Origin of the sequence: Poseidonibacter antarcticus, from assembly GCF_003667345.1 — a bacterium.
In the GTDB taxonomy this organism is placed as follows: domain Bacteria; phylum Campylobacterota; class Campylobacteria; order Campylobacterales; family Arcobacteraceae; genus Poseidonibacter; species Poseidonibacter antarcticus.
On record NZ_RCWF01000002.1, the window covers coordinates 173,015 to 230,685 of the forward strand.

General features: G+C 26.9%; 67 protein-coding genes (2 of these 67 running past the window's edge). 33 read left to right on the forward strand and 34 right to left on the reverse strand.

Translation table 11 applies throughout. The features are described 5' to 3' along the window. Positions 1-1,804, forward strand: the 3' portion of a protein-coding gene (gene rpoD, locus D9T19_RS03520) for an RNA polymerase sigma factor RpoD (RefSeq protein WP_121626834.1). The gene continues 47 nt to the left of window position 1, outside the view; the window shows 1,804 of its 1,851 coding nt (coding positions 48-1,851); the start codon falls outside the window, past its left edge; its stop codon occupies positions 1,802-1,804. A gap of 3 nt (positions 1,805-1,807) precedes the next feature. Continuing rightward, a complete protein-coding gene (locus D9T19_RS03525) occupies positions 1,808-2,488 on the forward strand; it encodes a hypothetical protein (RefSeq protein WP_121626835.1) in 681 nt (226 codons plus the stop codon). 29 nt (positions 2,489-2,517) lie between these two features. Here D9T19_RS03525 and D9T19_RS03530 read toward each other — a convergent pair whose 3' ends face one another. Genes D9T19_RS03530 through hemL form a run of 4 tightly spaced genes read right to left on the reverse strand, consistent with a single transcriptional unit; the run spans position 2,518 to position 4,981 of the window. Next, positions 2,518-3,066 (reverse strand): hypothetical protein, encoded by a 549-nt coding sequence (locus tag D9T19_RS03530; protein ID WP_121626836.1) that lies wholly within the window; start codon positions 3,064-3,066, stop codon positions 2,518-2,520. Next, the gene (locus D9T19_RS03535; RefSeq protein ID WP_121626837.1) at positions 3,056-3,367 is read right to left on the reverse strand and encodes an AtpZ/AtpI family protein; all 312 of its coding nucleotides are present in this window, start codon (positions 3,365-3,367) and stop codon (positions 3,056-3,058) included. Before D9T19_RS03535 ends, D9T19_RS03530 begins: the two co-directional genes overlap by 11 nt. An 8-nt stretch (positions 3,368-3,375) precedes the next feature. Continuing rightward, positions 3,376-3,690 (reverse strand): pyrimidine/purine nucleoside phosphorylase, encoded by a 315-nt coding sequence (gene ppnP, locus D9T19_RS03540; RefSeq protein ID WP_121626838.1) that lies wholly within the window; start codon positions 3,688-3,690, stop codon positions 3,376-3,378. 10 nt (positions 3,691-3,700) lie between these two features. Then, positions 3,701-4,981 carry a glutamate-1-semialdehyde 2,1-aminomutase gene (hemL, locus tag D9T19_RS03545; protein WP_121626839.1) on the reverse strand — a complete coding sequence of 427 codons (1,281 nt, stop codon included), beginning with the start codon at positions 4,979-4,981 and terminating at the stop codon, positions 3,701-3,703. Between the two features lie 49 nt (positions 4,982-5,030). On the opposite strand from hemL, the gene D9T19_RS03550 reads away from it, so the two are divergent. The 3 genes from D9T19_RS03550 to D9T19_RS03560 are packed head-to-tail and all read left to right on the forward strand — an operon-like array spanning position 5,031 to position 7,018. Continuing rightward, on the forward strand, positions 5,031-5,831 hold the full coding sequence (locus D9T19_RS03550; RefSeq protein ID WP_121626840.1) for an energy transducer TonB: 801 nt from the start codon (positions 5,031-5,033) through the stop codon (positions 5,829-5,831). A 10-nt stretch (positions 5,832-5,841) separates the two neighbouring features. Further along, a complete protein-coding gene (locus tag D9T19_RS03555; RefSeq protein WP_121626841.1) occupies positions 5,842-6,555 on the forward strand; it encodes a hypothetical protein in 714 nt (237 codons plus the stop codon). Between the two features lie 19 nt (positions 6,556-6,574). Then, complete coding sequence (locus D9T19_RS03560) at positions 6,575-7,018, forward strand: hypothetical protein (protein WP_121626842.1); 444 nt, start codon at positions 6,575-6,577, stop codon at positions 7,016-7,018. A 26-nt stretch (positions 7,019-7,044) separates the two neighbouring features. Here D9T19_RS03560 and speB read toward each other — a convergent pair whose 3' ends face one another. Together speB and D9T19_RS03570 are read right to left on the reverse strand one after the other, a co-directional pair. Then, on the reverse strand, positions 7,045-7,896 hold the full coding sequence (gene speB, locus D9T19_RS03565) for an agmatinase (protein ID WP_121626843.1): 852 nt from the start codon (positions 7,894-7,896) through the stop codon (positions 7,045-7,047). 2 nt (positions 7,897-7,898) lie between these two features. Then, positions 7,899-9,005: an FtsW/RodA/SpoVE family cell cycle protein gene (locus D9T19_RS03570; protein ID WP_121626844.1), complete on the reverse strand. Its 1,107-nt coding sequence runs from the start codon at positions 9,003-9,005 to the stop codon at positions 7,899-7,901. Between the two features lie 19 nt (positions 9,006-9,024). Between D9T19_RS03570 and D9T19_RS03575 the strand changes: the two genes are divergently transcribed. From D9T19_RS03575 to D9T19_RS03620, 10 genes are all read left to right on the forward strand, one after another. Further along, complete coding sequence (locus D9T19_RS03575) at positions 9,025-10,011, forward strand: RluA family pseudouridine synthase (RefSeq protein ID WP_121626845.1); 987 nt, start codon at positions 9,025-9,027, stop codon at positions 10,009-10,011. Next, entirely contained in the window at positions 9,959-11,242 is a 1,284-nt protein-coding gene (locus D9T19_RS03580) for a fibronectin type III domain-containing protein (RefSeq protein ID WP_228197958.1), read from the forward strand. Before D9T19_RS03575 ends, D9T19_RS03580 begins: the two co-directional genes overlap by 53 nt. A gap of 7 nt (positions 11,243-11,249) precedes the next feature. After that, positions 11,250-12,440, forward strand: coding sequence for a tRNA (guanosine(46)-N7)-methyltransferase TrmB (gene trmB / locus D9T19_RS03585; RefSeq protein ID WP_121626846.1), 1,191 nt, complete (start codon positions 11,250-11,252; stop codon positions 12,438-12,440). Next, positions 12,441-13,103 carry a cell division ATP-binding protein FtsE gene (locus tag D9T19_RS03590; RefSeq protein ID WP_121626847.1) on the forward strand — a complete coding sequence of 221 codons (663 nt, stop codon included), beginning with the start codon at positions 12,441-12,443 and terminating at the stop codon, positions 13,101-13,103. Further along, positions 13,090-13,908, forward strand: coding sequence for a cell division protein FtsX (locus tag D9T19_RS03595; protein ID WP_121626848.1), 819 nt, complete (start codon positions 13,090-13,092; stop codon positions 13,906-13,908). Before D9T19_RS03590 ends, D9T19_RS03595 begins: the two co-directional genes overlap by 14 nt. Beyond that, the gene (locus tag D9T19_RS03600; RefSeq protein WP_121626849.1) at positions 13,898-15,235 is read left to right on the forward strand and encodes a murein hydrolase activator EnvC family protein; all 1,338 of its coding nucleotides are present in this window, start codon (positions 13,898-13,900) and stop codon (positions 15,233-15,235) included. The genes D9T19_RS03595 and D9T19_RS03600 overlap by 11 nt, the downstream gene beginning before the upstream one ends. Next, positions 15,235-15,972 carry a hypothetical protein gene (locus D9T19_RS03605; protein ID WP_205588676.1) on the forward strand — a complete coding sequence of 246 codons (738 nt, stop codon included), beginning with the start codon at positions 15,235-15,237 and terminating at the stop codon, positions 15,970-15,972. Before D9T19_RS03600 ends, D9T19_RS03605 begins: the two co-directional genes overlap by 1 nt. After that, a complete protein-coding gene (locus D9T19_RS03610; RefSeq protein WP_121626851.1) occupies positions 15,969-16,424 on the forward strand; it encodes a YaiI/YqxD family protein in 456 nt (151 codons plus the stop codon). The genes D9T19_RS03605 and D9T19_RS03610 overlap by 4 nt, the downstream gene beginning before the upstream one ends. 84 nt (positions 16,425-16,508) lie before the next feature. Further along, positions 16,509-17,321, forward strand: coding sequence for a DUF234 domain-containing protein (locus tag D9T19_RS03615; RefSeq protein ID WP_205588677.1), 813 nt, complete (start codon positions 16,509-16,511; stop codon positions 17,319-17,321). Between the two features lie 3 nt (positions 17,322-17,324). Then, positions 17,325-18,392 (forward strand): FkbM family methyltransferase, encoded by a 1,068-nt coding sequence (locus tag D9T19_RS03620; protein ID WP_121626853.1) that lies wholly within the window; start codon positions 17,325-17,327, stop codon positions 18,390-18,392. A gap of 13 nt (positions 18,393-18,405) precedes the next feature. Here the strand turns inward: D9T19_RS03620 and D9T19_RS03625 are convergent, their stop codons facing one another. Then, positions 18,406-19,209, reverse strand: coding sequence for an AraC family transcriptional regulator (locus D9T19_RS03625; protein ID WP_228197966.1), 804 nt, complete (start codon positions 19,207-19,209; stop codon positions 18,406-18,408). A gap of 108 nt (positions 19,210-19,317) precedes the next feature. Here D9T19_RS03625 and D9T19_RS03630 point away from each other — a divergent pair, with 108 nt between their 5' ends. Then, complete coding sequence (locus D9T19_RS03630; RefSeq protein ID WP_121626855.1) at positions 19,318-20,190, forward strand: nucleoside recognition protein; 873 nt, start codon at positions 19,318-19,320, stop codon at positions 20,188-20,190. A 27-nt stretch (positions 20,191-20,217) separates the two neighbouring features. Here D9T19_RS03630 and D9T19_RS03635 read toward each other — a convergent pair whose 3' ends face one another. From D9T19_RS03635 to D9T19_RS03730, 20 genes are all read right to left on the reverse strand, one after another. Next, complete coding sequence (locus D9T19_RS03635; RefSeq protein WP_121626856.1) at positions 20,218-20,568, reverse strand: RidA family protein; 351 nt, start codon at positions 20,566-20,568, stop codon at positions 20,218-20,220. Positions 20,569-20,579: 11 nt separating this feature from the next. Continuing rightward, positions 20,580-22,409 (reverse strand): ABC-F family ATP-binding cassette domain-containing protein, encoded by a 1,830-nt coding sequence (locus D9T19_RS03640; protein WP_121626857.1) that lies wholly within the window; start codon positions 22,407-22,409, stop codon positions 20,580-20,582. A gap of 175 nt (positions 22,410-22,584) precedes the next feature. Beyond that, entirely contained in the window at positions 22,585-23,772 is a 1,188-nt protein-coding gene (locus D9T19_RS03645; RefSeq protein ID WP_121626858.1) for a tetrahydrodipicolinate N-succinyltransferase N-terminal domain-containing protein, read from the reverse strand. 59 nt (positions 23,773-23,831) lie between these two features. Continuing rightward, positions 23,832-25,679, reverse strand: a complete 1,848-nt coding sequence (locus D9T19_RS03650; RefSeq protein ID WP_121626859.1) for a primosomal protein N' — start codon at positions 25,677-25,679, stop codon at positions 23,832-23,834. Further along, positions 25,679-26,113: a prepilin-type N-terminal cleavage/methylation domain-containing protein gene (locus D9T19_RS03655; RefSeq protein WP_121626860.1), complete on the reverse strand. Its 435-nt coding sequence runs from the start codon at positions 26,111-26,113 to the stop codon at positions 25,679-25,681. Before D9T19_RS03655 ends, D9T19_RS03650 begins: the two co-directional genes overlap by 1 nt. Continuing rightward, on the reverse strand, positions 26,113-26,322 hold the full coding sequence (locus D9T19_RS03660) for a hypothetical protein (protein ID WP_121626861.1): 210 nt from the start codon (positions 26,320-26,322) through the stop codon (positions 26,113-26,115). Before D9T19_RS03660 ends, D9T19_RS03655 begins: the two co-directional genes overlap by 1 nt. Then, a complete protein-coding gene (locus D9T19_RS03665) occupies positions 26,315-26,515 on the reverse strand; it encodes a hypothetical protein (protein ID WP_121626862.1) in 201 nt (66 codons plus the stop codon). Before D9T19_RS03665 ends, D9T19_RS03660 begins: the two co-directional genes overlap by 8 nt. A gap of 52 nt (positions 26,516-26,567) precedes the next feature. Next, entirely contained in the window at positions 26,568-26,978 is a 411-nt protein-coding gene (locus tag D9T19_RS03670; RefSeq protein ID WP_121626863.1) for a TerB family tellurite resistance protein, read from the reverse strand. A gap of 78 nt (positions 26,979-27,056) precedes the next feature. Continuing rightward, a complete protein-coding gene (locus D9T19_RS03675; protein WP_121626864.1) occupies positions 27,057-27,713 on the reverse strand; it encodes a MarC family protein in 657 nt (218 codons plus the stop codon). A 172-nt stretch (positions 27,714-27,885) separates the two neighbouring features. After that, positions 27,886-28,581: an ABC transporter ATP-binding protein gene (locus D9T19_RS03680; protein ID WP_121626865.1), complete on the reverse strand. Its 696-nt coding sequence runs from the start codon at positions 28,579-28,581 to the stop codon at positions 27,886-27,888. Further along, positions 28,574-29,341 (reverse strand): ABC transporter ATP-binding protein, encoded by a 768-nt coding sequence (locus tag D9T19_RS03685; RefSeq protein WP_121626866.1) that lies wholly within the window; start codon positions 29,339-29,341, stop codon positions 28,574-28,576. Before D9T19_RS03685 ends, D9T19_RS03680 begins: the two co-directional genes overlap by 8 nt. After that, the gene (locus D9T19_RS03690) at positions 29,338-30,363 is read right to left on the reverse strand and encodes a branched-chain amino acid ABC transporter permease (RefSeq protein ID WP_121627109.1); all 1,026 of its coding nucleotides are present in this window, start codon (positions 30,361-30,363) and stop codon (positions 29,338-29,340) included. Before D9T19_RS03690 ends, D9T19_RS03685 begins: the two co-directional genes overlap by 4 nt. Before the next feature lie 16 nt (positions 30,364-30,379). Continuing rightward, positions 30,380-31,276: a branched-chain amino acid ABC transporter permease gene (locus D9T19_RS03695; protein WP_121626867.1), complete on the reverse strand. Its 897-nt coding sequence runs from the start codon at positions 31,274-31,276 to the stop codon at positions 30,380-30,382. Positions 31,277-31,397: 121 nt separating this feature from the next. Then, on the reverse strand, positions 31,398-32,516 hold the full coding sequence (locus D9T19_RS03700) for an ABC transporter substrate-binding protein (protein ID WP_121626868.1): 1,119 nt from the start codon (positions 32,514-32,516) through the stop codon (positions 31,398-31,400). A 120-nt stretch (positions 32,517-32,636) separates the two neighbouring features. Next, positions 32,637-32,978 carry a hydrogenase/urease nickel incorporation protein HypA gene (gene hypA, locus D9T19_RS03705; protein WP_121626869.1) on the reverse strand — a complete coding sequence of 114 codons (342 nt, stop codon included), beginning with the start codon at positions 32,976-32,978 and terminating at the stop codon, positions 32,637-32,639. 24 nt (positions 32,979-33,002) lie between these two features. After that, positions 33,003-34,001 carry a hydrogenase expression/formation protein HypE gene (gene hypE, locus D9T19_RS03710; protein ID WP_121626870.1) on the reverse strand — a complete coding sequence of 333 codons (999 nt, stop codon included), beginning with the start codon at positions 33,999-34,001 and terminating at the stop codon, positions 33,003-33,005. 33 nt (positions 34,002-34,034) lie between these two features. Then, positions 34,035-35,159: a hydrogenase formation protein HypD gene (gene hypD, locus D9T19_RS03715; protein WP_121626871.1), complete on the reverse strand. Its 1,125-nt coding sequence runs from the start codon at positions 35,157-35,159 to the stop codon at positions 34,035-34,037. A 12-nt stretch (positions 35,160-35,171) separates the two neighbouring features. Continuing rightward, on the reverse strand, positions 35,172-35,453 hold the full coding sequence (locus D9T19_RS03720) for a HypC/HybG/HupF family hydrogenase formation chaperone (RefSeq protein WP_121626872.1): 282 nt from the start codon (positions 35,451-35,453) through the stop codon (positions 35,172-35,174). A gap of 4 nt (positions 35,454-35,457) precedes the next feature. After that, the gene (gene hypB, locus D9T19_RS03725) at positions 35,458-36,243 is read right to left on the reverse strand and encodes a hydrogenase nickel incorporation protein HypB (protein ID WP_121626873.1); all 786 of its coding nucleotides are present in this window, start codon (positions 36,241-36,243) and stop codon (positions 35,458-35,460) included. Between the two features lie 14 nt (positions 36,244-36,257). Continuing rightward, a complete protein-coding gene (locus tag D9T19_RS03730; protein ID WP_121626874.1) occupies positions 36,258-36,905 on the reverse strand; it encodes a hypothetical protein in 648 nt (215 codons plus the stop codon). A gap of 95 nt (positions 36,906-37,000) precedes the next feature. On the opposite strand from D9T19_RS03730, the gene D9T19_RS03735 reads away from it, so the two are divergent. The 7 genes from D9T19_RS03735 to D9T19_RS03770 all read left to right on the forward strand — a co-directional run bounded on the left by D9T19_RS03735 (position 37,001) and on the right by D9T19_RS03770 (position 43,490). Continuing rightward, entirely contained in the window at positions 37,001-37,636 is a 636-nt protein-coding gene (locus tag D9T19_RS03735; RefSeq protein WP_121626875.1) for a hypothetical protein, read from the forward strand. A 68-nt stretch (positions 37,637-37,704) separates the two neighbouring features. Beyond that, positions 37,705-38,301 (forward strand): peptide-methionine (S)-S-oxide reductase MsrA, encoded by a 597-nt coding sequence (gene msrA, locus D9T19_RS03740; RefSeq protein ID WP_205588678.1) that lies wholly within the window; start codon positions 37,705-37,707, stop codon positions 38,299-38,301. A gap of 634 nt (positions 38,302-38,935) precedes the next feature. Then, entirely contained in the window at positions 38,936-39,832 is an 897-nt protein-coding gene (locus tag D9T19_RS03745; protein ID WP_121626876.1) for a haloalkane dehalogenase, read from the forward strand. Between the two features lie 25 nt (positions 39,833-39,857). After that, positions 39,858-40,457, forward strand: a complete 600-nt coding sequence (locus D9T19_RS03750; protein WP_121626877.1) for a TetR/AcrR family transcriptional regulator — start codon at positions 39,858-39,860, stop codon at positions 40,455-40,457. Between the two features lie 134 nt (positions 40,458-40,591). Further along, the gene (locus D9T19_RS03755; RefSeq protein ID WP_162984535.1) at positions 40,592-40,915 is read left to right on the forward strand and encodes a hypothetical protein; all 324 of its coding nucleotides are present in this window, start codon (positions 40,592-40,594) and stop codon (positions 40,913-40,915) included. 40 nt (positions 40,916-40,955) lie between these two features. Then, positions 40,956-41,279, forward strand: a complete 324-nt coding sequence (locus tag D9T19_RS03760; protein WP_121626879.1) for a TfoX/Sxy family protein — start codon at positions 40,956-40,958, stop codon at positions 41,277-41,279. Between the two features lie 570 nt (positions 41,280-41,849). After that, positions 41,850-43,490 carry a hypothetical protein gene (locus D9T19_RS03770; RefSeq protein ID WP_121626880.1) on the forward strand — a complete coding sequence of 547 codons (1,641 nt, stop codon included), beginning with the start codon at positions 41,850-41,852 and terminating at the stop codon, positions 43,488-43,490. Positions 43,491-43,721: 231 nt separating this feature from the next. On the opposite strand, the gene D9T19_RS03775 is transcribed toward D9T19_RS03770, so the two are convergent. Continuing rightward, the gene (locus D9T19_RS03775) at positions 43,722-44,438 is read right to left on the reverse strand and encodes an SIMPL domain-containing protein (RefSeq protein WP_121626881.1); all 717 of its coding nucleotides are present in this window, start codon (positions 44,436-44,438) and stop codon (positions 43,722-43,724) included. Between the two features lie 24 nt (positions 44,439-44,462). After that, complete coding sequence (locus D9T19_RS03780; protein ID WP_121626882.1) at positions 44,463-45,350, reverse strand: uroporphyrinogen-III synthase; 888 nt, start codon at positions 45,348-45,350, stop codon at positions 44,463-44,465. A gap of 82 nt (positions 45,351-45,432) precedes the next feature. On the opposite strand from D9T19_RS03780, the gene D9T19_RS03785 reads away from it, so the two are divergent. Beyond that, positions 45,433-45,798 carry a sirohydrochlorin chelatase gene (locus D9T19_RS03785; RefSeq protein ID WP_121626883.1) on the forward strand — a complete coding sequence of 122 codons (366 nt, stop codon included), beginning with the start codon at positions 45,433-45,435 and terminating at the stop codon, positions 45,796-45,798. Here D9T19_RS03785 and D9T19_RS03790 read toward each other — a convergent pair. Together D9T19_RS03790 and D9T19_RS03795 are read right to left on the reverse strand one after the other, a co-directional pair. Then, the gene (locus D9T19_RS03790) at positions 45,787-46,206 is read right to left on the reverse strand and encodes a DUF3010 family protein (RefSeq protein WP_121626884.1); all 420 of its coding nucleotides are present in this window, start codon (positions 46,204-46,206) and stop codon (positions 45,787-45,789) included. The two genes, D9T19_RS03785 and D9T19_RS03790, sit on opposite strands and share 12 nt — an antisense overlap. A gap of 92 nt (positions 46,207-46,298) precedes the next feature. Further along, positions 46,299-46,733 carry a hypothetical protein gene (locus D9T19_RS03795; protein ID WP_121626885.1) on the reverse strand — a complete coding sequence of 145 codons (435 nt, stop codon included), beginning with the start codon at positions 46,731-46,733 and terminating at the stop codon, positions 46,299-46,301. A 136-nt stretch (positions 46,734-46,869) separates the two neighbouring features. Between D9T19_RS03795 and D9T19_RS03800 the strand changes: the two genes are divergently transcribed. The 7 genes from D9T19_RS03800 to D9T19_RS03830 are packed head-to-tail and all read left to right on the forward strand — an operon-like array spanning position 46,870 to position 51,034. Continuing rightward, positions 46,870-47,346, forward strand: a complete 477-nt coding sequence (locus tag D9T19_RS03800) for a DUF2721 domain-containing protein (RefSeq protein ID WP_121626886.1) — start codon at positions 46,870-46,872, stop codon at positions 47,344-47,346. 35 nt (positions 47,347-47,381) lie between these two features. Continuing rightward, positions 47,382-47,759 (forward strand): DUF302 domain-containing protein, encoded by a 378-nt coding sequence (locus D9T19_RS03805; protein ID WP_121626887.1) that lies wholly within the window; start codon positions 47,382-47,384, stop codon positions 47,757-47,759. Next, positions 47,756-48,427 carry a class I SAM-dependent methyltransferase gene (locus D9T19_RS03810; protein WP_121626888.1) on the forward strand — a complete coding sequence of 224 codons (672 nt, stop codon included), beginning with the start codon at positions 47,756-47,758 and terminating at the stop codon, positions 48,425-48,427. The genes D9T19_RS03805 and D9T19_RS03810 overlap by 4 nt, the downstream gene beginning before the upstream one ends. After that, complete coding sequence (locus D9T19_RS03815; protein ID WP_121626889.1) at positions 48,427-48,822, forward strand: hypothetical protein; 396 nt, start codon at positions 48,427-48,429, stop codon at positions 48,820-48,822. The genes D9T19_RS03810 and D9T19_RS03815 overlap by 1 nt, the downstream gene beginning before the upstream one ends. A gap of 4 nt (positions 48,823-48,826) precedes the next feature. Beyond that, on the forward strand, positions 48,827-49,261 hold the full coding sequence (locus D9T19_RS03820; RefSeq protein WP_121626890.1) for a hypothetical protein: 435 nt from the start codon (positions 48,827-48,829) through the stop codon (positions 49,259-49,261). Between the two features lie 4 nt (positions 49,262-49,265). Continuing rightward, complete coding sequence (locus D9T19_RS03825; RefSeq protein WP_121626891.1) at positions 49,266-50,219, forward strand: DMT family transporter; 954 nt, start codon at positions 49,266-49,268, stop codon at positions 50,217-50,219. After that, on the forward strand, positions 50,210-51,034 hold the full coding sequence (locus D9T19_RS03830; protein WP_121626892.1) for a ribonuclease HI: 825 nt from the start codon (positions 50,210-50,212) through the stop codon (positions 51,032-51,034). The genes D9T19_RS03825 and D9T19_RS03830 overlap by 10 nt, the downstream gene beginning before the upstream one ends. Here D9T19_RS03830 and D9T19_RS03835 read toward each other — a convergent pair. After that, positions 51,031-52,884, reverse strand: a complete 1,854-nt coding sequence (locus D9T19_RS03835; RefSeq protein ID WP_121626893.1) for a glycoside hydrolase family 17 protein — start codon at positions 52,882-52,884, stop codon at positions 51,031-51,033. The two genes, D9T19_RS03830 and D9T19_RS03835, sit on opposite strands and share 4 nt — an antisense overlap. 58 nt (positions 52,885-52,942) lie before the next feature. Next, positions 52,943-53,104, reverse strand: a complete 162-nt coding sequence (locus D9T19_RS14845; RefSeq protein ID WP_121627111.1) for a zinc-binding dehydrogenase — start codon at positions 53,102-53,104, stop codon at positions 52,943-52,945. Positions 53,105-53,271: 167 nt separating this feature from the next. On the opposite strand from D9T19_RS14845, the gene D9T19_RS03845 reads away from it, so the two are divergent. Together D9T19_RS03845 and D9T19_RS03850 are read left to right on the forward strand one after the other, a co-directional pair. Then, on the forward strand, positions 53,272-54,240 hold the full coding sequence (locus D9T19_RS03845; protein WP_121626894.1) for an aldolase catalytic domain-containing protein: 969 nt from the start codon (positions 53,272-53,274) through the stop codon (positions 54,238-54,240). Positions 54,241-54,561: 321 nt separating this feature from the next. Beyond that, positions 54,562-56,007 carry an aldehyde dehydrogenase family protein gene (locus D9T19_RS03850; protein ID WP_121626895.1) on the forward strand — a complete coding sequence of 482 codons (1,446 nt, stop codon included), beginning with the start codon at positions 54,562-54,564 and terminating at the stop codon, positions 56,005-56,007. A gap of 33 nt (positions 56,008-56,040) precedes the next feature. Here D9T19_RS03850 and D9T19_RS03855 read toward each other — a convergent pair whose 3' ends face one another. Beyond that, a protein-coding gene (locus D9T19_RS03855) for a beta strand repeat-containing protein (protein WP_121626896.1) crosses the window boundary here: on the reverse strand, positions 56,041-57,671 show its final stretch. It continues 3,799 nt past the right edge of the window; 1,631 of the gene's 5,430 nt are visible here — the last part of the coding sequence; its start codon lies beyond the right edge, outside the window; the stop codon is at positions 56,041-56,043.

The window sequence follows — 57,671 nt, forward strand, 5'->3', positions numbered from 1 at the left end:
GTATAAAGATTCTATTCTTACATATGAAAAAATTATTAAAATATTTCCTAAGGCACCTTCGGGGGCAAATGTAAAAAAACTTTTAGCTTTTATCCAATTATATAACGTAACTGTAATTAGTTCGCAAGAGCAAGCAAAAAGAATGAATGCTGAAGAAGCGAAAAAAAGAAAAGAACAAAGAGAAAAACTAATAATGAATGAAGATGATGTTTATGATCTTCTAAAAAATAAAGAGTTATTAGAATGGTCAAGATCAGATTCTCCTGTTCGAATGTATTTAAGAGAAATGGGACAAATTCCATTACTTACAAAAGAAGAAGAAATTGAAATTTCTAAAAAAATTGAAATGGGTGAAGATGTAATTCTTGATGCAATTTGTTATGTACCATACTTAATTGATTTCATTTTAGAGTATAAAGAACCTTTAGTAAATAGAGAAAGAAAAGTAAAAGAATTGTTTAGAAACTTTGATGATGAAGATTCTGATGATTCTTCTGATGATTCTTCTGATTCTAATGCATCTGATAATGAAAAAGCTGATGGTAAAAAACAGAAAAAACTTGATAAAAGAGCACAAACAATTATTGATGCATTTAAAATATTAGAAAAAGCAAAAAAAGATTGGCTTAAATTCTTAACAAAAGAAGCTGCAAAATCTGATTCTGAAGCTGATCAAATGCAACATAACTTAGCTATTGCTTTTAGAAAGAGAATTTTAAAAGAAGCATTATTAGACCTTGGACCTACATCTAAACTAATTACAGAAATTGTAAAAGCTATGGAAACTGCACTTAAATCAGATACAGGATTTGATCATGAGCTTAAGAGACTTGAATATAAATTACCTTTATTTAATGATACTTTATTACAAAATCACCAAAAGATTTTAGATAATATTGTTAATTTAACTAAAGCACAAATTACTACAATGGTTCCTGAAGCTACTATGGTTTCTACTTATATGGAAATTAAAAAACTTTTCCAAACTGCAGAAGCATCAAAAGATGGTTTCGATTTAGAACCAGAAGAATTAAAAGATGTTTTAGAGCAAATTAAACGTGGTAAAGATATTACAGATAAGTCTAAAACAAGAATGGCAAAATCAAACCTAAGACTTGTTGTATCTATTGCAAAAAGATATACAAATAGAGGTTTACCATTCCTAGATTTAATTCAAGAAGGTAATATAGGTCTTATGAAAGCTGTTGATAAATTTGAGTATAAAAAGGGATATAAATTCTCTACTTATGCAACATGGTGGATTAGACAAGCAATTTCTAGAGCAATTGCAGATCAAGCCAGAACAATTAGAATCCCAATTCATATGATTGAAACTATTAATAGAATCAATAAAATCATTAGAAAAGGTATTCAAGAAAATGGTAAAGAACCTGATGTTGATCAAATTTCAGAAGAAGTTGGATTACCTGTTGATAAGGTTAAACAAGTAATTAAAATTACTAAAGAACCTGTATCACTTGAAGCACCAATTGGTTCTGATGACGATGGTAAATTTGGTGACTTTGTTCCAGATGAAAAAGCGCCTACTCCTGTTGATAATATTATGAAAGAAGATTTACAAAATCAAATTGATCAAATATTAGCTCAATTAAATGAAAGAGAACAAGCTGTTGTAAGAATGAGATTTGGACTTATGGTTGATGCTTCAGATAGAACACTAGAAGAAATTGGAAAAGAACTTTCTGTTACAAGAGAAAGAGTTAGACAAATTGAATCAAGTGCTATTAAAAAATTAAAACATCCTAAAGTAGGTAAAAACCTTAAGAATTACGTGGAAAGTTAGAAAATGAATTTTTTTGAAGACTGGGTTGAACTTGATTTAAACCCTATTATTTCTTTTTCTTCTACGTCAAAGATTTTATATACAAATTGTGAAGCTCAGTTTTTATTAAATAGAATAAAACCAAAAGAGCTTTATGATATAGCTTTACAGTATGCTCCAAAATCTTTTGGAGCAGAAACATCTTATATAGATTTAACTATACAAAACTATACCTTTTATGCCATTACTGTTACATATGAAAATGAAGATGAAATTCATATAAAACTTTATAAAAGTGCTATGGTAAAAAAAGAATCAAAACTTAATATTAAAAATATAAATAGTACAAATATTTTTACACTTGTAGATTTAGCAATATCTACAAACAAGATTAAAACAGATACCTTATATACAAAAAACTATGATCCTTCTATTCCTGAATTTAAACTAGATGCAAGTTTATTTATAAAAACACTTAATCAAATTTTTGAAGCTTTTAGTGGTTCTACTGATATATATTGTTCTATTTTACTTAAAATTGGTGAATATATAAAAATTGAAGGAAAAAAATATTCTTTAATTGCGGTTGAGATAATATCTAATAAAAAAGCAAGAAAAGAACTACTTCAATATAAAGAAGATTGTTCTTTTATTCTAACATGCGAAGAGAACAAAGTAATTATTGATTTACCTCTAATTACTTAAGAATTACTATTTAAAATTATTCAAAGCTTTTATCTTTTATCTAAAAGCTTTGAAAATAAAACTCCAATAGGAACTATTCCTAATCCTACTATAAAAGCTATTGGATGAAATAGTTTATTGTTATTTAAAGCAAAAAAACCAAATACTAAAATTACATATCCTAAAACTCTATATATTGATAAAAATCCTGTTGCTGAAAAAATAGTATTTTTAAAAGAATTCTTTTTTACTTTTGATTTCTCATCTGTAATAATCTCTTTTATTTTTTGTGTTGTTAATTCAGATTCTGGAATTTCTTCATATTCAGTATATAAATCATAAGGATCGTCTATTTCATCTATCTTATCCCTATCTTCACCATTTTGTTTTTTTGATAAATCAAGTTTAGATAATCTTCCTTGAATATTTTTTCTATATGATAAAAAAGAAGCAATAGTAATGAATAACGATGAAATAAATGCAACTTGAGTATTTAATAACCATATTGGCGTATTAAATACTAAAGCATAAATAACTAAACAAAGATCTAAAGTTATAAAAACTAGAGCAAAGTTTTTAATTGATTGATTAATCTTCATCGTCGTCGTATTTTCTATCCCCATGCTTAGCTCTATAAGCATATCTAGGGTCATCTTCCATACCTTCGTATGCTTTTTGAGCTCTTTTATATGCTTTGTATACATTAAGTCCAGCTGCTGCTATTCCCCAAAATAAACCTAACCATAATAACCAATCAATTTCGAAAAGTGCTTTTAAACCATATCCAATACCAAAACCAATAGCAATAGCTGCTACCATTGAAATACCCAAAGATAAATTGTCTAAAGCTTCAATCTTATCTCTATGTTTTGGTATTACTTTTTCTTCTTTTTTTTGCATTATTAATTCTACTTAATATATGAACAACAATAATCACATATTGTTTTCACTTTAATATCAAAATTTGAATTAGCAATTACACTAAAAGAAGTATTAGCTGTATAAGTATTCCAAGTATCTTCACCTGCTAGTTTAACTTCAACCTCACCTGCTAATATTTCCATTAGTTCAGCTTCATTTGTTCCAAAGTTATAAGTTCCAGGCATCATAATTCCTAAAGATTTACTTTCACCATTTTCATCTATAAAAGATCTACTTGTAACATTTCCATCAAAATATATATTTGCATTTTTTATTAATTCAACATTTTTAAAACTAGTCATATCTTTCCTTTTATAAGTTTTTCATAACTTCTGATGCTGCTTTTAAACAATCATCAATATCATCATTTGTTATTACAGTTGATATAAATCCAAGTTCATATTGAGAACAAGCAAAATAGTAACCTCTTTTTAACATTTCGTGATGAAATTTCGCAAATCTATCAAAATCTGATGTAGCGACATCTTTTATATTTAAAGGTGATTTTTCATTGAAGAAGTAACCAAACATTGAACCTCTTGTATTAACTTGAAAAGGAATATTATAAGAGTTTGCAACTTCTTTTAATCCATTCATTAATCTTAAAGCTTTTGCATTTAAATCATCATAGATAGCTGGATTTGCTTTTAATTTTCGTAAACCAACTAATCCCGCACTCATAGCAACAGGATTTCCACTTAATGTACCTGCTTGATAGACAGGACCATCTGGTGAAAGATGTGCCATTATTTCATTTGAACCTGCAAATGCACCAACTGGCATTCCTCCACCAATAACTTTTCCAAAAGTAATCATATCTGCTTTTGTATCAACAAGCCCAGATGCACCTGTTAAAGAAGCTCTAAATCCTGACATAACTTCATCAAATATTAGTAATGTACCGTGTTTATCACATAATTTTCTACAAGCTTTTAAAAACTCTTGTGTAGCTGGAACTAATCCCATATTTCCTGCAATTGGTTCAATAATAATACAAGCTATATCATCTGATTGCTCAAAACATTTTTCTAAATTTTTAATATTGTTATATTCGCAAACTATAGTATGTTTTGTTAAATCAGCTGGAACTCCTGGAGAACTTGGTGTTCCAAAAGTTGCTAAGCCTGAACCTGCTTGAACAAGAAGTGAATCAGAATGTCCATGGTAACATCCTTCAAATTTTAAAATATTATCTCTACCTGTCACACCACGAGCAAGTCTAATAGCTGACATTGTAGCTTCAGTTCCTGAACTTACAAATCTTACTTTATCAATATTTTCATACATATCAACAATTTCAGAAGCTAATTGTGTTTCCAATTCAGTTGGTGCGCCAAAAGATAAACCATTTTTAACTGTTTGTAAAACTGCTTGCTCAATATCACTATCACAATGACCAAATATTAAAGGTCCCCAAGACTGTACAAAATCTAAATATTTATTACCATCTACATCATATAAATATGCACCTTTTCCTTTTGTTATAAAAGGTGGAGTTCCTCCAACACTTTTAAATGCACGTACGGGAGAATCAACACCTCCTGGTATTACTTCTTTTGCTTGTGCGTATGCTTTTACTGAATTATCAAACATTTTATTTCCTATTAATTTTCTATTAGCGATATTCTACTATAATCACGTTATGAAACTTATTATACTTAGCCTTATTATTTCAATATCTTTACATTTGTTAATATTCAATGATTATGAACTTACTCAAAAACAAGATGAACAACAAAATAATATTAAAAAACAAAAACAAGCTAATGTAACATTTGTAAAAATTAAAAAAAAAGTTGAATTAGCTAAAAAAGAAATAATTAAAAAAACAGAGATAAAAAAAACTAAACCTAAATCAGAATCTAAAAAAACAGTTATAAAAAAGAAAACAACAACACAAAAGAGAAGTAAAAAAGTTACAAAAAAAAGAGCTATAACAAAAAAAGTAGCAAAAAAGTTTATTAAAGCTCCAAAAAAGATTAAGTATGATAAAAAAAGAGTTACAAAAATACCTAGTAAGAAAAAAATAGAAGCTGTAAAAAATAGAACATTAGAAGATTTTTTATCACAAAAAGAACCAATTAATAAAGAGATATTAGATGATATTCAAAAACTTTATGGTAAAGAATTTGAAACATTTACAAAGGTACAAAAAGCCTATATCAAGAAAAATTTTAATAGTTTTCAAGTAATAACACAAAGAGTATTATCAAGATTAGGATATCCACGTCTTGCAGCTGAATTAAAAATTTCAGGTTCAAATGTAGTAGAGTTTATTTTTCATCCAAACGGTAATATTTCAGACTTAAGAATTACAAATTCATCGGGTTACGAAATATTTGATAAATATACTATTAAATTAATACAAATAGCATATAAAGATTACCCTAGACCAAAAACATCGACTAAATTAATATTTAATGTTCGATATACATTATATTAGAAGGAAATAAATGATAGAAAATAAAAATGAAGATAGGCCATATTTAAAAAAACTATTAAAAGGAGACATTAGTTTAAGTATCACGTTCTGGTTGTGGTTTATTTTCTTAACACTTTTAATAAATATATTTATAGATAATACTTTTTTGAAGATTTCTTTTAAAAAAACTATAGGTGATGAGATATTTAGTATATCTATTTATTTATTAACACTTTTATATTCGATATTAATTTTTATTGCTGTTCAAAAAAGTGCAAGTAAGTATATAGGGAATAAATTATGGCCTTTTTTAGCAAAAGTAATCATTTCGATAAATCTTTTCTTTTCTTTATTCTCAACTTATGACTTATTTAAAGTTTATTTTTTTGAAGATTATGCAATTAAGAATGAAATAAATAATTTAAAAGATAATCTTCCATTAAAAGTTGATTCTTTTAGTTACTTAATTGATATTAATATAGAAGATAAAAATATTTATTATATTTATCAATTAGAAAGTATTATTAATTCAAATTACAATTTAAATAAATTTAAATCTCAAGTTCAAGACTCTTTATGTGAAAATGAAAATACTTTAAGACTCCTAAAAAGAAATTATATTTTAGATTATACGTACATTGATAAAGATGAGAATAAACTTACTGAAATAATAACAAATAAATCAAATTGTGGCAAAAGTATTTATGATTTAGACATACTTAAAGAAATACTAAAAAATGAATAATATAAAGTTTAGGAAATAAATGAATTTAGAAGAAATACAAAACAAGTTAATAAGTGATTTTGATTTAAAAAGAGTTATGGAAATTCTTGATAAATTAAATGAGGATTATGTAGAAGATGATTTGATTAATAATATTAAAGGTTTAGTAAAAATGGCTTATCTTTCAAGAGAAATGGAAGACATTACTTATTCTTCAGGTCATTTTATAATAAATAGAAGTTATTTTGAAGGGGAAGAAGTAGAATATAGTTTAAGTTTTTTACTTGAAGTAAATGCAAATTTAAGTTATCCACTAGAAAAAGCCTTTGAAACAAAAAATATAAATGAAAAAGAGTTACAAATAAAAAGAAAATTAGAAGAATTATTGATCTTCAATAAAAATGCTTATAAAGAAGATGCTAATTATACTAATGAAGCTAATATCCAAAGAATTGAGAGAATATTAGAAATAATAGCTTGGTAAAAAACCTATTTAGGTTTTTTACTTTTTTATTTTATAGTTGCTAGAACTAATTCTCGTAAAGTTTTACAAGCAACTGCTGTTGATACACCACTTGCATCATACTTTGGTGAAAGTTCAACAACATCCATTCCCACTACATTTTCTAATCTTGATAATATTTTGATTATTTTTAACATATCATGAAAATCAATTCCACCTGGTTCTGGTGTTCCCGTTCCAGGAAAAACAGAAGGATCAAATACATCTAAATCAATAGTAATATAAACAGGTTTATCAATAAGTATTTCAACTCTATCCTCTAATGTTTCATACGTAAACTTTTCTAAATGAGAATGCTCTTTTGCCCATTCAAACTCTTCTTTTAAACCACTTCTTATACAAAACTGATTTAATCTTCCATCACCTAATTGATCATAAATTCGTCGTAAAACTGTTGCATGACTTAATGCTTCGCCTAAATATTCATTTCTTAAATCTGTATGTGCATCAAAATGAATAATATGTAAATCATTATACTTTTTACTTAAAGCTTTTATGGGTGCAAGTGAAACTAAATGCTCCCCACCTATCATAATAGGAATTTTATTAGCATCAATTATTTCTTGAATATGCTCTTGAATTATTCTTAATGCATTTTTTTTATCACCATAAGGTAATTCTAAATCTCCGAAATCAAAAAGATTTAATTCTTCTAAATCTTTATCAAAATATGGAGAATAACTTTCAATATACCAAGAGTCTTCTCTCATAGCACTAGGTGCAAACCGTGCTCCTGGTTTAAAAGATGTAGTTCCATCAAAACCAGCACCAAAAAGTACAGCACTTGCATCTTTAAAATCTGCTTCAAATCCAATAAAACAATTATTCTGTGCTTTCATTCTTATAAGTTCCTTTCATAATTATATAAATCCATATACCTAAATGCTAATAAATTTTCTAATATTGCAAAAAGTACAATAAAATTAATAAATGAACTACCACCATAAGAAAATAAAGGCAAAGGAAGTCCAACAACAGGTGCGAAGCCTATAACCATTAATACATTTACACTCATATTAAAAAATAGCAATAAGCCCAAACCTGAGGCAAATACCCGTATGACGTAATCATCTTTAAAATAATAATTTAAGGTCAGTAAGTGTGCTATTAGCAACATATATATAAAAATTAAACCAATTGCACCTAAAAATCCATATCTCTCTACGAAATAAGCAAATATAAAATCACTAGTAGCAATTGGCAAAAATTTCAATTGTGTTTGTGTTGCTTCTTCACTTAGTTTTCCGACTAACCCACCAGAACCAATTGCTATAATAGATTGCTGGACGTGATAACTAGGTTTTTCAGAAATAAAATCTGTAATTCTCTTTTTTTGATAATCTTTGATCAGATATGTATAAATAAAAGGAGAAGCAATTCCAATAAGTAAAATTATTGATGTCCAAATTTTCCAATTTACACCAATTATAAATAAAATACCGTAACCAACAAGTAATAATACAAGAGCCGTACCCAAATCTGGCTCTTTTGCAATTAATACAAAAGGTAATAAAATATAAAAAGAAAAATAAAGAAAATCAATAAAGCTATATCCCTTTTCAGGAGGTGGTCTATTGTGAATTAAATAACCAAGCATCAAGATATATATAGGTTTTATAAGCTCTGAAGGTTGCATTGTTGTATTTAAAAAAGGTATAGGAAGCCATCTTCTAGCACCAAGTTTTGTCACACCCCAAAATTCTACAGCAGCAAGTAACAAAATACCTAACCAATACAAAAAAGGGATCCATCTTAATTTCTTTCTAATTGGTAATATAAATACTACAATAAATGTAAAAAATGAAAGTGTAAAGTATATTAATTGTTTATTCGCTAATATTTCATTTGTTTCACTTATTAAATGATATGATAAATATATCAAAGGTAAAACAAATAGTATTAACAAATAATCAAAATGGGAAATAATTCTCTTATCAAATAAACGCATAGTGAAAGAGTATCTAAAAATGTATAAAAATTTTATTGTTCAAGAAACAAATAGACTAGATAAGTTCTTAGCATCACAAATTGATGCTTCAAGAAACCAAGTAGAGCAACTTATAAAAAAAGAGTTTGTAAAAGTTGATGGTAAAACTGTAGTAAAATCAGGATTAAAATTAAAAGAAAATCAAGAAATTGAAGTCTTTTTTCCAAAAGCACAGTTAGAAGATGTTAAAAATGAAGATTTTATAAAAGAATCATTAAAAGGTAAAAATGTAAAAATAATTTATGAAGATGAAGATATTCTTGTTATAAATAAACCTGCAAATTTAACAATTCATGATGCGCCAAGTGTAAAAGATGCTACTTTAGTTGATTGGTTGAAATTAAGAAAAATGTCGCTTTCTACAATTTCAGGAGAAGAACGTCATGGAATTGTACATAGACTAGATAAAGGTACAACAGGAGTTATGGTAGTTGCAAAAACAAATGAAGCTCATAGATGTTTATCTGAGCAATTGCAAGATAAAAGTATGGGAAGATATTATCTTGCAATTACTGATTTACCCTTGAAAGATGATTTAATCATAGACAAACCAATTGGAAGAAATCCAAATAATAGACTTAAAATGTCAATAGAGGAAACAGGAAGAAATGCTAAGTCAGCATTTAAAAAAATTGATATCTCAAAAAACGAAAAATTTGAATTAATAGCAGCCAAATTATTTACAGGTAGAACACATCAAATAAGAGTTCACTTGAGTTCGATAAATAGGCACATTCTAGGAGATAATTTATATGGTTTTAAGGGCGATTTAAATAAAATAAATAGATTTTATTTACATGCATATAATCTGTATTTGTTTCATCCTAAAACAAACAAATTAATGACTTTTAAAGCAGATTTACCTGATGACATGAATGAATTCTTAAATAAACATTTTCAAATGGAGAATATACATGACAAAATTGATGCAAACAACATCATTGACAGCTTTAGTTCTTTTACTTAGTGCTTGTTCAAATTTAAATAATAGTTTAAATACAGCAGAAAAACCAAAAATTGATGAAACAATTGAAGTTATTGATAGTAATACTATCAAGTCAATTTCAGATATGACATCAATTGCATTTGAGTGGAGAAAAGTTGAAGATCCAAGAGTTATTGGTTATAACTTTTATAGAGCTAATATGCATAAAGACGGTAGAAGACTTAAGCTAATTAGTTCTGTAAAAAATAAATATACTACTCATTTTGTTGATACAGATCTTGAACCTGATACAAAATATGTTTATCAAATTTCTTCAAAAGCAGCAAATGGACTTGAATCAAATACTACAAATGCTTATGTAGCACAAACTCTTCCAAGAATAATACCAGTTAGTTTTGTTCAAGCCTTATCAGAATTACCAAATAGAATTAAAATTATTTGGAGACCACATCCTGATTTAAGAATTGCTTATTATAAAATCGAAAGATACAATTCAACACTAAATGAATGGAATACAGAAGCAAAAATAAAAGGTAGACTACAATCTGAATACATAGATAGTGATTTAAATAATAATGAATCTTTTAAATATAGAATTACTGCTTATACATTCAAAGATTTACCAACAATGCCTAGTCAAGTAGTTACAGCTAAAACAAAAGCATTACCAATGGGTGTTCAAAATATAAGTGCTACAACTACTGAACCTAAAAGAATATTATTACGATGGCAAGCATCTCCAAATGATGATGTAATGAAATATGTAATTTATAGAAGTCCTATTAAATCTTTTGCTTACTCAAAAATAAAAGAAGTTAACAAAGATACTTTTGAATTTACAGATAAAGTTGATGAAGATGGAAAAGAGTATTTTTATAAAGTTCTTGCTATTGATAAAGATTACTTAGAAAGTTCATCTAAAATTGATCCTATTAAAGGTGTTAGTTTAAATCAACCAGCTAAACCTACAATAACTTTGGCTCAAATACAAGGTTCTAAAGCAATATTAAATTGGGTACCAACTGATAATAGAGCTATTTCTTATAATATTTATAAAAAAACAATGATAAATTTCTTTCAATCTAAAACAGAAAAGTTTACTGATATAAAAGGATTAAGATTTGAAGATAATAATATTATCACAGGTGTTGAGTATAAATATTCAATCCAAGCAAATGACACTTATGGTTTAATGTCAGAAAGAACTGATGAAGCTTCATTAATTCTACCAAAAATTTCTATACAAAAGTAGTTAAGATATGCCCCACATAGTATTTAATAAAACCGATTTAATTAATACACCATCATCAAAAGATGGTGTAGAGTTTAAGTTTATAGCAAAATCATATAATTTTACAACACACGAAAGAAATACTGAATATAAAATTGCAGTAGAAAATCAAGGAAAAGAATTCTTATTAACTTTGAAAAATAAAGATAATGATCAAATGATTAAAATCGATAAAGTTACAAGAATAGCACCTATTACACTAGTAAAAGATGCTTTAAACGCTTATGTAGATTCGATTAATCCTAAAATTGTATTTTCAAATACAAATAGTATTCATCAAAAAGCAGAGCCTCAAAAAGAGTTTTTAAAAGATATTAACTATTTTGTTGATGAATTCAAAACAGATAAAGAAATACAAATAGAAGTAGGATTTGGAAGTGGAAGACATCTTTTACACCAAGCAAAAAATAATCCTGATATTCAATTTATAGGACTTGAAATTCATACTCCATCAATTGAACAAGCTTTAAAGCAAATGAAATTACAAGATATTACAAATGTTTTGATTGTAAATTATGATGCAAGACTTTTTATGGAATTTATTGACTCAAATAAAGTTGGAAGAATTTTCGTTCACTTCCCTGTTCCTTGGGATAAAAAACCTCATAGAAGAATTTATTCAAATGGATTTATAAATGAAGCATTAAGAGTTTTAAAATTTGAAGGTACACTAGAACTAAGAACAGATAGTAGAAAATATTTTGATTATTGTACTGAATTATTAACAAATCTACCAACAGGAAAAATTACTATTGATATAAACAAAGATTTAGAAATATCAAGTAAATATGAAGATAGATGGAAAAAACAAGGTAAAAATATTTATGATGTAGTTTTACAATCACAAAGTGTTGATGAGCCTTTAGTAATCCAAAAAGATTTTTCATTTGATTTTGAGATAAATTATGAAGATAAGATATCAAGTATTCCAACTAAATCAATTGTAGACAAAGATTTTTTTGTTCATATAGAAGATTTATTTATAATGGAAAATGAAAAGAATTCTGGACTAATACAACTTACAATGGGAAATTTTGATAGACCAGTAAGTAAATATTTACTTATAAAAAATGGGAAAATTGATTATTATCAAGGTTCACCTCTTCCTACTAGTTCTAATATCAAAGCTCATAATAAACTAAAAGAGATTTTAAATTAGATGCTAGAAGCAAAGAATATATACTTATCTTATGATGATAATAAATATATTATAAAAAAAGGAAACTTTTCTATTAAACCAAAAGAATTCATCTTTATAGGTGGAAACTCAGGTAGTGGAAAATCTACTTTATTAAAATCTTTTTATGGTGAGATTCCACTAAAACATGGTAGTTTAAAAATTGATGGTGTAGAAGTTTTTGGTATAAGAGGTAAAGCACTTAGAGTTTTAAGAAAAGATGTTGGAGTAATATTTCAAGATTATAAACTTGTAAATGAGTATACAATTGAAGAAAATATTATGATTCCTCTTAAAATCAATGGATATTCAAATGAAATATCAAGAGATCAAGCGAATAAATTATTATCACATGTAAAACTTTCACATCGAGCTGGATATTATCCAAACGAATTAAGTGGAGGTGAACAACAAAGAGTTGCAGTAGCACGTGCGCTTGCTCATAATCCTAAGATAATAATTGCAGATGAACCAACAGGAAACCTTGATGATTATTCAGCAGAAGTTGTTTGGAATTTATTAAAAGGTGCAAATGAACAACTAGGTATTACAATAGTTGTTGTAACGCATAGGGTTCCTAAGAACTTAGGAATAAAGTTTAGACAGTTATCTTTAGAGGATGGTATAATATATGAAGTTTCTTAAAAACATTCTTGCCTTTTTAATTCCTTTATGTTCAATGCTTTTAACATTTTCAATATATTTATTAATTGATAATGTTGTAGATAATTATAAAAAGAAAATATCAAAAGATTATTCTATTGTTATAGTTACAAATACACCCTTAATAAAAGAGAATATTAACGAATTAGCAGGTATTAATGTTGATAGAATTCAAACATTACCTAAAGAAAAAATTATTAATGATATAAAATCAAACTTATCAAGTAGTTCAATTGAATTGTTAAAAAAGAAACTTCCTAATTTTTATCAAATATATCTAGAAGTATTCCCAACAACAAGTGAACTAGAGATAATAAAAGATACTTTATTAGAAAATAAAAATATAAGAAAAGTAGAAGTATTTTATAAAAATCATAATCAAACATATCTACTTTTAGTATTATTAAGTAGTATTTCATTTATCTTATTTTTTATAATTACTATTTTTGCGATTATAATAATAGCTAAACAAATTAAACTATGGTTTCATGAACACAAGACTAGAATTTCAATATTAAGGCTTCATGGTGCTTCAGTTTTATACAGTGCATCAAATGTTTTAAACTATGCAATTTTTAGTTCGTTTCTTGCATTTTTAATTGTTGGAGTTTTTTTATATTATATCTCAAATAATATGACCATTTTATTTCCCATTGAATTACATGAAATAGTAAATGTAAAAATTGATTTAAATTATGAACTATTTAAGATGTTCATCTTATCTTTTACAATCTCTATTTTTACAATACTTGGTGTATTATTAAAGTATAAAATAAATGACGAGTAAAATAATATTTTTATTACTATTTATTTTTGGTAATGTTACTTTTTCATCAACTAAAGTTATAGATAATAAGATAAAGAATAATAAAAGTAACCTACATAAAAGTGTGTCTAAGAAAAAACAAGCATCACAAAAAGTAAAAGATTTAGCAAATAAAATTGATAGACAAAATAGAAATATTATAAAATTAGAAAGAGATATAAAAAAAGTAAATTTAGATATAAATGAGCATGAAAAACTTTTAGAAGAATCTAAATTAAAACTACAACAATTAAGAAAAAAATCAACAAATTTGATAAAAGAGAGAAAAGGCAATGAAGAACAAATTGTTGATACTATTATCGAAGATTTTTCTACTTCTATTGCACTTAAACTTGCATCAAAAAATACTCTTGGAGAATTAATCGATACTGAAATTTATACACTTCTTTCTGAAAATTCTAAAGATCAGATTTTAAAACTTGATAATAATTATGACTTATTAACTAATAATACTAAAATAAATAAGAAAAAAATTAAAACTATTTCAAACTATATTGAAAAAAGAAAAAAAAGAAAAAAAACATTAAATACATTAAAAAATAAACACTCTAAATCATTAATTGATTTAGAAGAGCAACATAAATCATATCAACGAGAATTGAAAAAAGTTGTTAAAAGACAAGAATCACTTAAGAAACTTTTATCTACACTTAATATTTTAAAAGAAGAAGAATTAAAAAAAGAAAGACTTAGAAGAGCAAAAATACAAAGACTACTTGCTTTAAAGAAAAAGAAACAAGCAGCTAAAAAGAGAAAAACAAAAAGTAAAAGTACATCAACAGCAAAAAAAGAAGAACCTATACAAACAGCAGAAATAAGAAACCAAAAATATGCAAAAAATTTAAATCTAGATGTAAAAAAAATAGGTTCATCTAATTCAGGAGTAAAAGTTGTTAGATATAGGGGAAGAAGAACAATTGCACCTTTAAAATCCTTTAAAGTAGTAAAAAAATTTGGTACTTATTATGATCCAATCTATAAAATAAAACTTTTTAATGAATCTATAGTTTTAAAAACTACTCGAGCAAAAGCAAAAGTAGTTTCAATATTAAATGGAAAAGTAGTTTATGCAAAGAAAAATGCAGGAATGCTAGAAAATGTTGTTATTATTCAACATCAAAATGGCTTACATACTATTTATTCTCATTTAGATGAAATAGCCCCTACTCTAAAAGTTGGGAAATGGATAAAAAAAGGTTATGTTGTAGGTCGAGTTAGTAATAACCTAACATTCCAAGCGACAAAAAATTCAGCGCATATTAATCCAAAAGATTTATTTAAAATATAATGACTAAATACAAATATCTACATATTTATTTACCTGTATTCTTTGCACTTTGGGTTGGACTTTTTTTTGATAGTAAAATCATTTCAAGTGAATTTATACATAGTCAATATTTTACTCTTGCTATAACACTTATCACCTTTATTTGGATTTATACAAAAGTATCTGTTAAAATAAAGAAATTAATGCTTTGCGGACTACTTTTGGCTATTTTAGGAGAAGTTTTCTTTTCTTTAATTCTTGGTATGTATACATATAGATTAGAAAACCTTCCACTTTATGTTCCTTTAGGTCATAGTATTATTTATGCAGGTGTTTTTTATATCACAAAAGAACCTATTTTTAAAAAGAATCAAGAATCAATAATCAAAATACTTTATGTATCAATGATAGTTTATTCAACGGCATGGTTGATTTTTGATAATGATGTTTTTGGATTTATTTGTATGTTAGTAATTATTTATATTTTTAAAAGAAGACCAAATACTAAATTTTTCTTTTTGATTATGTTTTTTGTGATTGTTTATTTAGAACTTTTAGGAACATATTATCAATGTTGGTATTGGCCTGAGATTTGGTTTGATAAGATAGCTTTTATTCCTAGTTCTAATCCACCAAGTGGAATAAGTGTATTTTATTTTGGATTTGATGCTGGGTGTTTATGGTTTTATAAAAAATTTAATAAACAAAAATGGACAAGATTTCGTAATTTACAAAAAATAAAAAGAGAAAAAATATGATATTATACATAGATGGAGATGCCTTTCCAAATTTATTAAAACCTATTGTTTTAAGAGCAATTGAAAGATTGGAAATTGAAACAATAGTAATAGCTAATAAAAAAATAAATATTGGGAAATCAAAAAATATCAAATATATGATAGTTGATGCAGGAGCCGATGAAGCTGATAATAAAATAGTAGAACTATTAAATGAAGATGATTTAGTAATAACAGCTGATATTCCACTAGCAGATAGAGTTATAACAAAAAATGCACATGCAATAGACCATCGAGGTGCTATGTATACGCAAGATAATATAAAACAGTATTTAGCATATAGAAATCTAATGCAAGAAATACGAAATAGTGGAGAAATGACAAAAGGTCCAGCTGCTTTTTGTTCAAAAGATGCACAACAATTTGCAAACTCATTAAACAGTTTTTTGCAAAAACCAAATAATAAAATATAATACAAAGGATTTACCATCATACTAATAGACGATGCAACAAAAAAACAATTCAAAAAATTCTGCAATAAAAACAATCCAAAAGATATGGAAACAGCAATCAAATACTTTACAATATTTGGTGGTCTTGATATTAAAATAGACACAACTATTCCTTTAAAAGAATTAATTGAAAAAGAGATTTTAAATAAATACTCTTATTTAAAAAATGAAATCACTTTATTTACAGGTGGATATAGTGTTGACCAAGCAATACTAAGCGGAATTGCTCTAGGTGATAGAAGAACAAACTCATCTTTTAGAAGAGCTTTTGTTACTTTTGAAGAAGGAATGAAATGCGTTGATAAACTAGTTGAAAAAGGAATAATCGAAATAGAAGCCTCTCAACATTTTATTACAAACCAAAGAGGAAATAATAAAATAGCTAGAAAACTTCTATTTACTACTCCCTTTTTAAGATTTTGGTACGCTTTTGTTTCACCAATTTATAAAGGAATCAAAGAAGGTAAATATGAAGAGTTTTATAAAAACTTTGAAAATAGAGAAGCTGAATTTACAAACTTTGTTTTTGAAGAGTTATGTCTTGAATTATTAACAGACCTTTATAAAGATGATAAACTAAAAAATAGTGGTAAATACTGGGATGAGAAACATAATATTGATTTAATAGCAAAAACTACATCAGGAAAGTTAATAGCTGCATCGTGTAAATATGTAAACTCGAAAATTAAAAAGAATGTATTAACAAGTCTTAAAAATACATGTAAAGAAATCGGATATGAACCTGATATTTATATTTTATTTACAAAAACAGGTTTTTCAAATGAATTAAAATCTTTAAAAGGTGATAACTTAAAACTTTATACAGAGAAAAGCTTCAAACTTTTATTAGAAGATTAAGATATGAACTTAGTTGGTTTTGATTATATAAATCAAAGAGATAAAAAACTCGTAGAGCTTTTTATCTCTTCAAATAAGACTAAAAAATATATCTTAGGAATAAATAAACTAGGTAAAAGTGTTTTAAAACACCTAGAAGTTGATGGAATAATTGATGATTTTACAAGAGTTCAAAGTTCAAGAAAAAAAACTGTATTAAAAATACAAGATGTTCCAAAAGATTCTATTATTTTAACTGTTGCAACAGGAAGTCCACTTGAAGTAAAAATAAAACTAGATGAGTTAGGATATACGCATTTTAACTATTTAGCATTTATAAGATACTCAAAACTTGATTTAGTCCACCCTCCTTTTATAATGGATTTCAAAGATGATTTTTTGAAAAACGAATCAAAATATCAAGAAACTTACGATTTATTAGAAGATAAAAAATCAAAAGAAATATTTACAAAAATATTAAATTTTAAAATGACTTTTGATTTAGATTTTATGGAAGGTTTTACAAATAATCACAAAGAACAATATTTTGATAAAGAGATAATTCCCAAAATAAAAAATATAAATTTTGTAGATGGTGGAGCTTATGTAGGAGATACACTTCCACAAATAATCAATAACTTTCCAGATTACAATAAAATATATTGTATTGAACCAAATGATTTACACCTAAAAATTGCAAAAAGAGATTTCCCAAATCAAAGAGATATAGAGTTTATAAACTGTGGATTAGGAAAAGAAAAAATAACAAGTACAATTTCACAAGATGAGCAAAACAATTGCTCACACGATTATCATGCACAAAATATAAATACAATAGACAATCTAATAAATGAAAAAATAGACTTTATCAAAATGGATATTGAAGGTGCAGAACAAGACGCAATTAAAGGTGCTACAAATACTATCAAACTGTATCATCCTATTTTAGCTATTTGTATATATCATAAAGCAGAAGATTGGTATAAAGTACCAAAGATGGTATTAAATATTAAAAATGACTATAAAATATATTTACGTCATTATATGGAAGGTATTTTTGAGACTGTTATGTATTTTATACCAAAATCATAACTATTTACTTATTCTATTCTTCATTCATATATTTATTTGGACTAATTGCGTGCATTCTTTTAAATACTTTATTCAAATGACTTTGGTCATAAAAACCTACGTCATTTGATAGTTGGGCAATTGAAAGGTCTTTAGAGTTTTGTAATTCTTTTTTTGCTTTATTTATTTTTTTATTAACGATAAAAGCATGTGGAGTTAAGCCAAATTTCTTTTTAAATATTCTAGTTATATAAGATTCGTTATATCCAATCTTTAAAGAAATATCTTTAAGCGTAATTTGTTCATCAATATTATCTAAAATATATTTTTCTACTTCACATAAAAAACTATTTTCTTCTTTTATTATTTCTGCATCTAAAGTTGTATATTTTCTTAGTATATCAATGATTTTATTTTCAAGAGTATCTTCAAAAGATTTATCTTCTAAAAGAATATTATTAAAAACTGTTTTTAATTCTTCATAAATATATTTATCTTCAACAATATTTACTCTCATATCCAAATGTCCTATTGAACTTCCAAAAAGCTTTTTTAGATTAATATAATACCATTCTAAATCAATATGTAGACCGTAGTAACCTAAAGGTTCTGGAGTAATTGCTTTAGATTGATGTACTTGATCTGGTTTAAAAATTGCCACTTTTTTGGGTTCTAAATAAACTTTTCCCTCTAAATGAAAATCAATTTCAATTTTGCCCTTATCAATTATTGATAATCCAAATGTTTCATGGGAATGTCTTGAATAATTTGTAAAGTATTTTTCTTGATAATAAAATTCTGCAAAAAAATTACCATCTTTATCATATAACTTTTTTATATTTTTCCTTTTATATTTTTATGTAATTAAAACCTATAAAATGTCAGTTTTTTACTATATTAATTCTTTTATACTTGATAATATTACAAGAAAATTAAGGATTAATTTATGAACTATGCTCAAACATTTCAAACATCACTTAATAGTACATGGATAATATTAAAACTAATAATACCAATATATATTATAGCCGACATTTTATTTTACTATAATCTTTTAGAAAATATTGCATTTCTTGTAGAACCAATAACTACAATGATAGGGCTCCCTCCTGAAGCATCTTTATCAATAATTAGTGGTATGTTTCTTAATGTTTATGCTTCAATAGCTTTTGCTGCTCCATTAGATCTTACAATTCATCAATGGACAATTCTTGCTGTGTTTATTGGTATTTGTCATTCACTAATCGTTGAAGGAGTAATTATAAAGAAAATTGGCTTATCAAATTCTTACTCTTATTCTCTTCGAATAATAGTAGGTTTTATTGTAGCTATGATTACTTCTTTTATGCCAAGTTCTTGGTTTAGTTCAACAATTACAGAAAATACTTTTACTAAAATACAATATAATTCTATTACTGAAGTATTATATAACTCGATAATAGATTCTGCTATTTTAAGTGTTAAAGTAATTATTTTAATTACACTACTGATTTTTATTATGGATTTTATTAAAACTAGAAAATTTATTGAAGATTCAAAGAAAAATGTTAGTAAAGGATTTTCTTTAACAGTTGGTATATTTTTAGGAATTACTTATGGTGCGGGAATATTGATAAAAGAAGTTGAAAGTGGAAGAATTAACAAAAATGATATCTTTTATATAGGAACATTTTTAATGATTTGTCATGCAATAATTGAGGATACTTTACTTTTTGTGATATTTGGAGCTGACTTTACAATGGCTATTGTAATTAGAACTATTGCCGCAATTATATTTTCATATATATTATTGCTATTTTATAAAAGAAGAACTAATTAATTCTTCTTTTATAAATTTTACTTAAAATTAAGATTTAGCAGCAGTTACAATAATCTCAACTAGAGTTGTAGCTGTAGCCATATTTCCTTCAATACAAGCACGTGCAGGAGGATTTTCTTTTGAAACCCATTCGTCCCAAACACTATTAAATCCTTCAAAATCTCTTGCAATATCTTTTACAAAAATTTCTACTCTTAAAATATCATGTTTAGTTACACCTGCAACCGCAAGTTTTTCTTCAGCCATTGCAAGAACTCTTGCAGCTTGAACCTTAATATCTGGATTTTTATCATCTGATACAATTCCAGCTAAATATACAGTTCCATTATGTTCAACAACTCTACTCATTCTTTGGCTTACTTCTTTTCTAATAACCATTATATTTCCTTTTATAGTTTTTCTAATTTCTTGTCATACTCTTCATTTAATTCATCTAATTCTAACTGAAATTTTTCTAATTCTTCAAATTTTACTTCAGCTTTTTTCTCATATTCTGCAATATCTTTTGAAATTTCAATTACTTTGGCATTATCAGCTCGATTTGTAGCTTGAATAAGTTCATTTTGTTCTTTTTCGATTATATCTTCTATTTTAATAATCTCATTTTCAAAATTATCAATTTTTTTCTTTAGTGGTGCTCTTAATTTATTACGTTCTGCAAGTAAAGCTGTTCTTAATTTTTTTGCTTCTTTTTTATTCATTTTTGGAGCTTTTTTAACTTTTACTTCTGATTCCTCTTCTTCCCAACCAATTTTTTCTAAGAATTCATCATATCCACCATCAAAATAATCAGCTCCACCTTTTGAGAAAATAACTAGTCTATCACAAACTCGTCTTAATAACTCTTCATTATGTGTTACTACAATACAAGAACCATCAAAGTTTTCAATAGCTTTTGTCAAAGAATCAATTGATTCCATATCAAGGTGATTTGTTGGCTCATCAAGAAAAAGTATATTAACATCAGTTGCTAATATTTTACCAAGCATTACCCTAGATTTTTCACCACCTGATAAAACTGATACTTTTTTCTTAATATCATCACCTGTAAACATCATAGATGCAGCTATTCCTCTAATAGATGATTCAGGAAGTTTTCCATTTCCTAAGTAAATCTCATCCATAATAGTGTTAGCAGGGTTTAAGTGGTCGATATTTGTTTGTCCAAAGTGTCCAAATGTACTACTTGTATGATAATCTATTTTCCCACTTACTTTTTCTAATTCACCTGCTATTACATTTAAAAGTGTTGATTTACCTTTACCATTTTTACCAATAATTCCTAAAGTTTCACCTTTTTCTAGTGTAAAGCTTATATCTTTGAAAAGAATATTATCGCTACTATATCCAAAGCTTACATCTTTTATATCTAGTAATACTTTTGCTGGTGTGTCTTTGTAGTTAAAATCAAAGTTTAAAGTAGCATCATTTTTTAATGCACCTAAATCTTCCATTTTATCAAGTTCTTTTTGTTTTGATTGTGCTTGTGCTGCTGTTGATGCTCTTGCTTTATTTTTAGCAATAAACTCTTCTAGTTCTTTTCTTTTTCTATCTTGAGATATTTTTTGTTTTTCAAAATGCTCATCATTACTTGCTAATTGTGCATAAAATTTATGTGTATTTCCTGGAATAATTTCTAAGTTTCGTCTAACTAATCCCATAGTATGAGTAGTTACAGAATCCATAAAGTTTCTATCGTGAGTGATAATTATAACTTCACCCATAAAAGTTTTCAAAAATGCACTTAGCCATCTTAAAGATAAAATATCAAGGTAGTTTGTAGGCTCATCAAGTAAAAGCAAGTTTGGTTCAGTTACTAACAGTTTTGCAAGATTTATTCTAATTTGATAACCACCTGAAAAACTTAAAGGGTCTTTTTCTAAATCTTCTTGTGTAAAACCTAATCCAAATAAAATTTTCTCAACTTTATAAACACTATATTTGTCATCTTCACTTAAAGCTAAAGCACCTTCTTCTCTTACTGTTTTTTCTGTAAATACAAGATGCTGTTTAAGTGCACCTATTTTATAACCTTTTGGAATAGAGATACTTCCATCATCATAGTGTTCTTCACCTAGTATTATTTTGAATAGTGTAGATTTTCCACTACCATTTCTTCCTACAAATCCTAGTTTATTACCAGAATTCATTCTAAAGTTTAGGTTTGAAAACAACTCTTTTTGTCCATAAGATTTTGAAATATTTGAAAGTTCTATCATATTACTCTTTTTTTATTTATTTAAGAATGGATTATACGCAATACTCAGTTATAGGCTAATTAAAAAAGATGATAATTGTTGGGAATATTTATTATAGAGATTTTTAAGGGTGATTTTGTAAAGAGATAAATAAGATTTATCTCTTTACATTTATAAAATTAAAGTTTGTAATTTACTAATGTAAGTCAGCGTTTAATTTAACTTCTCTAGTTGATCTCATCGCAACAATTTGACCATTTACTGAATTTTGTCTAAAATGAACACCATTTACACCTAAGAAATCCATTCCTCTCATTAGAGTTTTAATTTCTTTTTCTGGGTTAGCTTCTGCAATTGAAGCAACCGCTTTTTCAGATAATGTAATTTTAGTACCTGGTAAAATAGTTACACCAGCATCTAAAATACATCCGTCACCAATAGCAGTACCAGTACAAGAGTTTGCACCTAATAATGTATTTTCACCAATAGAAACAGGTACCCCATCAGTTCCAGAAAGAACACCTAAAATAGAAGCTCCACCACCAACATCAGAACCAGCACCAACTACAGCAGATGAAGAAATTCTTCCTTCAACCATTACAGAACCTAAAGTTCCTGCATTAAAGTTAATATATGCAGCACCTGGCATTACAGTTGTACCTGCTGCTAATTGTGCACCCATTCTAACTTTTGAAGTTTCTAAAATTCTTGTATTATCTGCAGGAATTACATGAGATAAGAATCTTGGGAATTTATCTACCATATCAATTGATGGATATTTTCCTGATAATTTTAATGAAATTTCATTAGCTCTTAACCAGTCTAATTCAATAGGTTTATTTCCAACCCATGCACAATTGTGTAATTTTCCGAATACACCATTTAAGTTTAATGATCTTAAAGCTGCTTTTCCAGTTGATAATGCATATAATTTTAAATATGCAGCTTCAGTAGATGCTACATCTGTATCTTCAAAAATAAATACAACTCTATAATCATCAGCTGTTAATCCTGAATCAATTGGTAATGATGCAAGTGTTGAAATAACTTGAACATTTTTATGATCTTCACCTTTAGCTTCTGCAATATATGGTTTAAAAGATTCAACACAAGTTGTTAAAAATTCATCATTAATATTACATACTAATTCTGATTTACTTGTATCTACATCTTGTCCTGATTTTTTTAAAGCATCTAATAGTACTGCTGCACTTCCATTATTTTCATTCCAGTTTATAATTGGGAATGTTGCTTGTAAAATTTTTGATGAGTCTAATTGACCTCTATCTACTTTTGCAATACCAAATCCGATTGGATTTTTGTACCAGCTTTGTGCTTGAATATTTTCTATTAATTGTTTAAATTCTTCTTTTGTATTAGCCATAATAACTCCATAATTTTTTGGGATTATACTATAAAGTAAATTAAGTTTAAATTTTATACCTAGTAAATGGTATCCATATCAATAGAAGCCATTGGTGAAGTAATTGTATGAAGAGAAGTAAGTAATGCTTTTATATTTTTTGAACGTAATATTATTTCATATCTATATTTATTTGCCATTTTGAAAATAGCACATTGTCCAAATCCTACTACTTCTATATCTTTGTTTTGTTTTAATAAATGTACATATTTATCTAGCTCATCTTTTACTTTTAGACCATTTGTATGTGCAAATATTACTTTTGCCATTTTTAGATACGGTGGATATAAATCTTCTCTAAATTCTAGCTCTGATTCTAAAAAGTCTTGATAATTCGATTCATTTAAATAATAATCAAAAAACTCTTGATTTTTTGTTTGAATGATTACTTCACCCTCACCTTTTCTTCCACTTCGTCCTGATATTTGAATAAGTAAAGATAAGGCTCGCTCTCTTGCTTTATATGAATTCATATTTAATAAAGAATCAATTCCTAAAACAACTGCTAATTTTACATTATGATAATCATGACCTTTTGACAACATTTGTGTTCCAACTAAAATATCAATTTCACCTTTATTAAATTCATTTAATATTGTTTTTAATTGTGTATTAGTTCTTACTTTATCTCTATCAAATCTTTTGATTATTTTATCTTTAAAAATTTCTTTTAACTCTTCTTCTATTTGTGCAGTACCAACTCTTAAGTTTTTTATAACTCCTGTATGACAAGAAGGACAAAATTCAGGAATTTGCTGTGTATATCCACAATAATGACATTTTAGTGCTAAATCATTTTTATGTAAACTCATTGAAACAGAACAATAAGGACATTCAACTGATTTTCCACAAGAAGTACAAATTTGGTACTTAAAGTTTGCACGCGTTGGCAAGAATACTATTACTTGATTTTTAGATTCTAGTGTTTTTGAGATTTTATTTAAAACTTGAATAGATAAACTAGCATCGCTATCATCAAAAGTGTATTTTTTTTTAGTATTGTGATAAGTTTGTGTTAATCTTATAAATGGAATTTTATAAAAAGAACTTGTCGAAACTGTTGCACTTCCTAATACTAATTGAATATCAAATTTTTTAGCTATATAAATACTCAAATCTTTTGTATGGAATCTTGGTTTTGAATCACTTTTATATGATTCATCGTGTTCTTCATCTACTACAATTACACCTAGGTTTTCATATGGTAAAAATAAAGCTGACCTAGCACCTGCTATTAGTTTTATACTTCCTTCTTGAAGTCCTTGAAGTATTTGTGTTTTTTTCTTTTTTGTGATTTTTGAATGCCAAATAGCTACACTATTTCCAAAAACTTTTTCTAATCTTTTTTGCATTTGTGGAGTTAGTGAAATTTCAGGCATTAATAAAATTGCCTGTTTGTTATCATTTAAATGTTTTTCAATGATTTTAATATAGATTTCTGTTTTTCCTGAACCTGTATTTGCAAATAATAGTGCTTGTTTCTTTTCATTTAAAAAATTTAAAGCTTTTGTTTGTTCATTTGATAATTCTATTTTACAATCAAAAGTTTGCTTTTCTTCTAGCTTTTTTATATCTTTTGAAAAAGGATTATAAACACTTAATGCTTCACCAAGAGAACATACATAATATTGAGAAACAAAGTGAGAAGTTTCGAGCATTTTTTTATCATAATATTCATTTGTGATTTCATCAATACTTACACATTTAAACTTTGGTTTTTCTACAGATTTTACAACAACACCAAGGCTTAAAACTTTTCGATTACGAAGTTTTACTCCTACTTTTGTACCTATATTTATTTCTTCTTCGCTTTGGTATGTAAGATTATTAAGTGGAGATTTTAATAAAGCAATTTCATAGTAAAACACTATTCAATCTCTTTACATATTTCAAGACTACTTGTACAGTTAAAACTATTATTTTCAAGAGAAAATAGTACACTTTTATTAGAAGATAAAATATATTCATAAGAACTATCTGATAGTTTTATCCATTTACCTATTTCTTTAAGTGAAGAAGTAGTAGAAAGTATATTAAAGTCTATGATTTTATCAAATAATATTTCATTATTAGTATTAGAACTTGCATCATCTAAACTATCTATAGAAATAACTTCATTTAATAATGTTTGTTTTGTTTTTAATTTACTAATATTATTTCTAATAATTGCAAGATTAGATTTTAATTCTGTGATTTTTGAGTTACTCATTATTTTATAGAATTTTGGTATTGCAAATGTTCCAATTATAGCAATAACAGCAATAACGATTATTAATTCTAATAATGAGAAACTTTTTCTCATTAAAATCTTGCTAATTTATTTGAAAGTTGATTAATATCTTCTTTAAATGAAGAATATTCTTGAGTAATTCTTATATATGCAGCTAATAAATCTTTAGTATCATTATTCTTTTCTTGATCTAAGAATTTAGTAAGCTCCATTTCCATATTGCTATCTACATTAATTGTATATGCCATATTATTAATATGAAAAATAATATCTTTATTCACCTTTTTGCGCCTTTATTAGAGTTAATGTACTATCTATTCTTAGAAACATATCTTGATTATTTCTAGTTAACTCGTCATTGTCATTTTGTAAAGAATCTATCTCTTGTCTTAATGATTGATTTTCTAATTTTAGTCTCTCATAATCATGTAATAGTTTATCAATTTTATTATTTAATGTTTCTATTATTTCCATAATCGCATTCTATCTAAATTTTCCTAGTAAAAAAATTTAAGAACTTTTTATTCTACTTATTTTCTTCATTTATAAATATGTTTGCAACCTGATAAAGCATTGCAACTGATTTTCCCCATTGTGAATAATCATCAACATCTTTTAAATCAAAACCAAACTTTTCAGTTATTTTCTTTATTAAATCTTTTTCATTTAAATGAAAGTTATTATCAATATGAATTAATATCATAAGTTCTAAAAGAATAATTCTTTGACTTCTTGTTGTTTTATAATTATTTAAATTTTCTTCTAAACAAAAAGTATCAATATCAAATGCATCAACATTCTCAATTCCCATTTCCAAACAATAACTTAATATAATTTCTTCTTCTCTATGCCCATAACTATTATCAATTCTAGCTAAGTAATGAGCTAATTGTAAAAATGAAAACTTTTCTCTTGTTTCTAATTGCATTAATAACATATATTTAATCCTATTTTGTATTTATATATTTTATTATATTGATTAAAAGTTAATCAAATATAAACTATAAGCTTTTAATCAAAAAGCTTTTATACTTAGTATAGGAAATACCGTAAGTAAACCTGAAATAATAAACTCAATTGAAATTGAAGCTAAAATTAATCCCATAACTCTTGTAATAATATTTATACCTGTAACTCCTAGTTTTCTTGATATAAATGTAGCCATTCTTAAAGTTAAAAATATATACATACAAATAATTCCAACAATACCACTCATCATTAATAAATGATAAAAAGAATTAGATTGTTGTGAATAGATTATAATTGTTGAAATAGAACCAGGTCCTGCAATTAAAGGAATAGCAAGAGGGACAACTGCAATATCACTTATATCACTACTTTTTTCTTGTGCTTCTTTTAATTCTTCTTTTGTATTCTTAGCGTCTGGTGTTTTTGCATTTAACATACTAATCGCCATTAATAAAAGTAAAAGACCACCTGCAATTTTAAAAGATGAAATAGAAATACCAAAAAACAATAAAACATATTGACCAATCCAAACAGAAATCAGTCCTGTAATAAATGCTGCCATTGATGTAGTTCGTGCTGTTTGATTTTTTTCTTCTTTTGTATTATCTGCTGTAAGTGAAACAAATATAGGAAGTGCTGCAAAAGGAGAAAAAATTGTAGCAATCCCTATCATAACTTGAATATATTCTGATATTGGTAACATAACAAAACCTTGATATAGTTTTTTTACTATTATATCTAATAATAACTAGAATTAAATATTAATTTTATATTACATATTTACTTCTTTAATTGAGTTGTTAAATGATTTTTTGTATAGAATTTATAGATAGTACTAAGTATAATAATTAATACTATCTATTATTTATAAACAGTTAAGCACCTAAATACTTAGCTCTAATTTCATCTGATTTTATAAGTTCAGATGCTGGTCCTTCAAGTGCAACTACACCATTTTCAAGAACATACGCATAATCTGAAACTTCCAAGGCTGCAAAAGCATTTTGTTCGACTAGAAGTATTGTAATTCCTTCTTTTTTTAATCTTACAATTGTTTCAAAAAGTTCACCAATAATTTTTGGAGCAAGTCCTAGTGATGGTTCATCTAGCATTAAAAGTTTTGGACTTGACATCAAAGCTCTAGCAATTGCTAGCATTTGTTGCTCTCCTCCACTCATAGTTCCTGCTAATTGTCCTTTTTTTGCAACTAATCTTGGAAAAAGTTTAAACATTTCTTCTTGTAATTGCTCATATTTCGCATCATTATTAAATGCACCCATTCTTAAGTTTTCTTCAATCGTTAAGTTCTGGAAACATCTTCTTCCTTCAGGAACAAGTGCAATTTCATCTTGAATAATTGTATGCGTTTTCATTTTAGAAATATCTTTACCTCTAAAAGTTATTTCACCATTTTTTTTAACATCATTTACAATTGATTGTAAAGTTGAAGTCTTCCCCGCACCGTTTGAGCCAATTAGTGAGACAATCTGACCTTCTTGAACTTCAAAATTTACGTTTTTAACACCTTTTATAAGTCCGTAAAATACTTCTAAATTTTTAACTTTAAGCATGTTTGAAATCTCCAAGGTAAGCTTTTATTACTTCTTCATCTTTAATAGCATCTTTGATATCACCTTCAAAAATAGTTTTACCATAATCTAAAACCATAACTCTATCACATAATTTATTTACAAATTTCATATCATGTTCAATTAATAAAATTGTAATATCAAATTCATCTCTAATTTTAAAGAATAACTCTGCTAATTCATGAGTTTCTTGTGGATTCATTCCTGCTGCTGGTTCATCTAAAAGTAAAAGTTGAGGATTTGCTGCTAAGGCTCTTGCAATCTCTACTTTTCTCTGTTGCCCATAAGAAAGTGAAGTTGCTAATTCATCTGCGTATTCTTTTATTCCTAATACATCCATAATTTCTAAAGCTCTTCTTTTAATTCTTCGCTCTTCTTTAAAAAATCTTGGTAATCTTAAAATTGCTTCAAAATATGTATAAGAAGCTTGATAATCAAATCCAATCAATACATTTTCCATTACTGTCATTGATTTAAATAATCTAATATTCTGAAAAGTTCTAGCTATTCCTCTATGTACAATTTTAAAAGGCTTTATTCCATCAATTCTTTGACCATGAAATTTTATTGAACCTTCTGTTGGTTCATAATTACCAGTAATAATATTAAACATAGTTGTTTTACCAGCCCCATTTGGACCAATAAGACCATATATTTCTTTTGATTTTACTTGAAAAGAAGTATCTTTTATAGCAGTAACACCACCAAATTTTTTTGTTATATTGCAAACTTCTAAAATCATTTGTTTGCCTTTTTCTTTTTAAATAAATCGGATAATTCTCTTTTACCCATTAATCCTTCTCTTGCAAAAAGCATCACTATAATTAAAATTAGTGAGAATACAACCATTCTCATTCCCGGTAAGCCTTCTGTTTGAATTCCCAAAATATTCATAGGTTCATCTAAGAATCTCATCCATTCTAATCCTGCCATTACAAAAATAGTACCTATAATTGCACCTGTTGTACTTCCTAATCCACCTAAAACAATTATGATTAATAATTGGAAAGTCAAGAAGAATGTAAATAAATCTGGAGAAATAGATGTTAATAAAGCTGCTAATAATCCACCTCCAACACCTTCAAAAAATGCTGATGTTGTAAATGCCAATGTTTTTACTTTAAACGTATTAATTCCCATTGCAGTTGCAGCATCTTCATCATCACGTACTGCTTTCATAGAACGACCAAATTTTGAATAAATAATATTTAAAATAGCCATAACTGCTAAAATTGCAATACCACCTGTCCAATAAAGGTTTGAGTATTCAGGAATATCGTTTATACCTAATGAACCATTTGTAATTTCAGGAGAGTTAATAGCTAAAATTCTAATAATAAAACCAAATCCTAGTGTAACAATTGCAAGATAATCACCACGTACTCTAAATACAGGAAAAGATAACGAAAGTGCTAAAATTGCAGAAATAGTACCTGATAATATTAAAGCCCATAAGAAATTTGTTTGTAAAGCTAAAACCCAAGGATAAGGATCTTCAATATCATATTGATATAACATTCCTTCAGAATCAACCAATAAAATAGCTGTAACATAAGCACCAATTGCAACAAAACCATTTGGTTCTAATGAAAACTGACCTGTAACACCATTTATTAAGTTATAAGAAACTGCAAGAATAATAAAAATTGCAACATTATTAATAATTCTTACTGTATATTCATCAAAAGTATTTTGAGCAAACCACGTAAACCATATTGCTGTTACAATAATAGCTAAGTTAATTAATCTTTGTTTTGTAAAAATTGAATCTTCAATCATACTAGAACCTACTCTTTTCTAAATCTTCACCCATAATTCCAGTAGGTTTAAATAACAATACTAAAATTAAGAAAATAAATGCAAATGCATCTTTATATCCTCCCATTTCAGGGAAAAAGGCGATAACAACAACTTCAGTAAATCCAATAATAAATCCACCTAAAACTGCACCACTTACAGAACCAATACCACCAACAACAGCAGCTGCAAAGGCTTTTAGTCCAACTAAAACACCCATCATAGGTTCAACACTAGGATAGTTTACAGCCCAAAAAATACCACCAACAGCTGCAAGACCTGAACCCAATGCAAATACTAAAGCAATAATCATATTTGCATCAATACCCATTAAATTTACTGTTTTAATATCAAATGAAAGTGCACGAATTGCCATACCATATTTTGTTTTATATAATACATATAAAATACATGCTAATAAAATTAAAGTGATAATAGGAACTAATATAGAAGCTACTGAAAAAGTTACACCAGCAACATTAAAAATATTTTCCATATATTCAGGAACTGGGAAAGCTCTAGGAATTCCACCTCCAAAAACTGTAAAAGCATTTTCTAAGAAAAAAGAAATACCAATTGCAGTAATAAGCAATGAAATTTTTGGAGCTTCTCTTAGAGGTTTATAGGCAATTTTATCCATAAACATACCAAAAAGTGCTGCTATAGTAACTGATAACAATACAGTAACAGAAAAAGGTAAATCAAATACTGCCATAAATGTATAACCTAAAAAGGCACCAACCATCATAATATCACCATGAGCAAAATTAATAAGCCTAAGCACTCCATATACCATTGTATAACCAATTGCAATTAAAGCATACATAGATCCAAGAGAGAATCCATTTACCATTTGTTGCATGAATGTTAATATATCCATTAAATCTCCTGATTTTTTTAAAAGCTTCTTCTTTTGTTTTACAATAGTAAAAGTAATTATATTTACTTTTACTATTGCAAAAAAAAAGTCTAGTAATTAAATATTACTAGACTTTCTAAATTTATTCTGGGTTTACGGTTGCTTTAAATACAGCTTTACCATTTTTAATTTCTTTGATAACAGCAGATCTAGTTGCGTTACCTTCTTTATTAATAGAAATTAATCCTGAAACACCATCAAAGGCAGTTGTTTTTTTAATTTGTTCATTAATACAAATTGAATTAGTTGGATCTTCACATCTATTCATTGCATCAATTAAAATATTATACGTATCAGCACCTAATGCAGTAAACGAATTCATTTCATCTTTCCCTGTTTCTTTTTTATGGAAATTAATGAAATCTGAAGAAGTTTTTGATGGAGGATTTGTATAGTCAAAGAAATCTGTAAACATATAACCTTCAAGTGCATCTCCACCTAAATTAATAAATGTTTGATTTGCAACACCATCACCACTAAACATTGGTTTAACTAAACCTAATTGTTTAGCTTGTCTTGCAATCATAGAAGCTTCTGGGTGATATAAAGGCATAAACATAAAGTCTGGATTAATTTTTTTAATTTGAGAAACTACAGCTTTAAAGTCTTTATCACCTGAAGTAACTTTGATTTTTTTAACAATTTTTCCACCTTTTGATTTAAAGGCTTTTTGGAATGCTTTTGAAAGTCCTAATGAATATACTTGAGCTTGGTCAATTACAACTACAGCTGTTTTATAACCTTGATCTATTGCAAAGTTTGCAACAACTTCACCTTGAAAACTATCTGAAAAACAAACTCTATTTGCAAAAGTTCTTCTTGAAGTTAATTTATCATTTGTAGCAACTGCGGCAATAACAGGAATTTTTTTCTTGTCAGCAATTGCAATTGTTTGTGCAGTATTAGTAGATGTAAGTGCTCCTAAAATAGCAACTACCTTATCTGATGAGATAAGTCTTGTAGTAGCATTTGCAGTTTCAACTTTATCACCTTTGTTATCTAATAACACTATTTTAATAGTATCACCATTTTTTAACGTAGGTTGTAACTTTTGTGCTAATTCTAAACCTAAATTAGTAACTTGCCCATATGCAGCTAATGGTCCAGACATTGGCATAACAGCACCAATTTTAATCTCTTTTGCCATTACAACGCCACAAGTTAGTGTTGATGCAAGAGCTAAACTTAATAATTTCTTCATTCTTTCTCCTTTTGTATAAATCACGATACCATAATTCTATGTAAATTTTATGTAAAGTTTGCTTATTTATACATAATATATATACAAAAGTTTCAAATATTATTCAGTTAATCACATTATTCAATCAAGTTCTAAACTCATTAAATACATATCTTCCCCATCAATTACCTTAATTTTTACACTTTGACACTTTGGACAGCAGAAATCATTTTTTTCTAGAGTTGATGTTGTATCACAATCCAAACAATCAATCACTACTTTTTGATGATTGATTATAAATTGGGCATTATTACAGACGGTTTTTTCTTTAAAAGTATCAAATGCAGTTTGAAGTAAATCAGGTTCAACTCCTGATAATACTCCAATTTTTACTACTACTTTTGTAACTTCTTGTGCATCATTTTGCTTTGCATGTTCTTCACAACTTTCAAGTAATGATTGAACTATTGAATATTCATGCATTTCTTCCCTTTATTTTTATATTGATTAACAAATTCTAGGTAATAATTCACCCGTTGGAGTTTCTAAAAATCTTTTTGTTCCCCAAGATGAATGTAATACTACTTTTTTCTCATATTGTTGTGTTACTTTTCCTATTATGCTTGCATTTTTTGCTTCTTCAAATGTCTGTAATACTTCTATTGCTTTTTGTGCATCTTCTTTTGGTATTGCTAAAACAAATGTTCCTTCATTTGCTAAGCTCATTGCTTCAAAGCCTAGCATTTCACAAATTCCATTTACCTCATCACATACAGGTATTTTATCTTCTTGTATTTCTATACATATATCAGATTGTTTTGCCCATTCATTTAAAACAGCACTAACCCCACCTCTTGTAGCATCTCTTAAAGCAGTGATTTTAATACCTGATTTTATTAAAGCTTCTACTTGTGGATATAAAGAAGTACAATCACTTTTTAAAGATGTTTCTAAATCCATTCCTTCACGTGCAGCAAAGATTGTAGCTCCGTGAGCTCCTATATCTCTGCTTACAAGAATCAAATCATCTTCGCTTATATTGTTTGAACTTATACCTTTATATTGTATTTCTCCAATACCTGTAGTATTTATAAAAATCTTATCAACACTACCTTTTGGAACTACTTTAGTATCTCCACTTACTACAATTGCACCATTTTTACTTAGCTCTTCTTTCATACTTGCTACTATTTTTTCTAAGCTTTTTATTTCAAAGCCTTCTTCTATTATCACAGAACAAGTAAGATACTTTGGTTTTGCTCCCATCATTGATAAATCATTACAAGTTCCACAAATAGCAAGTTTACCTATATCTGCTCCATTAAAAAAAAGTGGACTTACTGTAAAAGAATCAGTAGAAAAAGCAAGTTCTCCACCATGAATAACAGCGGCATCTTCACTTTTTGATAAAATCTCATTTTTAAAAGCTTTATAAAATACTTTATTTATAAGTTCATTGTTCTCAGCACCACCATTTCCATGTGCTAGTGTTATTGTTTTATTCATCTTTACTTTTCCTTTAGTACTTAATTTTAAATACTATATTAGATTTCCATATTTATAATACGCAGCACATGCACCTTCACTACTTACCATACAAGAACCAACTGGCTTAGTAGGCTTACATGCAGTTCCAAAGATTGTACAATCAGGTGGATTTGCAACTCCTCTTAAAATATCACCACAAATACAAAGTTTATGATCTTTTTTCTCTTGCGTTGGTAATACATCTTTATATATTACTTTTGCATTATATTTGGCAAATTGTTCTTTTAGTTCAAAACCACTATTTTTAACATTTCCTAAACCTCTCCATTTGAAAGTAGTTTTTTCAAAATACTTAGACATCAAATCTTGAGCTTTTTTATTTCCATCATAAGAAACTAATCTTTTATACTCAATTTCTAATTCACATCTTTTTTCAATAAACTGCTTTACTATCATAGAAATAGATTGCATTACATCAACAGGTTCAAAGCCACCTACAACTACAGGTATTTTATACTCTTTTGGAAATATTTCATATATCTTACTTCCACTTATAACACTTACATGTGAAGGTCCTAAGAAAGCATCTATATTATGATCTGTTGTATCTATTAGCTCACACATAACTTCTGGAACTGTTACGTGATTTATATGAAAACAGATGTTTTTAATATCTTGTTTTATTACAGTTTGAATAAGTGCAGCTGTCATTGGTGTTGTTGTTTCAAAACCAATTGCAAAAAATACAACTCTTTTATCTGGGTTTTCATTTGCTATTTTTATACAGTCCATTGGTGAATAAACAAATCTAACATCAGCACCCTTAGCTCTTGCATCTTGTAGAGATGCTTTACTTCCTGGTACTTTTATCATATCACCTAGTGTTACAAGAATTACATTTTCTTGCATACTTAATACATAGGCATTATCAATTCTTTCTTTTGGCATAATACAAACAGGACAACCAGGACCGTGTATAAATTTGATATTTGAAGGAAGAAGTTGAGGAATACCATATTTCATAATTGTATGAGTATGTCCACCACAAACTTCCATAATATGTATATCTTTATCTAATAGTTTTGCATCTTCTTTTATGATTTTTGCATAAGCTTTTATAGTTTTTGCATCTCTGAAACCATCATATAAATCTTTTAGTTCTAATTCATTATTCATAAGTCTGACCTATTATTTATTGGGGCAATTATCTGATTGCTCTATTGCTTCTAACCTGTCTTTTTCTTCCATTTTATCTATTATCTCTTGATAGACTTTCAGGGATTCTAGTGCATCTTCTTCATTTATTTTATTCATTGCAAAACCTATATGAATTAATACATAATCACCAACTACAACATCTTGGTCTATTAAATCCAAAGATGCTCCACGTTCAACTCCCATAGTATCAACTACACAAGTATTCATTTCTTCATCTATACTTTTTATTTTTGATGGTATTGATAAACACATATTATTATCTCATCTTTCTTTTAAAGTTTATCCAATCAATTACATTTTGTAATGAATCTTTATCTTTGATATTTACTTCTAAAATATCTACATTTGGTTTTAATTTTCTAGCTTCTTTTTTCTCTTTTTCAATATCATATTCAAAATAAGGAAGTAAATCCGTTTTTGTAATTAAGATTAAATCAGCTGTTCTAAACATTACAGGATATTTTATAATCTTATCTTCACCTTCTGGAACTGAAACAAGTACAATATTTAAATGTGTCCCTACATCATAAGAAGCAGGACATACTAAGTTTCCTACATTTTCTACAAAACATACATCTAAATCATCTAAAACAACATCATGTAAACCTTTGTGAACCATAAAAGCATCCAAGTGACAGGCACTTCCTGTTTGTATTTGAACAGCTTCTATACCTTTGTTTTTAAGTCTGTCTGCATCTTTTGATGTTTCTAAATCACCCTCAACTACTGCAAATTTAAAATCTACCATATCTACAATATTTTCTAAAAGTGTAGTTTTTCCACTTCCTGGACTACTCATAAGATTTATTCCTAAAACATTATGTGAATCAAAATGAGCTCTATTATGTGAAGCTTCATGGTCATTTTTATCAAGTATCTTTTTTATTACAGATATTGTTTTTTTATCATTTAGCTGTGGGTTATGATGAAGTGTTTCATGAGCTGCTTGATGATTAGCACTTTCATTACTGTGACTATGTTCTTCATCGTGTGAATGTCCGTGGTCGTGATCTGTTATACTGCATCCGCAATCTTTACACATATTTTAATCCTTTTTTATCCAAGAAGTATATTTGTTCCTACTATTACTGAAATAACACCAGCAATTGTAAAAACTCTTTTTATATTTTGTTTTGAGTTTAATAGGTTTTTATTTATATATAAAATAAAAGCACCAAAACCTAAGAAAATCACCATTACACCAAGAGTAAAACTAAGAACCATAGTAAAATCAACACTTTGACTTTGAACTAATCCTAAAGTTACAAGCATTCCACGAACGCCCCCTATTCCCATAAGTGTACCAATTGTAAAAGCTGATGTTATATCTTTATTTGAGTCATTATGTGAATGTTTACTACCAAAATAAATATGAATATGTTCAACTCCATTATGAATATGTTTATCCAAATTTATTCTATTTGTAAAAACTAAAAATAATAAATATATACCCATTCCTAAAATAACTGTTGCTGATATTACATCTCCATAAGCTAGTATTTCTTCTGATAAATTATATGTTTCTAATATCTTTGCAAAAATAAATAGTGATACACCATGCCCTACTGCAAACATTGTTGTAATTAGCATTGTTTTTCTTTTATTTTTTCCAATTGAAAAATCTGCAATAGCAGTTAAATGATCTGCTCCAAAAGCATGTAATATTCCATACCAAAAAATTAAAAGTAATCCCAAAGATTCCACATTTTCTCCTTATGAATGAGTGTTCAGTATTTGTAGTATATATAAAAAACATAAAGTTAAACTAATTTTTATTTACTCTTATGTATATTTAGAACATGAAATGCCAAAATTGTAACAATACAACTTTTTACTATTTAAAAAATGATTATATAAAATGCAAAGAATGTGCAAAAAAATACTCTCTAAAAAAACTGCAAAGAGAAGAAAACATCAAAAAAGCTTTTATAGAAAATCTAAACGCACTTGAAAGCTCAAAAGCATTGAACTTAAATTATAGAACTATAAAAGATAGATATGATGAGTATAGATATAAAATAGCAATGTTTTTAGAAAACGAATACAACAATAGTATAAAAGACAATAGTGAATATGAAGAGTACTATTATTTCAATCAAAGACAAAAAAACAAAAAGAAAAAATCTCTTTATGAAGCTATAAATATTATGGGTTTTTACTCAAATGAAAAAGTATATACACTTTTGATGCCAAAATTACGACAAAAAACAAATGATATTCAAGATGATAGTTTTGAAACATATTTAAAATGGCATAAACTACATTCAAAACAAGCACATCAAACAAAACTATATGAGTTTTGGAAATATCTTGAAAATATACTTAAAAAATATAAAGGAATAAAAGAAGAGCATTTTTTTTATTATTTAAAAGAGTGTGAGTTTAGATTTAATTATGAAGAAAATGAACAAGTTCTTATTTTGGAAGGATTATAAAGAATAAACACATACTACACAAGATTATAATAATATACAATATATGAATAAATATCAAAAGGATAAAAATGAAAATTAATAAATATATAATAATTCTAGCTGTTGGACTATTAGCTTTTATCTCAACTAACTTTAGTAAAGAAATCGTAGTACCACAAAATAAAAATATTGATTATTCAAAGACTAAAAAAGCACATTTTGCAGGTGGTTGTTTTTGGGGTGTTGAGCATTTGTTTGAAAAACAAGCTGGTGTAAAAGATGTAATTAGCGGATATATGGGTGGAACTGTTGAAAATCCTGATTATTATGGTGTTGTAAAAGGTGATACAGGTCATGTTGAAACTGTAGAAGTTATTTATAATCCTGATGAAATTTCTTATGAGAGTTTAGCAAAGCTATTTTTTGAAATACACGATTCAACTCAAAAAGATGGACAAGGTCCAGATATAGGAAGTCAATACCTTTCTGTTGTTTTTTATAACAATGAAGAAGAAAAGAAAACAACACAAAAACTAATAGAAATTTTAAAGACTAAAGGTATAAATGCAGCAACTACACTTAAACCAAATAGTCCTTTTTATGCAGCTGAGGGTTATCATCAAGATTATTATGCAAGAACTGGAAAAACTCCGTATTGTCATGTTTATAAAAAAATCTTTGATTAATAGCTATCTTGTACATCTAAAAAAGGGAGTGTTCAAAATTTTGTGTCAAACCGATAGAATATTAAATTCTAAAGGAATGACTTATCAAACAACAGTTCAATATGGACGAGGCACTTGAACTAATAAAACAAGGTGCTAGAATTGATAGTAAAGTAATCCTTGCCTATTTAGAATTGGAGTTTAACATTTTCTCAATTGGCTATATTTTTTGAAGGAAGATTAGCTAAAGCTTTAAATATCTGATTTGAAAGGTCACTTTATTTGTTCCATAATTCCTTAATGTTTCTGGAACTTTGTAGTTTTTACTTTTTGAACACTTTGTGGAACATCAAAATCAACTTTACTACTTTATGTTCCAAAAGTAAGAGGTTGCTGAATACATGAAACTGTCTACTTTATAGGGGACATTCCAATAAGAAAACTTGTTTTACTGGTACTAAAAAAGGGAAGCATTATATATCAAAAAACAACCTTTTATTCTACTTGAGAGCTAACTTATTCATATAACTTTATCCTTTCCTATTCTTCAATAATTAATTCACATTAATAAATTATACCATTTGGTATTTTATTAAGCTTATATTTAAGTACTAGGTGGTACTATTTTAAATAATTAATTAAAAAAAGGATAAATATGAAAGTTTTACGTACACCAGAAGAGAGATTTAAAAATCTGCCTAATTTTGATTACTCACCAAATTATTTGGAAGTTGAAGATAAAGACTTAGGTGCTTTACGAATTGCTTATATTGATGAGGGTTCAAAAGACGCACCTGTTGTTCTTTGTATGCATGGAGAACCTAGTTGGAGTTTTCTTTACAGAAAGATGATTCCTCTTTTTTTAGAAGCGGGATACCGTGTTATTGCACCTGATCTTATTGGATTTGGTCGTTCTGATAAACCAGCTTTACGAACAGACTATACATATCAAAAGCATGTAAATTGGATGAGTGATTGGCTGAAAGCACTTAATCTAACTAATATTACCTTAGTAGCACAAGATTGGGGTGGGTTTATTGGTTTGCGATTAGTAGCAGATATGCCTGACCGATTTGCACGGGTTTCCATTTCAAATACAGGCTTACCTACAGGAGATCAGGGTGCTTCTGAAACATTTCAACAATGGTTTGAGTTTACTCAAAATACAGAAGATTTTGACTGTGGATTTATTCTTAACAAATTTGGACAAGGGACTCTAACAAAACTTGAACAAGATGCATATCGTGCACCATTTCCTTCTGAAGATTACCTTGCAGGTGCAAGAGTATTCCCAGCACTAGTTCCAGTAACTCCTGATAATCCAGCTAGTGAGGATGTTCGTAAAGCTCAAGAAAAACTTTCTTCGTTTACAAAACCAGTACTGTTATGTTTCGCTGATAAAGACCCTGTAAGTAAGCCATTTGAACAGTTTTTCCTAGATAATGTGCCAGGGACAAAAAAACAACCTCATACTGAACTTCATGGATTTCATTTTATACAAGAAGAAGATGGTGAACGTTGGGCAAAAGTAGTTATTGACTGGATAAAATAGATCTAAACAATTTTGAGGTAAAAAAATGAGGGTAGAAGAAACAAAACGTTCAAGAGGACGACCAAAAACATTAAATAGAGATGATGTTTTAGATATAAGTATGAAAGCTTACTGGAAAGAGGGTATTGAAGTTATATCACTTAATGAAATATGTAAGAGATCTAATGTATCAAAACCTGGTATTTATAGAGAATTTGGGAATGATGATGGATTAATGAAAGCTGTATTAGCTCAATATGAAAAAAAGGTTATAAACGTAGTTCAAAAGTTATTTACTCAAGACATTCCTTTTACTGATACTTTAGATAAATTTATATTAATGTTAACAGTTGACTCTTCCCACCATGATGGATGCTTATTTATAAAATTACGTGATTCAAATTATCCTTTAGGGGAAGAGACAAAAAAGGAAATTGAACGTATTCACAAAAAATATGTTGAGTCATATGCAAATTGGATTCAACGAGCCAAAGATAAAGGTGAATTTTCTAAAGATATTTCAACCAATCTTGCTGCAAACTATATTGACACACAAGTAGGAATGGTTATGAATAAAATCTCTAATGGTTATGATGTCCAAATGCTAAAAGATATTTTAACTTTATCTTTCTCTATATTTAAATAAAAATCATCAATAGAAGAAAAGTTCAAAACTACATTATTATGAATATAGATGACCAAAAAAGGAAAATTATGAATAGTATATTTAAAAAAATCGTTCTTATCACAAGCATTTTCAATTTCCCTATAGGGATAGGAATGATTATTCAATCTATTTTGAGTAAAACAGGTGAAGCTTTAATAAGCAATGCTGTAGCAGGAGCATTTATAATATTTGCGGGAGCGACACTTATTTGGGCTATACAAGAATTAAAGACTAGAGCATCCATAATCCTTTGGAATGGTTTAGTGCGGTTATTTAATGTATTTTTAGTTTCCTATGCAACTACCGTTGGAGAAGTTCCTTCAGCAATGATAGTTATGACAGGAATGGATTTAATATTGGCAATTATCTTTATCTTTGGAAGTGTAAAAGTTACAGGAATACCATTCTCAAAATTAGTAATGGGAAAAATAAAATAAACAAGGAAAGATAATCTTCTAAATACTTAAAGGTAATGTAATGACCGTATCTGAAAATTTTATAGAGTTTGTACTTGATCAACTTTCTCAATTAGATGGTATAAGTACACGAAAAATGTTTGGTGGTTTGGCTATTTATCAATACCGAGTAATTTTTGCTCTTATATCTGATGATATGGTATATCTAAAAGTTTATAAAACTACTATAGAAAAATATCTCCAAGCAGATTCAAAACCTTTACAACCTTTTCCTAATAGACCGGCTGTTAAATCATATTATGAAGTTCCTGTAGATATTTTAGAGGACAGCGAAAAATTTACGAAATGGGTAGAAGAATCTTTGTTTGCTCAAAAAGAGAAATAAAGAGTCTTGGAGAGGTAACTTAAATTCATACTCGGCATTAAAATATTCTGAGATAAAATAAAAAGTCCTACAACCTGTACCATTTGGAGTTTGTTCAGAAATTAAACTCCTTTTAGAACAAGCTTTTCATTAGTAAAAACTGCTCCAAAAGTAAGAGGATAAAGAAGAGACTGATCAGAATTTAATGTCCTAATTTCAGTTACACTCCAATATCGAGTGCTTTAGAAATTTTATATAGTTGTTCAAAATTATAATGTTTATTTTCAAGATTTGATTCAATTTTTGCAATTCTATGTGCAAGTTCTAATTGAGTAATATTTTTTTATGAAAGTTATTGATTTCATTTTTTGTAAACTCAAAATGTTCTATATTACATATTAAATAATTTAGAATAATTTTTTTGAAAAAATCTTCTTCTGATACAATACTAGATGCAACATGTTCCTTTATTAACTTAACATATTCTAAGTAACTACAAGCATTATAGTTTTTAGTCTTTGCTTAATGGCTTTTTAATAAAGATAATGAAATAATTTATTTAATTTTAAATTAGAGTGAAAAGGGTATTTTATGGATTTAGTAACAAGTATATTAGGTTTTGATCTAATGTCTTTTTTTGGCAATATATTTATGGTACTTATGCTTATTTTAATTATTGGAATTATCTTAGGTCGACAAGTTTTCAGTATTAAAGGTTTGGCAATTGTAAGTGTGATAACAATATTTATACTTGGTGGTGGGACTATATATCGCTATATAAATACATTTAAGGGACCTGGTATATCATTTTATAAAATAAATAATGATATTAAGGAAAATATATACGATGTACCTGATGAAGCGGATACAAAAGTTATAGATTTGGCTGATTATGGTGTTAATGATGAAGCAAATGCCTTGAAACTTATTGAAATTAAAAAAGGAACCTTAATCCATTTATACGATAGTCCTGATGGTTCACAAGAAGATGATTGGGCTGAAATATATGTTAAAAAAGATATCAAAGAAATGACTATTGATAGCTTTGAACAAAATAAAAATAATGATGAAATAGATATCTACTACAGTAAAAATAATGGATTAAATGGAAAAGTATCTAGAGTCGTTATACAGCATAATGCGACGCCTTCTTCAAGAATCTCATTTCATGAAGGGAATGGCTTGAAGGAGAATAAAGTATGTGAATTTGCAATTCTTGATAACTCTTTTATAAATTTTAAAAATGATGATAAATATGGATGTGATAATGATGAAGTAAGATCAGTACTACTAAGACATATTCCTCCAAATACTAGAATTAGATTATTTGACGACCCAAATGGTTCATTAAAAGATGACTGGTTGGATATTTTTACATTAAAGACTATTGACATATTAGAAATCGAAACATTAGAGTTACAAAAAGATATTAATAATGATAAATATATTATTCAGTATCATAAGAAAAATGGACTTGATGGTAAAGTTTCAGCTGTTGAAATTACTCAAAAAAGCAATCTTGAGCCTTTGGCTGTCTTTTATGATGATATGGAAGGGAAAGGTAATATTGTAAAAGTAATCAATCTTTCAAAAACTTTTGATGAAAAACTTGATGGGAAAGGTGAAAATGATGAAGCTAAATCGGTAATTCTTTATAATATTCCAGCTGGTAAACGTTTAAGTGTGTATGATAACCCTCATGGTGATTTGAATGATGATTGGGCTGAAATATATGTTAAAAAAGATATCAAAGAAATGACTATTAATAGCTTTGAACAAAATAAAAATTACACAAATTATGAAATACATTTTTATCCAAAAAATAATCTAAATGGGAAAATCAGTTATCTAAAAGTAGCTGATGCTGAAACTTTTTCTTCTTTTATTGAGTTAATGGAAGTTAATAAAAACAAAGAAAATATAATTTGTAGATTATCTACAAGTCCAAAAAGAAAGGTTAATTTAAAAAAAGAATCGCACTGTAAAAACGATGAAGCGAATTCTATACAACTTTATTATGTACCAAAAAATACTTATATTTCTGTTTATGATGATCCTAATTGTAATGGGGAAAAAGATGATTGGACTGAAATATATGTTAAAAAAGATACTAAATCTTTACAAATAAATAATTTTGAACAAAACATTAGTAATAAAAGTAATTATAGTGTTAAATATCATAAAGATAATGGTTTAAATGGTAAAGTATCTTGTATTAAATTTGGAAAATAATTTAGAAAATATTTTAGGATTAAAGTAAAGCTAAAATTAAAGTTCTTATTTTAATTCTAAATATTTGGGTGTGTTAGAAAATCTGTGTCAGTTTTATATAATAAAAGATATGATACAGATGAAAGATATAGAACAAAAAGATTTTGATTTTAATGATGCCGTACAAATACCTCAAGGAAAATATAAGAAATAAATATTCTTAAATATTCTCCTAATTTGAATATTTAAACATCAATCCGTCAAATAATATTCTACAGTTGATACAACTCTAATCTTTTTGATTTGTGGATTATTTCTATCTCTTTGAGTTATTGAAAATTGTCCTTGCGATGCACTTTTGATTTTTCCTAGTTTACTTTTAGAATCAAAGGCAAACTTTTGTGCTACTTCTCTGGCTTTTTTCGTAGCTTCTTCTATCATTTTTGGTTTTATTTCATTTAATTTTGTAAAAATATATTCTGTTCTATTTTCATAGTTATCACCTGAAAATACTATTCCTTGTTTTCCAAGTTTTGATAAGGTACTTTGTACAATTCTAACTTCATCTATATTTTTAGAATATATAGTTATTGTTTGTTTTGCGTTATATCTAAAATTTATTTTAGCATTTCCATATTGTTGTGCTACTTTATCTACTATTATTGGTGTTGAAAAAGTTATTTCTTTCTTTTCTATTCCATTTGAAGTTAAAAATTTATCTATTTTTTCATTATTTTTATCTATTGAATTATACAACTCTTCCAAATTATTATTAATTTCTGTGTATGTAATAGGCCAAATAACAATATCTGCTTTGTACTCTTTTTGAGATAAACCTTTTACTTTTACACTTCTATCATATTGTTTATATTCGATAATTGCTGTTTTAAAAAAATATCCTAGAGTACTTAAACCTAAGAATATAAATATTCCTAGAACAAAAAAACTTGTTTTGCTACTATTTTGCATATTGTTTTCCTTTAATTATAATTTCTACGACAAAGACAATGCTGTATCAACACAAGATTTAAAAGAAGTATTTTTAGCAATTATTGGTTTTATATTTTTTGGAAAATATTTTGCTGTTGTTTTTCCAATTGATATAGCTGTATATGATTCATCCCAAGAAAAGACTTTGAAAAAGTACTTTATTGTTGATGGTGAAGTAAAAATGATTTTTGAGTTTTTTGGGATTTTCTTCTTTTTTACTTCTTTATTAAATTTATTTTCATAAATAACATCATCATCACAAACAACATCATTGTTTTGTAAGATATTTATTAAATCTGAAACAATTTCTTTTCCTCTTAGGTATAAAACTTTTTTACCTTTTAATTTATCACATATTTCATAAGCAAATTCATCACCATGTTTTGTTTTACTAATATATTCTAAATTCCCATTTAATTCTTTTACTAGTTTTGCTGTTTGTTCAGATATTACATATGAAGGAATTGTTTTCCAGTCTTTATTCATAGATTCTATTGCATTTATTGCATTCTTCGATGTAAATATTAGTGCATCATAATCATCTAATCTAACTTTTTTTTCTTTATAAATTATTTTAAATAGAGGAATATTTTCTGCCCATTTTACTTTTTTATCATTTAATAAAAAGATATTTTTCTTTGAATTATTTATATTCTGTAAAAATGATAATACATAGCTTTTTATTCCAGAATTTGATTTTGAAAAATTTATAGATTTATCTTTTAAAACATTGAAAGAAATATTTTTCTTTGTTAAATAATATGTGATTTTAAAAAATTCTAGTCTTGTATATTTATTAGTATAATTTACATCTTTTATTAAAATATTTTTTTTATTGTCAAACTCATAATATATTAAATTTAGTGAATTTATAATCTCTTTTATATCCATATTTTACTCCTTATAATTAATTTTTTAATTATAGCCATTTTGTATTTATTTTGTTATAATCGCTATAAAAATAAGGAATTATATGAACGCTTTAGTCTTAATTGCACATGGAAGTAAAAGAATGCTATCAAATAAGGAGTTTATAAAACTTGTAGATGATGTAAGAAAAAAAGATAATAAATTTTCTAAAGTTCAAGCAGCCTTTTTAGAACTTGCAAATCCAAGTATTCAAGAGGTTTGTAAAGAACTAATTTCAAATAAAATATCAAAAATACTTTTTTATCCATATTTTTTAAACACAGGTAAACACGTAGGTACAGATTTACCAAATATTATAAAAGAATTACAAAATGATAATCCTTCTATTGAATTTGTGTTATTAGAACATTTTGGAAAATCAGATAAAATAAGCGATATTATTCTAGATGATTTGTCTTTATGTATTTAAAATAGCACATAATACTGCTAGATATGATTGTTCTTGATATTTTTTTAATTTACTAGGAAATTGTATTTCGTTTTTTCTTTCATACGATGAAATAGATTGAGCAGATAAAAGAGATATTTGAGCTTTTGAATATAGCTGAATAAGTCCTTCCATTTTAAAAGTAACTGCACCACCTGAAAAAGCACCCTTTTTTGAGCGCTTTTTTATAACTATTTTTTCAACTTGATTATCATCAAAAAAAGTGTTTATTTCTTTTAGGTAAGATATAACATTATTTGTATTTTCATCATCTTCTAGTGTAATTTTTTTAATTTTTAAGTCTATATAATCAACAATATCATCAGAAGAATAATCAACTAATGTCAATACTGTATAATTTGATTTTAATTCAATTCCACAAACTCTCATAAAAAATCCTTTATTTAATTTTGAATAAGTATACAAAATATTAAAGAATCTTTTTGATTTTATGTCAAATTGTAATATTTATTATAAAATTTCTATTCTGTGATTTCTTCAAAAAGATAAAAGTTTGTATGCCCTGCTTTTGGATCATAAGTTTCACTTTTTTTATCAGTAAATTTATAAATCATTTCCATTGCATCTTTATGACAATTTACATTTCCAAGTACTTCTTTTAAATCATCTTTTGTTAAAAAGTTTTGATCGTGACCTTTTTTAAATTTTCCTGCTGCATCTTTATCTACAAAAGAATATTTAACAACATCTATATTTCTTTTTACATCAATTCTTGCTTTTTTATTTACATCTTCAAATCTTAAAATTCTATTACCATTTGATGATATTTTCATTGTTGTTGCAGTTTCAATATCTTTTACATCTTCTATAATAATGTATTCTTTACCATTTATTGAAATCTCATTATCATTAAGTTTTTTAATCTCTTTAATAGTGGTTTTTTTTCCTTTAGCCATATTGAGCTCCTTGTTATATACTTTATAAATTTGTCTGCATTATATCTAAATTAAAATAATTGAAATAGCGAAATAAAAATTATGATAAACTTCTACTTACAATTTTTTATAAAATAAATATAAATTAGGTTTTAATATGATTACAACAATAACAGAAGATGGAGTAAATACAGTTTCACATCTAATACAACTTTCAGTTGCTCCTGTATTTTTATTAGCAGGTGTTGCTGGATTATTAAATGTTTTTACAGGAAGACTTGGAAGAATTATTGATAAAGTAGAAAAAATAGATGCAATTATTGAAAGTAAAAAGACAGAAGAATCAAAACTTCATACACATGAAAAATCAAAAGAGCGAAGACTTTTTCTTACTCTTAGAATGCAAAATATAAATTATGCAATTTCACTTTGTACAATGACAGGATTATTAATAGCACTTGTAATTGTAACAATGTTTTTAAGTTCAATATTTGATTTTAATGGGTCAATATTTATAGCAACTTTATTTATATTAGCAATGTTATCTTTGATTACTTCATTAATTCTATTTCAAAAAGAAATATTTTATACAACTTCTTTTATTAAAACAAAAAAAGCAAGTTTAAAAAAATAGTATATTATAATTACAAAAATTTATTAGGAAATAAAATGCATTATATAGAAGAATCAAAAAAAAGCGTAGAAGAAGTAGTAGAAACAATACAAAAAATAATCTCAAACTTTGGGTTTGGAATATTACATATTCACAATGTAAAAAATACATTAAATTCAAAAGGTATAGATTTTGATAATGAATGTCAAATCTTAGATGTTTGTAGTCCAAAAGTAGCAGAAGAATTTTTATCTCATGATATGTCTTTATCAGTGATTATGCCTTGTAAAATCTCTGTTTATAGTGATAAAGGAATAACTAAAATTGGAATGAATTCATTAACACAATTAGTAGATGATATAAATCCAGACTTTATACAATTAGCACAACAAACACAAAAAACATTATTACAAATTATTGATGAAGTTAAATGATAGAATTTGATCTTATAAAATATAAGCAAATGGTTAAAACTCATCATGAAAATGATGAACCAAGTGCTTGGTGTGATTCTATTTATACCAATGCACAAGGTGATTATAAAGCTGTATTTTGGGCTGATTTAGAACCAAGTCCATATTTAGTTCAATGGCTAGAAAACAATAAAAAAGATTTGAAAAAGAAAAAAGCTATTGTAATTGGTTGTGGTGTTGGTGATGATGCACAAGCTATAAGTGATTATGGTTATGATGTAATTGCTTTTGATATTTCACCTGAAGCTATAAACTTATGTAAAAAAAGATACCCGAATACTAAAGTTACTTATCTAGTAGCAGACTTATTTGACTATGATAAAAAATGGCTTGAAAATTTTGATTTAGTTTATGAGTGTAATACAATACAAATATTACCAGAGAAATATAGAATAAAAGCTAGAAAAGCTATATCAAATTTAGTAAGTAAAAATGCTTATGCATTAGTATCTTGTAGATGTAGAGAAAAAAATGAAAAAGAAGATGAGATTCCTTTACCTTTGGATTATGAAGAAATCAATAAATTTGTCACAGAAGATAAGTTAAAAGAAATTAGTTTTAAAGCTTATAATGATTCACAAATACCTTCTGTACCACATTTTTTTGCAGTATATAAAAAAGAGAATTAATGAAAAAAGAAACAAATCCTAAACTTGAAAGAGTTTTAGAAAAACCTATAAAAGTTTTTGGTAAGCAATTAAAAGTTTTAAGAGTAATACTAGCAGCTAGTGTTGGTGTTTTATATACAGGTACATTATATAATGAAACATCATCATTGACTCCGCTTATATTTTGTATCTTATTTTTGATTATTTTAATAATATCTAGTTTACTTATGCTAAAAAAGATTCTTTATTTTGGTAAATACAATTTGGAGTGTTCAAGTGCTGGAGATGTTTATCTTACTCAACTTCAAGGTATTTGCCCAAAATGTAAAGGTTCATTAAAAATCATTAAAAAAAATAATACAAAAAAAATCTTATGTGATAAAAACTCTTCTCACATTTGGAATTTAAAGGAATAAGACATTGGAAACAACACAATTAATCATACATTCAAGCTTACGTTGGGTAGTACTTATAACCCTAATTACACATTTAGTTCTAATATATAAAGGATATTTTCAAAATAAACCATTTTCAAAATTCAATACTATATTCGGTCATATAACTGTTGGTTTTGTGCATTTACAATTTGTAATTGGGCTTTATGTTTATTTTACAAGCGAAAAGATAAATACTTTTCTTGATGATGTAAAAGGTTCTATGGCAATTAGCGAGTTAAGATTTTTTGCGGTTGAACATAGCCTTATTATGTTAGTAGCAGTTATTCTCATTACAATTGGTTCTTTTAAAGCAAAAAGAATTGAAAATGAAAGAAAAAAATATAAAACTCAAATGGTTTATTTTACAATTGGTTTAGTTTTAATTCTTGCAGCAATTCCTTGGAATTTAGCTAATTAATAAAATGTTTAAATTAATTTTATTAGGAATACTATCAGGTGGTTTTTTCAGTACGACTTTTGTATTAAATGAACTTATGAGCGTTGAAGGTGGGCATTGGCTCTATTCTGCAACGCTTAGATATTTTTTTATGATTGTATTTTTAGTAATAATTTTAATTTTTCAAGGTGGTTTTAAAAGACTAGTTGAAATATATAAACTATTTATTGATAATTATATATTTTGGATGATAAGTGGAACTATTGGTTTTGGTTTCTTTTATGCATTGATTTGTTTTGCTGCTGATTTCTCACCTTCTTGGGTTATTGCTGCTTCATGGCAGTTTACAGTTGTTGCAACACTTTTTGTTTTACTTCTTTTTGGAAAAAGTTTTCCTAAAAAGATATGGGCTTTTTCTTTTATAATTTTTGTAGGAGTTTGCTTAGTAAACCTATCTCATATTGATAAATTTGATCTTTCAAGTTTAATCTATGGTGGTATTCCTGTTTTAATTGCTTCATTTTGTTATCCATTTGGAAACCAATTAGTATGGGAAAGTCAAAATAATGCACATAAATTTGTGCCACATATAAAATCAGATTTATTAAAAAATGCTTTTAACAAGGTTATGCTTTTAACACTTGGGTCTATTCCTTTTTGGATTATTCTTCTTTTGATTATCCAACCAGAAGCACCAAGTCAATCACAGGTTTTAAATTCAGCACTTGTAGCACTATTTTCAGGTGTATTAGCTACAACTATTTTCCTTTATGCAAGAGGATTAGCAAAGCATACAAATGAATTAGCAGCAATTGATGCAACACAAGCTAGTGAAGTTATATTTACTATTATTGGTGGATTTATTCTTTTTGGAACTATTTCTATAAATGAAATTTCTTTATTTGGTTTAGTTTTAATCATATTAGGATTATTTTTATTTATAAGATATCAAAATAAAACGGAGGAAAAATGCAAATAACAAAAGAGTTTATAGAGCTTATTTCATCTAATGACACACTAAATAAAGCTCAATGTCAAATATTAGAGTTAAACTTTCCAATTGAAGATAATTGGAAAGAGTTAATATATGAAAAAGATATTCTAAAAAATGATGCAAATAGACTTATGCTTTTAAAAGGTAAATTAGCACTTAAAGCACAAGAACAGATTTTGAAGAACTATAATATGGTTTTAGAATTTAACAATATAAAACCTAAATCAAACGCAAAAGTAGAAATTCAAGAAAGTAAAAATATACAAGAAACACAAATAAACGATGATGAAGAACATATAAGAATTTATTGTGATGGAGCGTGTTCTGGAAATCCAGGACTTGCAGGAAGTGGTTTGGCTATTTATTCAAACGAAAAAAATCCTGTTTTATTACATGGTGATTTTGTAGAAAATGGTACAAATAATATTGCAGAATTAAATGCTCTTTATCAGGCTTTAACAATTGCAAAACAAGCAAGTTCTAAAAATATTATTACTATATATTCAGATTCAAAATACAGTATAGATTGTATTACAAAATGGGCTTATGGATGGAAAAATAAAGGCTGGAGTAAAAAAGGTGGAGAGATTAAAAATCTTGAACTTATCAAAAAAACTCATGAACTTTATGAAAGAATAAAAGACTTAATAGAAATAAAACACGTAAAAGGTCACGCAGGAATCGAAGGTAATGAATTAGCCGATAGAATGGCAGTTACAGCTATAAAAGAAAAAACTCAAAACTATTCGATGTATTCGTATGATAAAATAAACGAGGTTTTAAGTTTAACTTCTTATTAGATTTTAGATTGTTCTAATTGTTCAAAATTTCCTAAAAGATATATTGATACAACAAAAACAATAGAACCTATAAAAATATTATATAAAATAATAGCTACAAGACTAAAGAATAAAGATAGAATAACTATCATTTTATTCTTAGTTAAAAATCCAATAATAACAGTAGCCAAAGCAATTAATCCAAACACTTTATAATGTATAAATAATCCAATATAATCTTTTATTACAAACTCATTTGATAATTGATTATTTGTTAAAATTCCAAGTTTAATAGCAAATGCAATTCCTATAAATACTAAAACATATAAAATCAAATTTCTTATATCTTTAAAAGAAGTATTTTGACTACCCTTATATAAAATATATGCAAAATATAAAGAAATTAGAATCCAAATATTAGAAAATATATTATAAGCTGTTTCATTTAACAGTATTAAAATAGATGTAATTACAAGAATAATTGATAATATTTTTCCAGATTTACCAAAATCTATTTCTTTATATTTATTTTTAAAAAGCCATAAAAAAGAAATAGCTGAAATTATGAAAGCATATATTTCAAAGTTTTGATACCTTCCTTCAAAAGCTAAAATAATATTAGAAACAATTACAAAAAAAGCACTTAGATAAAATAAATAAAGAGGAATACTTTTTATTTTATTAGCTATATTTCCTAGTAAATAATAATAAATAAACAAATGAGAAAACAATGCAACAAAAGCCCAAACGAACTCTAAATTTGTTCTTACAGTAATAAAATATTGCTCAACTTGTAAAATATAAAGAATTGAAAATAAAGTATTTATAGCAGTAAAAGCTAATAATCTATTATTTGAAATCTTTGCTTTTCTAAGTAGTAAGAAAGAAAAACTAAAAACTAAAAAAATCGAAGCAAAAGCTAAATATTTATAATTAGGAAAGTTTGACACTTCACCTTTAAAAACATTTTTATCCATTCTATCTTTATCAAATAATCCCCAATATCCACCAACAGCACCTTCACTTAATCTTTTCCAAGGTTGATCAAATGCTTCAATAATATTGTAATCCCAATTATATTTTTGTGCAACTTTTACAAACTCTCTTACAAATAAAGCTTGGTTTATTTTACTAGGAAGTACATCTTCTCGCATTCTTCCCTCAGATGGCCATCCTGTTTCACCAATTAGAATATTTTTATTTCCTAAAGTTTCTTCAACTTCAAGTCTTACTTTTACTAAATGATCAATTGCTTCATCTATATTCATAGGATTATCTTCCCAATAAGGAAGAATATGTATCGTTACAAAATCTGTAACTTCTTCTATTTGTGGATTTTTCAACCAAAACTCCCAAACATCAGCATATGTAACTTTAGTATTGGGAAGTGCGTCTTTAGTTTCCTTTATATATTTATAAAGTTGTTCTGCTGAAACATCTCTTCTTAATAAAACTTCATTTCCTATAATAACTGCTTTTACTATATCTTTGTTTTCTTTTGCAAGTTTTATTAAAGTATCAAGCTCTTTTTTAGTCGATATTTTATCAGAACTAACCCACGCTCCCATAAGCATTTTCAAATTATTTTCTCTTGCAATTTGTGGAATAATTTCTAATCCCACAGTTGAATATGTTCTAATACAATTTGTATATTTAGATAATAGTTTTAAATCTTTTTGTACAAGTTTTTTTGATATTTTATAGTTTTTATCAAATGGAGATTCATCTTTTGAATAAGGTGCATAAGAAACACATTGAAGTTTTGAAAAAGAATTTGAATCATCTTTTAGTACATTTATAGCACCTAAATAAAAGAAAAATAGCATTACAAGAATAATACTAAAAAGAGTAAATATGGTCTTTTTTAACATTTGTATCCTAAATTTAAAAATATATTTAAGATACAAGCCTAATAAATAAGCTTATATCTTAAAAAGTTATCGCTATTTTACCTATATTTTTACCATATTCAGTAATTTTATGAGCTTCTTTTAAATTTTTAACACTAAAACCTTTTATAGTTTTTGTAAGTGTAGTTTTTATTTTTCCTTCATCAATTAAAGATGCAATTTGTGTTGAAATAGAGTCAATTCCCCTGCTCCACCAATAATTAAAATAGTTTTATTTTATTCCCTTTTTTGATATATTTTTCTTATTATACTCAATATAAAAAAATATTCTTTAATTTTTAAAGATTAATATAGCAGTGTTAAGATATTATTTCATCAATTATTATTAAAAGAAGATAGGAAGTATTTATGATTGAAAGAAAAGGTTCAATACTTACAGTAAGAGAAGACGTAAAAGTATTTGATTGTACAATAAGAGATGGTGGATTAGTAAACAATTTTCATTTTACAGATGAGTTTGTAAAAGCACAATATGAAACATGTGTTGCAGCTGGAATCGACTATATGGAAATTGGTAAAAATAACTCACCTTCAATTATGAGTGAAAAAGAATATGGACCTTGGAATTTCTGTAAAGAAGAAGATATTAGAAGAATCGTAGGAAACAACGATACTAATATGAAAATTGCAGTTATGTCTGATATTGGAAGAACTGTAAATGAAGAATTACTTCCAAAAAGTGAAAGTGTTGTTGATATGATTAGAATTGCAACATATATTCACCAAATCCCTGCAGCTATTGAACTTGTAGAAGAAGCTCATGCAAAAGGTTATGAAACTACTATAAATATTATGGCTATTTCAAAATCATTTGATGATGAATTGTCAGAAGTTTTAGAAGTTGTTGCAAAATCAAGTGTTGATGTTATTTATATAGCTGATTCTTTTGGTTCATTTTATCCTGAACAAATCAATAAATTAACTGAAAAATATTTAAAAGTTGCCCAAGCACATGGAAAACAAGTTGGAATTCACGCACATAACAATATGCAACTTGCGTATGCAAATACTATTGAAGCTTTAACTTATGGTACAAGTTTTCTTGATGTTACAATTTCAGGATTAGGACGAGGTGCAGGAAACTGTCCTATGGAACTTTTAATTGGTTTCTTAAAAAATCCAAAATATAAATTAATGCCAGTTTTAAAATTCATTGAAGAGTTTATAATTCCATTAGAAAAAGAACTTGATTGGGGTTACTCAATTCCATATATGTTAACAGGACAATTAAACGAACATCCAAGAGCTGCTATGAAAGCTAGAGATGAAAAAGATACTAAATATAGAGAGTTTTATAGAAACCTACTAGCTGAATAAGTATTAATAAACCTTTTAGACATTTTGTATATTTTCTATATTTTTTAGAAAATATACAAATATAACAATATCTTCTACTTTTTTAATCTCCAAATAATTATATATCTATTCTTAATTTATTTTTCATACTTCTTGGTATATAATCATGTAAATTACATAAGAAAATTTTATAATTTATTATAAAATAAATTACACTACAAGTACTATTTTATGAACTTTATTTAACTTTATTTTATTAAAATAATTTACTAAAGTTAAGTAAATAATTGTAGATTAGTATATTAGTCTAACTTATAAATATAAAATAAAAGGATATTTAAAATGAAAGAGTATAAATTATATATTAATGGACAGAATAAACCCTCATCTAGTGGTAATATTATCGATGATTTTAATCCAGCAAGTGGAGAGTTATTTGCAAAAGTACACATGGCTGGTAAACAAGATATAGAAGATGCTATACAAAGTGCATACCTAGCTCAAAAAAAATGGGCAAAGACTGCACCACGAGAAAAAGAAGCAATACTTTTAAAAGCTGCTGATATATTTGAAGCAAGATCAGATGAAATTAAAAAAATTCTAATGAACGAAAGTGGTTCAGTTATTGCTAAATGTATGTTTGAAATTAATACAGTTGCCGATATCTTAAGAACAGCAGCAGGTGAAGCTAGAAGAGTTTCAGGAGAAACATTTACTTCTAATGATCCTGATACTTTTTCATATAGTATTAGAAGACCATTAGGTGTTATTGCAGGTATTTCTCCATTTAATGCACCTATGATTTTAAGTTCGAAAAAATTTGCTTTTGCCTTAGCTGCTGGGAATTCATTTGTATTAAAACCATCAAGTCAAACTCCAGTGTGTGGACTAATATTTGGAGAAATTTTTACTGAAGCAGGATTACCAAATGGTGTTTTAAATATTATTCCCTGCTCAAGAAAAGATTTAGGAGATTCATTCCAAGCTGACCCTAGAATTGCGATGATTACATTAACAGGTTCAACAGAAGTTGGTAAAAAAGTTGCTTCAGCAGCTGCAGCAAATCTTAAAAAATGTACAGTTGAACTTGGAGGGAAATCTCCCACAATAGTATTAGGTGATGCTGATGTTGATTATGCTGTTGATTCAGCAGCTTTTAGTATTTTTTTACATCAAGGTCAAATTTGTATGGCAGGTTCAAGAATATTAGTAGAAGAAAATATTTATAATGAATTTTGTGAAAAATTTGTAAATAAAGTCAAAAATCTTAAAGTTGGAAGACCTGATGATATAACTACCATTATTGGACCACTTATAAAAGAAGCGCAATGTGAATTTATTAATACTTTAGTTGATGATGCAGTAAATAAAGGTGCAAATCTTTTAGCAGGAAGACAAAGTACTGGTACATATTATCAACCAACAGTTGTAACAAATGTAAATGAATCTATGAATATTTTTCATGAAGAGGCATTTGGTCCAGTTGCTGTTATTATAAAAGTTAAAGGACTAGATGAAATTATAAGAATTGCAAATAATTCAAATTATGGATTAAGTTCAGCAATAATTACAAACAATTTAAGTGCTACTCAAAGACTTATTGAAGAACTTGAAACAGGTATGGTACATGTAAATGGAACAACTATTCAAGATGAGGCACATATCCCATTTGGGGGAGTAAAAGAAAGTGGTATTGGTAGAGAAGGTGGGCATTTTTCTATTGAAGAAATGACTGAGTTAAAATGGGTAACTATTGAAGGTGTAAAAAATCGTCAATATCCTTTTTAAGTAAAGCTTCAAAAGAAGCTTTACTTTTTTAGCTTAACTTGTTACACCATCTGAGATAGATTGTTCTACTTTTATTTGAACTGTTGTATCTACTATTTGTGCATTTCCATCTGTTGATACTAAATCAGAATTTTCTGAAGAAACTTTATTTACTTCACTTTCATCTTCTTCAAGTCCAGGAATATTATTTGATGTTTCCAAAAGATCGTCTAATACTTCAGAAATTTCATCATCTTTATTATCTAAATTAATTTCTTCTTTTTGAAGTTCAGAAACATTATCAAAATTTATTCCATTATCAATAAGTTCTGTCGAAAGTTCTTCTACTACTTCATCTGATTCTTCTTCTACAGATTCATCTTCAAGGATTACTTTTTCAGTCTCGTCTACAACTTCTGGATTTATATCATTTATTGTAATTCCTAATTCACTCAATGTAATTAATTCATCATCACCTATATCATTTGAATCTAACTCTGATATAATTTCTCCTGATGCATTTTTAAATGTAATACTATCACCTTCATCATAAGTAAATAATCCATTTTCATCTGTAATACTTTCAAATCCTGAACTTGTTGTATATGATACTCCATCAATTGCTTCTGTTCCTAATGTTGCTGTTAATATACTATCTTCAACTACAACATCATCAGAAGTTCTTTCATCAAATTCACTTTCATCAATTCCTGCATATTCTTCAAGCATATCTTGAACATGTTCCATTGCTGTATCTTCATCTACATATGTTTGACCTATATTTTCAACAAATACTTTTACTTCTTCTTCAGATGCTGTTTTAAGGTTAATATATGAATCAACCAATGCTACTCTTGTTTCATCTGTAATTACAATATTATCACTAGCATCACTATCGATTGACTGTAAGAATGTTGCTAAGTTTTCTAGATATTCATCATTTACATTTGTATGTTCTACATCTGCTATATCTTGAAGGAACACTTTTCCATTTGCAAGGTCTTCTGCTGTTACTACACCTAAAACAACTGCTCCTACACTAAACGTTACACTATCACCTTCTTTATAGTTAAAGTCTCCATTTGAGTCTGTTAGTCCTTTTAGTCCTGAACTTGTCTCATATTCTACACCTTCTACTATTCCATCGATTAGCGTTGCTGTTTTTGTTGCTGTTGATGTAAGGGATACTATTCCATCATTAAATTGAATATTTTCAACATTATTTACAGTAAGTTCATATCCTGCATCCCATTGACTCCATGCATTATATGTTAATGCTTTTATAGTATAACTGCCATCATTATTTTCAACAATATCAAATTTTGTTGTTCCATCATCTTGATTATGATTAATAACTAAAGTATCATTTCCATCTTCACCATTAATAACTTGTCCTGTTCCCTTCCAAAAACTATCAGGTGTATTTATTGTATCATCGCCACTTCCTGCATTAATGATTTTATTATTACCTTCACCTATATTTATAGTATCTGATCCTTCTGTGCCATTAATAACTTCTTTATCCTCCCAAGAATTATATGAACTATTAATTTCATTATTCGAACTTTCCTGTACTTTTGAATTATCTGATGACGTATCATTAGTAGATTTATTTAAACTTGTTTTTAAACTCACAGTATCACTTGATATTGTTGTATCACTATCCGTTGCTGTTGCAACATTAT

Coding starts and splice junctions, on each gene's coding strand:
- D9T19_RS03525 (WP_121626835.1), top strand. CDS start 1,808: ATGAATTTTTTTGAAGACTGGGTTGAACTTGATTTAAACCCTATTATT.
- D9T19_RS03530 (WP_121626836.1), bottom strand. CDS start 3,066: ATGAAGATTAATCAATCAATTAAAAACTTTGCTCTAGTTTTTATAACT.
- D9T19_RS03535 (WP_121626837.1), bottom strand. CDS start 3,367: ATGCAAAAAAAAGAAGAAAAAGTAATACCAAAACATAGAGATAAGATT.
- ppnP (WP_121626838.1), bottom strand. CDS start 3,690: ATGACTAGTTTTAAAAATGTTGAATTAATAAAAAATGCAAATATATAT.
- hemL (WP_121626839.1), bottom strand. CDS start 4,981: ATGTTTGATAATTCAGTAAAAGCATACGCACAAGCAAAAGAAGTAATA.
- D9T19_RS03550 (WP_121626840.1), top strand. CDS start 5,031: ATGAAACTTATTATACTTAGCCTTATTATTTCAATATCTTTACATTTG.
- D9T19_RS03555 (WP_121626841.1), top strand. CDS start 5,842: ATGATAGAAAATAAAAATGAAGATAGGCCATATTTAAAAAAACTATTA.
- D9T19_RS03560 (WP_121626842.1), top strand. CDS start 6,575: ATGAATTTAGAAGAAATACAAAACAAGTTAATAAGTGATTTTGATTTA.
- speB (WP_121626843.1), bottom strand. CDS start 7,896: ATGAAAGCACAGAATAATTGTTTTATTGGATTTGAAGCAGATTTTAAA.
- D9T19_RS03570 (WP_121626844.1), bottom strand. CDS start 9,005: ATGCGTTTATTTGATAAGAGAATTATTTCCCATTTTGATTATTTGTTA.
- D9T19_RS03575 (WP_121626845.1), top strand. CDS start 9,025: ATGTATAAAAATTTTATTGTTCAAGAAACAAATAGACTAGATAAGTTC.
- D9T19_RS03580 (WP_228197958.1), top strand. CDS start 9,959: ATGACAAAATTGATGCAAACAACATCATTGACAGCTTTAGTTCTTTTA.
- trmB (WP_121626846.1), top strand. CDS start 11,250: ATGCCCCACATAGTATTTAATAAAACCGATTTAATTAATACACCATCA.
- D9T19_RS03590 (WP_121626847.1), top strand. CDS start 12,441: ATGCTAGAAGCAAAGAATATATACTTATCTTATGATGATAATAAATAT.
- D9T19_RS03595 (WP_121626848.1), top strand. CDS start 13,090: ATGAAGTTTCTTAAAAACATTCTTGCCTTTTTAATTCCTTTATGTTCA.
- D9T19_RS03600 (WP_121626849.1), top strand. CDS start 13,898: ATGACGAGTAAAATAATATTTTTATTACTATTTATTTTTGGTAATGTT.
- D9T19_RS03605 (WP_205588676.1), top strand. CDS start 15,235: ATGACTAAATACAAATATCTACATATTTATTTACCTGTATTCTTTGCA.
- D9T19_RS03610 (WP_121626851.1), top strand. CDS start 15,969: ATGATATTATACATAGATGGAGATGCCTTTCCAAATTTATTAAAACCT.
- D9T19_RS03615 (WP_205588677.1), top strand. CDS start 16,509: ATGGAAACAGCAATCAAATACTTTACAATATTTGGTGGTCTTGATATT.
- D9T19_RS03620 (WP_121626853.1), top strand. CDS start 17,325: ATGAACTTAGTTGGTTTTGATTATATAAATCAAAGAGATAAAAAACTC.
- D9T19_RS03630 (WP_121626855.1), top strand. CDS start 19,318: ATGAACTATGCTCAAACATTTCAAACATCACTTAATAGTACATGGATA.
- D9T19_RS03635 (WP_121626856.1), bottom strand. CDS start 20,568: ATGGTTATTAGAAAAGAAGTAAGCCAAAGAATGAGTAGAGTTGTTGAA.
- D9T19_RS03640 (WP_121626857.1), bottom strand. CDS start 22,409: ATGATAGAACTTTCAAATATTTCAAAATCTTATGGACAAAAAGAGTTG.
- D9T19_RS03645 (WP_121626858.1), bottom strand. CDS start 23,772: ATGGCTAATACAAAAGAAGAATTTAAACAATTAATAGAAAATATTCAA.
- D9T19_RS03655 (WP_121626860.1), bottom strand. CDS start 26,113: ATGAGAAAAAGTTTCTCATTATTAGAATTAATAATCGTTATTGCTGTT.
- D9T19_RS03665 (WP_121626862.1), bottom strand. CDS start 26,515: ATGGAAATAATAGAAACATTAAATAATAAAATTGATAAACTATTACAT.
- D9T19_RS03670 (WP_121626863.1), bottom strand. CDS start 26,978: ATGTTATTAATGCAATTAGAAACAAGAGAAAAGTTTTCATTTTTACAA.
- D9T19_RS03675 (WP_121626864.1), bottom strand. CDS start 27,713: ATGTTACCAATATCAGAATATATTCAAGTTATGATAGGGATTGCTACA.
- D9T19_RS03680 (WP_121626865.1), bottom strand. CDS start 28,581: ATGCTTAAAGTTAAAAATTTAGAAGTATTTTACGGACTTATAAAAGGT.
- D9T19_RS03685 (WP_121626866.1), bottom strand. CDS start 29,341: ATGATTTTAGAAGTTTGCAATATAACAAAAAAATTTGGTGGTGTTACT.
- D9T19_RS03695 (WP_121626867.1), bottom strand. CDS start 31,276: ATGGATATATTAACATTCATGCAACAAATGGTAAATGGATTCTCTCTT.
- D9T19_RS03700 (WP_121626868.1), bottom strand. CDS start 32,516: ATGAAGAAATTATTAAGTTTAGCTCTTGCATCAACACTAACTTGTGGC.
- hypA (WP_121626869.1), bottom strand. CDS start 32,978: ATGCATGAATATTCAATAGTTCAATCATTACTTGAAAGTTGTGAAGAA.
- hypE (WP_121626870.1), bottom strand. CDS start 34,001: ATGAATAAAACAATAACACTAGCACATGGAAATGGTGGTGCTGAGAAC.
- hypD (WP_121626871.1), bottom strand. CDS start 35,159: ATGAATAATGAATTAGAACTAAAAGATTTATATGATGGTTTCAGAGAT.
- D9T19_RS03720 (WP_121626872.1), bottom strand. CDS start 35,453: ATGTGTTTATCAATACCATCAAAAATAAAAAGTATAGATGAAGAAATG.
- hypB (WP_121626873.1), bottom strand. CDS start 36,243: ATGTGTAAAGATTGCGGATGCAGTATAACAGATCACGACCACGGACAT.
- D9T19_RS03735 (WP_121626875.1), top strand. CDS start 37,001: ATGAAATGCCAAAATTGTAACAATACAACTTTTTACTATTTAAAAAAT.
- msrA (WP_205588678.1), top strand. CDS start 37,705: ATGAAAATTAATAAATATATAATAATTCTAGCTGTTGGACTATTAGCT.
- D9T19_RS03745 (WP_121626876.1), top strand. CDS start 38,936: ATGAAAGTTTTACGTACACCAGAAGAGAGATTTAAAAATCTGCCTAAT.
- D9T19_RS03750 (WP_121626877.1), top strand. CDS start 39,858: ATGAGGGTAGAAGAAACAAAACGTTCAAGAGGACGACCAAAAACATTA.
- D9T19_RS03755 (WP_162984535.1), top strand. CDS start 40,592: ATGATTATTCAATCTATTTTGAGTAAAACAGGTGAAGCTTTAATAAGC.
- D9T19_RS03760 (WP_121626879.1), top strand. CDS start 40,956: ATGACCGTATCTGAAAATTTTATAGAGTTTGTACTTGATCAACTTTCT.
- D9T19_RS03770 (WP_121626880.1), top strand. CDS start 41,850: ATGGATTTAGTAACAAGTATATTAGGTTTTGATCTAATGTCTTTTTTT.
- D9T19_RS03775 (WP_121626881.1), bottom strand. CDS start 44,438: ATGCAAAATAGTAGCAAAACAAGTTTTTTTGTTCTAGGAATATTTATA.
- D9T19_RS03780 (WP_121626882.1), bottom strand. CDS start 45,350: ATGGATATAAAAGAGATTATAAATTCACTAAATTTAATATATTATGAG.
- D9T19_RS03785 (WP_121626883.1), top strand. CDS start 45,433: ATGAACGCTTTAGTCTTAATTGCACATGGAAGTAAAAGAATGCTATCA.
- D9T19_RS03790 (WP_121626884.1), bottom strand. CDS start 46,206: ATGAGAGTTTGTGGAATTGAATTAAAATCAAATTATACAGTATTGACA.
- D9T19_RS03795 (WP_121626885.1), bottom strand. CDS start 46,733: ATGGCTAAAGGAAAAAAAACCACTATTAAAGAGATTAAAAAACTTAAT.
- D9T19_RS03800 (WP_121626886.1), top strand. CDS start 46,870: ATGATTACAACAATAACAGAAGATGGAGTAAATACAGTTTCACATCTA.
- D9T19_RS03805 (WP_121626887.1), top strand. CDS start 47,382: ATGCATTATATAGAAGAATCAAAAAAAAGCGTAGAAGAAGTAGTAGAA.
- D9T19_RS03810 (WP_121626888.1), top strand. CDS start 47,756: ATGATAGAATTTGATCTTATAAAATATAAGCAAATGGTTAAAACTCAT.
- D9T19_RS03815 (WP_121626889.1), top strand. CDS start 48,427: ATGAAAAAAGAAACAAATCCTAAACTTGAAAGAGTTTTAGAAAAACCT.
- D9T19_RS03825 (WP_121626891.1), top strand. CDS start 49,266: ATGTTTAAATTAATTTTATTAGGAATACTATCAGGTGGTTTTTTCAGT.
- D9T19_RS03830 (WP_121626892.1), top strand. CDS start 50,210: ATGCAAATAACAAAAGAGTTTATAGAGCTTATTTCATCTAATGACACA.
- D9T19_RS03835 (WP_121626893.1), bottom strand. CDS start 52,884: ATGTTAAAAAAGACCATATTTACTCTTTTTAGTATTATTCTTGTAATG.
- D9T19_RS03845 (WP_121626894.1), top strand. CDS start 53,272: ATGATTGAAAGAAAAGGTTCAATACTTACAGTAAGAGAAGACGTAAAA.
- D9T19_RS03850 (WP_121626895.1), top strand. CDS start 54,562: ATGAAAGAGTATAAATTATATATTAATGGACAGAATAAACCCTCATCT.